This window comes from Variovorax sp. YR752 (assembly GCF_943372545.1).
This window is the reverse complement of sequence record NZ_CALRZC010000029.1, coordinates 1-54,442: the sequence shown is the minus strand read 5'-3', so window position 1 is coordinate 54,442 and position 54,442 is coordinate 1. Positions and strand designations below refer to the sequence as shown.

Below are 54,442 nucleotides of genomic sequence, written 5' to 3'. Positions count from 1 at the left end.
GGCGGCCGCCCAGCCCGATGAAGCTCCAGAGTACGGCGCGCACCGCGCGCATCAGATTGAACATGGGTCCACTGTCGCGCAAACGGGGCAAAAAAAACAGATGCAGATCCAGCTCGATTCACCATATCAGATTAGAGTCCCCGCGAATGACAACGGCCCCCCGATGAAACCCCGATGAAGCGTTACGAAGCCCTGGCCGCCGACATCGAGGCCTCGATCCGCAACGGCACCCTCAAGACCGGCGACCGCCTGCCCTCCGTGCGCCACACGGGCAGCAGCCGCGGCGTGAGCGCCTCCACCGTGTTCCAAGCCTACTACCTGCTGGAAGCGCGCGGCCTCGTGCGCGCGCGCGACCGCTCGGGCTACTACGTGGCCGGCGGCGGCCTGCGCGACGCGCCGCCCGAAACCACCCTCACCTCGCGCCCCGCCGAGGGTCCGCGCGCGCTCGACGTGAGCGACCAGGTGTTCGACATCCTCGAAGCCAGCATGTCGCGCCAGGTCGTGCCCTTCGGCTCGGCCTTTCCGAGCCCGCTGCTGTTTCCGCTGGCGCGGCTGGGCCAGTTCATGGCGGCCAGCGCCAAGTCGCTCGACCCGTGGCGCACCGTGGACGACCTCACGCCCGGCAGCGCGGCCCTGCGCCGGCAGATCGCACTGCGCTACCTGGCGGACGGCCTGCCGGTGCCGGCCGAGGAGATCGTCGTCACCAACGGTGCGCTCGAAGCGCTCAACCTCTGCCTCTCGGCCGTGACGCGGCCGGGCGATGCGGTGATCGTCGAATCGCCCACCTTCTATGCGGCGCTGCAGGCGCTCGAACGCATGGGCCTGCGCGCCATCGAGGTGCCGACGCACCCGGGCGAAGGCATCGACCTCGACGCGCTGGCGCAGGCCATCGCCGCGCACCAACCGACCGCCTGCTGGCTCATGACCACCTTCCAGAACCCGCTCGGCAGCCTGATGCCCGACGCGAAGAAGAAGGCGCTGGTCGAACTGCTCGCGCGGCACGAACTGCCGCTCATCGAAGACGACGTGTACGCCGAGCTCTACTTCGGCGAGCGCCGTCCGCCGCCGGCCAAGGCCTTCGACACGCAGGGGCTGGTGCTGCACTGCTCGTCGTTCTCGAAGAGCCTCGCGCCCGGCTACCGCATCGGCTGGGCCTCGGCCGGGCGCTTCGCGCGCAAGGTCGCGCGTCAAAAGCTCACGACCACGCTCAGCACCTCGGTGCCCGCGCAGCTGGCGCTGGCCGACTACCTCGAGAAGGGCGGCTTCGACAAGCACCTGCGCAAGCTGCGCCAGACGCTGGCGATGCAGCAGGCCACTTTCGCGCAGGCCGTGGGGCATTACTTTCCGGCGGGCACGCGCGCCACGCGGCCGCTGGGCGGGTACTTCCTGTGGGTTGAATTGCCGCCGCAGGTGAATGCGCTGGAGATCCATCGCCTGGCGCTGGAGCGTGGCATCAGTGTGGCGCCGGGGCCGATCTTCTCGGCGACGCGCGCGTTCGCGAACTGCCTGCGGCTGAACTACGGGCATGCGTGGGATGCGCACAGCGAGCAGGCCTTGCAGACGTTGGGCCGACTGGTCGCGGACGCGGCCTGAGGCCGGTGAAGGTGTCGCCGATACTCGGCCGGTTCGCCTTGAATTCAAACAGGAAGACGCGATGAAGACTTCACCCTGGCCCTTCGCCCGCGCGCTCATGGTGGGCGCCACCGCTGCCCTGCTGATGGCTTGCGCGGCACCGCCGTCGACACCCGGCGAGTGGTCGCCGCAACCGCCCAACGCGAACGCGCCCTACCCGGCCGAATCGCGGATGAACGGAGAGCAAGGCATGGTGCTGCTGCGCGTGCGCACCACGCCCGACGGCCTGCCGGCGAGCGTCGAAGTGAAGGAACCGAGCGGCCACGCACGGCTGGACCGCTCGGCCGTCGAGACCGTTCGCACATGGCGCTTCAAGCCGACGCCGGACGACGGCACGGTGGTGTGGCGGGAAGTGCCGATCCGGTTCTTCATCACGTCGCCGCCGCAGCAGCCGACGATGAATTAGGGGCGGTGGAGAAGGCTCTGGGCAGGTGCTTTTTTTTCAGCCTGCAATCGTCCAGCCGCACCGGGTGGTTCTGTATCTGACAGGCCCCTATTCAAAACGAGCAAGGGCTTCGGCCCGATCAAAAGAACGATGTTTAACTTCACTCGACAAGCGACAGCCAAGAATCCGAAGAGCTCATTGCTTCGCCTCACGATCGCGTCCTGGTTGGCAGCTTGTTTTCTCTTGAGCGGATGTGCGATATCGCCGATCTCGCCTGAAGAGCGAGCGAGGAATGCGCCGAGCTCGCTGCAGTTGACCTCCGCACAGGGCGTGGTCTCTCTGAAGATGACGTCCAATCGCGCGCGGGTCTCCACGTACTTTAGTCAATGGTCCCGACTCTGGGTCAAGAACCTGGAGACTTCGGACCTGACGTCGCTCTCGAATCGTTCCGACTCCATCGAAAACCACAGCTTTTTTGTGGGTGCGCTGCCTGCCGGAACATATGAGATCCACAGCGTTGAGAGTTCAGCCTCAGGCATGGCCACCCTTACCAACTTCGCCGATGCCTCCGATGCGCTTCCAGGGTTCGCAGTTGCGGCCGGCCAGCTGACCGATCTCGGCACGGTCGCGTTCATACGCAAGCACTATCCCGTCGAGTCGCGGGAGTTTCGGTGGGGCATCGCTCCGGAGGCGCTCTTTGACAGACGAGCCGTCCTTCAGCGCCTCAATCCAACGCTGCGTGATCAGTTAAGTGAGCGGCCGGTCTTGGGATGGAGCGACGGTGACCGGCTTCGCGCACGCCGCAAGATCCATGACGAGTCCCGGGGATTGACCATGCGGGCTTCATCACCGTCGCTGCGGTCCGATGGCAGCGTTCTGTTCGGTGAATCGTTCGGTCAAATCGCCGTGCGAAGTAGACAAGGGACTTGGTCATTTCTGCAGACGCCGACCTCCCTGCCGATTCGGTCCTTGTATGTAGGTCGTGGCGGCGAGTTGTATGCGGGCTCTGACGATGGCATCTTGATGGTGCGTCGCACAGCCACGGGCAGTTGGGAGTCGATCGCGTTGCCGGTCAAGGATTCGTCCGTCATTCACGTCGGGCCGCTACCAGGCAGCAACGATGCACTCGTTGTGGTTCAAACGAGCGATCGATTTCTCGGTCTTTCTCTCGACGCTGCGGCAGACCGTCCCTTGAAGGAACAGTTCTCGAAACCCCGTGCACTCTTTGCGAACCCAATGAACGACGTGCGCGGATATGTTCTCGAAGCAAGCAGTCAGGTGCTTGTTGCCGTGGGAGGGTTTCAGAGCAAGACAGAGGTTCTCAAATACAGCAGCGCAGATCCGGTCTGGAGGGATGTTTCCTCGGGCGACGAGAACGTTCCTTCCAACTGGGCCTCCCTGAACGATGGAAGCGTCGGCCGCTTTGCTGGCATTCCGATGACGGGCATCTACTTCACGACCTCCCAGGACAATGGCAAGAGCTGGGAAAGGCGTGGCGATCTCAACTGGGCCAATGGCAGCTTGCTGTTTGTCTCGGAGAAAGTCGGCTATGTCATTCGTCTCGACTCCAGGGCGGCTTTTGATCCGGAGCTGATTGAACAGTCCGTGTGGAGAACCAACGACGCCGGTCATACATGGTCCTTGGCTGGTTCGCCAAAGACCATCGGCGGCGCCCTCGTCGCACTGGGCGGCACGGAAAAAATCGGCTATGTCGGCTTGAACGGTAGGTTCATGGTCTCGCTGGATGGCGGCAAGACCTGGCGTGCAGAACGCGTCCTTCCATAGCCCAACCGCCTGAGTTGAAATCGAGCGATTGAATTCCGCCAAGAGGTCGACTCAAGCCAGGAGTTTTGAAATTGGAAGAAGCACAAACAGCGTACTTTCTGGATCGCTACTCCAGAATGACTGACGAGGAACTCTCGTATCTCCTCGTTACCCGTGGCGACAGCCTCTCGGAGGAGGCTGGCAATGCGCTTCGCATCGTTCTGAGCGGACGCAACCCGAGTGGAATTCGCGAAGAGATTCGAGCGACGGCGGCCGACGTGGGAGCGCAAGTGCAACGCGCCAACGAAGATGCGCGCAAAAAGGCAGAGAGCGAGCGGGCGACTCGGACAGGCGTTCGTTTTGCATGCATCTGCCTCTTCGTCATCGGCCTGTTCGTACTGCTGCTCGGACCCACTGAAGGTGGCACCGCACTCTGTGTCGCCGCATTCGCGATCTTCCTGTACTTCGAGATTCACCGATTGATTCGACGCTTCTTTGCTGCGCTCTTCAATCCGGATTCCCGGTGAAACTGTGCCCGTTCGAAGTGCATCACATCACCAACGAACCGCAATCCGTGGACAAACCACTGAAACCCTTCGCCGTCGTGCGCGTCTTGAAGCTGCTCGGACCCGCTGATGTCTATGACGGATGGGGCGTCAACCAACGGCCTCCTGCTCCTGGAGACATTGGAACCTTGCTCGATGTGCTGTCAGCGCCCGGTCTGCCTGACAGGTATGTGGTTGAGAGTTCCCACGGCGACGGTATCTCGGTCTGGCTGGGCGACTTCCTTGCTGATGAACTGGAAGTCGTCCAAGAGAGTGACACGCAGCAAGACGCGGCCACTCGCCACTGAGAGTCGGCCGTGGCCACGCATCCTCAAGCCGCCACCGCCACCCCACCCCGCCGCATCCGGCTCACCCTGAACAACAGGAACGCCGCGATGCTCACGTTCACCAGGTTCCATCCGATGCCATTCAAAAAGGCCGCGTGATAGCTGCCCGTCAGGTCGAACACCTTGCCCGACATCCAGCCGCCCAGTGCCATGCCGAACAGCGTGAACATCAGCACGGTGCCCACGCGCGCACCGGCTTCCTTGGGCGGAAAGTGCTCGCGCACGATGATCGCGTACGAGGGCACGATGCCGCCCTGGAACAGCCCAAACAGCGCCGAGATCACATACAGCGGCACCAGCCCGTCGAAGGGCAGAAACAGCAGCAGCGCCACGCACTGCAGCAGGCCGCCCAGCATCAGCGTGCGCAGCCCGCCGATGCGGTCGCAGATGGCGCCCGACACCAGCCGGCTCACGATGCCGAAGCCCAGCATCAGCGACAGCATCATCGCGCCCTGCGCCGGGCCATAACCCAGGTCGCCGCAGTACGCCACGATGTGCACCTGCGGCATCGCCATCGCCACGCAGCAGGCCACGCCCGCCACGCACAGCAGGCCCTGCGCCGTGCCCAGGCTCAGTCCGAAGGGCCGCGTCATGTCGCGCACCAGGGTGCTGCCCGCAACGTGCGACACCGGCGCCGCTTCGGCCAGTGCCGGCGGCCGTGCGCGGAAGAAGAGCGCGAGCAGCGCCATCGTCACGCCGCAGAAGATGCCCATGCCGACGTAGGTCTGGCGCCACCCCACCTGCTCGACGAAGTGCTGCGCAATGGGCGGCCACACGGCGCCCGCGAGGTAGTTGCCGCTGGCGCACACGGCCACCGCGATGCCGCGCCGCTTGACGAACCACAGCGAGGTGTCGGCCACCAGCGGCGCAAAGGCCACCGAGCTGCCGAGCAGGCCGACCAGCAGCGCCTGCGCGATGGTGAACGACACGATGTCTTGCGACAGGCCCGTGGCGATGTAGCCGGCCGCGAGAAAGACCGAGCCCATCAGCAGCGGCTTCATCACGCCGATGCGGTCGGCCAGCTTGCCCATGAGCACGCCGCCGAAACCGAAGCCCAGCATCAGCAGCGTGTAGGGCATGGAGGCATCGGCGCGCGCCACGCCGAACTCGGCCTGCACGGCGGGCAGCATGACCGACACCACGTACATGCCGCTGCTGCCGACCGTCATGACCAGCAGCGTGAGCGCCAGGCGCACCATGGCGTAGCGCGAGTCGGGCTGGTGGACGATGGCTGTGTCGTGTGTCGTCTTCATTCTTTTTGTCTCCACGCATGCATCGGGCGGCGCATGTCGTGTGGCATTCTCGCGGAAGGCTGCGTCGCTTGCTGCGCACGCCTTCGAGAACCCAACGCATGCAAATCACCTACAGACAGGCCGTGCCTGAAGACACGCCCGCGTGCATCGAACTGCGCGGCCGGACACGAGAGAACGCTTTCTCAGTCGAAGACCTGAAGGCGCTCGGCATCACGTTGGAAAGCTGGCAGGCCAGCATCGCTGATGGCTCGCGGCCCGGCCATGTCGCGCTGGTCGACGGCGAGCTGGCCGGCTATTGCTTCGGCGACCGCGACACCGGCGAGGTCGCCGTGCTGGCGCTGCTGCCTGCGCACGAAGGCCAGGGCATCGGCAAGGCGCTGCTCGCGTTGATGGTCGACGAGTTCAAGGGGCTCGGCTTCCAGCGGCTTTTTCTGGGCTGCTCGCCCGATCCGCAGGTGCGCTCGCACGGGTTCTACCGGCACCTGGGCTGGAAGCCCACGGGCGAATTCGATGCAGCGGGCGATGAAGTGCTGGCGTACGTCCCGTCCTGAGACGTACCCCGTGGCCGGTGCGCGTCAACGCCCGGCAGCCTCAGCCCACGAACGGCGCGGGCATGACGACGACGACGCTCGACGACAAGGCCTTCGGCACCGGCACACCGGGCTTGCGCTTGCCGTCACAGGCCGCTGTCAGCAGGCCGAGACACAACAGAAGAACAAAGGCTGTGCTTCTCATGCGGCGCATGCTAAGCCTGCAACATCGCGCGTCAAGTCGGACGTGGCGCCAATCGGCATGGCGCCGCCGCTGTCAGGCAGCTGCGCAGTTCGTCACCGCTGCCGCCAGGCCTGCGTGCGCTTCAGCGCCCCATGCCCGGCCAGCGCGAACAGGCCGCGGCCGACGGCAGCCGTGAGCATGATGAGCGAGGCCATCGCGGCGGCGGGCGCCACGTCGCCGGCGTCGTCCATGTTGAGCACGGCGATGGCGGCCAGCGTGGTCTGCGGCGAGTAGAGGAACACGACGGCCGACACGGTGGTCATCGCGTTGACGAAGAAGTAGCCGGCCACGTTGAGCACCGTGGGCAGCGCCACCGGCAGGTGCACGCGCCACAGCGTGCGCCAGAACGGCACGCCCATCGATTCGGACACCAGCTCGTACTCGCGGTCGAGCTGGCGCAGCGCGGTGAGCGAGGTGAGGTGCGCCACCGAGAAGAAGTGCGCCACGGTACAGACCACCAGGATGGTCATGCCGCCGTAGATGCCGTGCAACGGGTTCGACGCCGCGTTGAAGAAGAAGATGTAGCCCACGCCGAGCACGAGCCCCGGCACCGCAAGCGGCAGGTTGGCCAGCAGGTTCAGCAGCTCGCGCAGCAGGCCGAAGTGGCGCGGCTTCTCCACGAAGTAGGCCGACACGAAGGTGGCGAGCGCGCCCGCCACGGCCGCGTACAGCGCGAGCCGCAGCGAGTTGCTGTAGCTGCCCCAGCCGCCGCCGTCCATGTTGCTGAAGTCGTAGTTCTTCAGCGACGGCGTGAGCTTGTAGGGCCAGTAGCTGGCAAGCGAGGCGAACACGGCCATGCCGATCATCACGACGATGGCGATGGCGGTGAGCGTGCAGAACACGAGCAGCGCGCGGTCGCGCGACTTCACGGGCTCTGGCTGGTACGGCGTGGCGCGCGCCGACAGCGCCGCGGCCTGCTTGCGGCGCACGCGGCGCTCGACGAGGAACGACAGCACCGCCGGGATCAGCAGCACGAGGCCGACCACCGCACCCATCTGAAAATTCTGCTGACCGACCACCTGCTTGTAGATGTCGGTCGCGAGCACGCCGGTCTGGCCGCCCACGACCTTGGGCACGCCGAAGTCGGTGATGACGAGCACGAACACGACCATCGCGGCCACGATGAGGCCGTAGCGCGACGCCGGCAACGTGACGGTGCGGAAGATGCGCCAGCGCGAGGCGCCCAGCGTCTGCGCGGCTTCGTACAAACGCCCGTCGGACGTGGCCATGGCGGTGGTGAGGATCAGCAGCGCATGCGGCAGCGTCCAGAACACCGAACCGAGCACGATGCCCAGCGGGCCGTAGATCGACACATCACCCAGCAACCCCTTGAACAGGCCCTGGTTGCCGAACAGGTAGATCAGGCTGATGGCCGGCAGCAGCGAGGGCGCGAGCAGCGGCATGAGCGCCACGGCGCGCAGCAGGCCCTTGGCGGGCATGCACGACAGCGTGAGGCCGTAGGCGTACACGTAGGCGATAGAGGTGCACAGCACGGCGCTGATCACCGCGAGGGCGACGCTGTTGAAGGCCGACTGCACGAGCGCGGGGTTCTCGAAGTAGCGCGCGAAGTTGGTCAGGCCTGCGAACGCGCCCGCGCGGTCGTAGAAGCTCTGGCCGACCAACGCGCCGACGGGGAGTGCGACGATCACGACAAGCAGCAGCACGACCAGCCCCACGGCGGCGCGGGTGAGCCAGCGTTCGCGGTCGAAGTGGCCGGCACGCGGCATCGCCACCGGCCGGACGGCGATGGCGTCGGGAGAACTGCTCATGCGTGTCTTGTCATTGCGCCAGCACCGACAGCGCGTTCAACGGCAGCTGGATGTGCACCATGCTGCTCGGCACCAGCGGCTCTTCGCCACCGCTGCGCGCATCGGCGGGCAGCTCGGCTTCGATCTCGATGCCCAGCGGCTCGCAGGCCAGACGGGCCGAGGTGCGGTTGCCGAAGAACTCGGTGTCGAGCAGGCGTGCGGCAAAACTGTTGGTGCCGAGTTCGGAGCCGAAGCGCTTCACCACCACATGCTCGGGCCGGATGCCCACGGTGGCTTGCGAACCGACGCTGAGGTTGCCCGGTGCGCAGAACAGTTCGCTGTCGCGCACACGCACCTTGCCGCCGGCCAGCACGGTGGCGGGCAGCATGTTCATGCGGCCCACGAAGCCCGCCGCGAAGCGGGTGCGCGGCTGGCGGTACAGCTCGTCGGGGGTGCCGGCCTGTTCGATGCGGCCGTTGTGCATCAGCACCACGCGGTCGGCCATCGAGAGGGCTTCTTCCTGGTCGTGCGTGACCATGATGGTGACGATGCCCAGGCGCTTCTGCAGCGCGCGGATTTCGCTGCGCAAGGTGGCGCGCACCTGCGCGTCGAGCGCGGAGAGCGGCTCGTCGAGCAGCAGCAGGCGCGGGTTGGGCGCCAGGGCGCGCGCCAGGGCGATGCGCTGTTGCTGGCCGCCCGAGAGCTGCACGGGGTACTTGTCGGCATGCGCGGCGAGGCCGACGAGGTCGAGCATTTCGCGCGAGCGCTTGGCCATCTCGCGTGCCAGCGCGCCCGTGGGGTGCAGGCCGTAGGCGATGTTCTGTGCCGCCGTGAGATTGGGAAACAGCGCATACGACTGGAACACCACGCCGAAGCCGCGCGCCGCGGGCGGCAGGCCCGCGATGTCCTGGCCGCCGAGCAGAATCTGCCCGCTGTCGGCGCGCTCGATGCCGCACACAATGCGCAGCAGCGTGGTCTTGCCGCAGCCCGAGGGGCCGAGCAGGCAGACGAACTCGCCGGGCTCGATGTCCAGGTCGATGCCGTCGAGCACGCGCGTGGCGCCAAAGGACTTGCCGATGCCGCGAAGGGAGAGAAAGCTGGTCATGTGCGGCTACCCGGAGTCCCGATCACATCGGCTTTTTTTCGGCCTTGGCGTCGTAGCGCTTCGACCATTCCGTCAGGATGCGGTCGCGGTTGGCGGCAGCCCAGTTGAAGTCGTTCTTGGCCAGCAGCTTCTCGACGTCGCCCGGCACGAACTCGAGCTTTTCCTGGATGCCCGGCAGCGCGAGCACGGCGAAGTTCTTCGCGTACAGCTCGTTGGCCTGCTTGGTCACAGCCCAGTCGGCCAGGGCCTTGGCGGCGTCCTGCTTCTTGCTGGCCTTCATGATGCCGGTGGCTTCCATGTCCCAGCCCAGGCCTTCCTTGGGCAGCACGATGTCGATGGGCGCGCCGTCGCGCTTGGTCTTGTTGGCGCGGTATTCGAACGACATGCCGAGCGCGAACTCGCCGGCGCCGGCCTGGCGGCAGGGCTTGCTGCCCGACAGGCTGTACACGCCGATGTTCTGGTGCAACGCGTCCATGTACTTCCAGGCCTTGTCTTCGCCCATCATCTGGATCCAGCCCGACACCATGAGGTAGCCCGTGCCCGAGGCAGCGGGGTTAGGCATGGTGATCTGGCCCTTGTAGACCGGGTTGGTCAGGTCGGCCCAGCTGGTGGGCTTGGGAAGGCTCTTCTTCGTGGCTTCAACAGTGTTGAAGCAGATGGCCGACGACCACACGTCCATGCCGACCCACTTGGGCGGGTTGGCGGTGTCGCGCATGGTGGGCTTGATGGCCTCCAGGCCCTTGGGCGCGTAAGGCTGGAGCATGCCTTCCTTGTCCAGCAGCATCAGCGAGGTGGCGGCCAGGCCCCACACCACGTCGGCTTGCGGGTTGGCCTTTTCGGCCAGCAGCTTGGCGGTGACGATGCCGGTGGAGTCGCGCACGAACTTCAGTTCGATGGCCGGGTTTTCTTTTTCGAAGGCGGCCTTGTAGGCCTGTACTTGGTCGGCTTCGAGCGCGGTGTAGACCAGCAGCTCGGTGCGGCCCTGGGCCGAGGCGGCAAAAGCCAGCGAGAACAGGGCGGCGGGCACGGCGGCCCACATCAGACGACGATGCAGCATGGGAGATTCCCTCGAGGTAAGAACGGCGGTGTACGCAAAAAGAAAACACGGCCGGGGCCGTGAACGCAGCGATGCTCGCAGCGCTATGTGACAAAGGTTTGTCACATGACACAGAGATGCCACAGCGCGGCCGCGGGCGTCACACGGCTGTCATGTCGACGGGGTGACGCGGGCGGCTTCAGCCCCGTCTAAGGAAGCTTTGTCTACGATGGGCTCCCCACGAGGTCTGGCGCACGAGCGCCTGCGAGGAAATCTGCATGTCATCTTCTGCCCCATCGCCCACCATCGCCGCGCGTGCCGGCACCTTCGTCCAGGTCGTGCGCCGCGTGTTCCGGCTCGCGGCGCCCTACTTCAACTCCGACGAAGAGAAATGGCGGGCGCGCCTGATGTTCGCGGGCATCGTCGCGCTGAACCTGGCGTATGTGTACGCGCTGGTGCTCTTCAACCAGTGGTACGGCCGCTTCTACGACGCGCTGCAGAACAAGGATGCGACGGTCTTCTGGCGCGAGATCCGCGTGTTCGCCGTGCTGGCCTTCTTCAACATCGCGATCCAGGTGCTGAAGTTCTATGTGACGCAGATGCTCCAGCTGCGCTGGCGCGCCTGGATGACGCGCAACTACCTCGGCCGCTGGATGGCCGACCGGGCCTTCTATCACCTGGAGCTGGCGCGCTACGCGCAGGCCGACGGCGCCACGCCCGACAACCCCGACCAGCGCATCCAGGAAGACATGCAGATGTTCACCAATGCCACGATGACGCTGTCGATGGACTTGATGAACGCGGTGGTCACGCTGCTGAGCTTCATCGGCATCCTGTGGGGCCTGTCGGGCACCTTCGACCTGTCGCTGGGCGGCAGCACCTACCAAGTGGCCGGCTCGATGGTGTGGCTGGCGCTGGTCTACTGCGTGGTCGGCACGGTCATCACGCACTTCATCGGCCGGCCGCTGATCGGGCTGAACTTCCGCCAGCAGCGCTTCGAGGCCGACTTCCGCCACCACCTGGTGCGCGTGCGCGAGTACAGCGAAGCCATCGCACTCGACCGCGGCGAGACCGTGGAGCGCGGCCAGCTCGACGTGCGCTTTGGTGCGGTGCTGCGCAACTACCTGCAGCTGATCAAGCAGCAGAAGAACCTGGTCACGTTCACCGCGATGTTCGGGCAGGCGTCGCTGATCTTCCCGTTCATCGTGTCGGCGCCGCGCTTTTTCAGCGGCGCCATTCAGCTGGGCGGCCTCATGCAGATTTCATCGGCCTTCGACAAGGTGCAGGAATCGCTGAGCTGGTTCGTCGAAAACTACGACAAGGTGGCCGTCTGGCGCGCCACCACCGACCGGCTGATCAGCTTCGACGACGCGATGCGCGCCCACGCGGCACGCGACGTCGGCCTGGAGCGCGACGACAACGCCGCCGCACTGGACACCACCGGCCTCACGGTCGCGCTGCCCAACGGCACGCAGCTGCTGGCCGGCGCCGCGCTGGCGGTGCGTCCCGGCGACAGCGTGCTGCTGCAAGGCCCCTCGGGCAGCGGCAAGTCGACGTTGTTCCGCACCTTCGCGGGCATCTGGCCGTTCGCGAGTGGCAAGGTGCAGGCCCCGGCGGACGCGGTCTTCATGCCGCAGCGCCCCTACCTGCCCGACGGCAAGCTGCGCGAAGCGTTGACCTACCCGCACCCAGCCGCCGGCTTCAGCGATGAGCAGCTGCGACAGGCGCTGGTCGATGCATTGCTGCCCGACCTCGTGAACCGGCTCGACGACAGCGATGCCTGGAGCCAGAAGCTCTCGGGCGGCGAGCAGCAGCGGCTGGCCATCGCGCGGGTGTTGCTGAAGAAGCCGGCCTGGCTGTTCGCCGACGAAGTGACCAGCGCGCTCGATGCGCCGGCCGAAGCCGTGCTCTACCAGCGGCTCGCCGACACGGTACGGGCGGGCGGCGGCGCGATGGTGTCGATTGCGCACCGCCCGGCGGTGGGCGATTTCCATGGCCAGCGGTGGACGCTGGTGCCGCAGGAAGAAAGCGCGAGCGGCGGCGCGCGCTACCGGCTCGAGACCGCTACCGCTACCGCTGCTCAGCCCGCAGCGACGTAGCGCTCCCAGCCCTTCTTGCGCAGCTCGCAGGCCGGGCACTCGCCGCAGCCGTAGCCCCAGGCCTGGCGATGCTCGCGGTCGCCGAGGTAGCAGGTGTGGGTTTCTTCGACGATCAGGTCGACCAGCGGCTGGCCGCCCAGGCGGTGGGCCAGCGCCCAGGTCTCGGCCTTGTCGATCCACATGAGCGGCGTCTCGATGACGAGGCGGCGCTCCAGGCCGAGCGACAGCGCGAGCTGCATCGCCTTCATGGTGTCGTCGCGGCAGTCGGGGTAGCCCGAGAAGTCGGTTTCGCAGACGCCGGTGACGATCACCTGCAGCCCGCGCCGGTAGGCCAGCGCGCCCGCGAGCGTGAGAAACAGCAGGTTGCGCCCGGGCACGAAGGTGTTGGGCAGGCCGTCGGCCTGCATGGCAAAGGCGACTTCTTCGGTGAGCGACGAGCCGCCGAGCTGGGCCAGCGCGGCCAGCGTGAGCACGTGGTCTTCGCCCAGGCGTGGCGCCCATTCGGGAAAGCGCTCGCGGATCTTGGCGAGCACGGTGCCGCGCACGTCGAGCTCGACGCGGTGGCGCTGGCCGTAGTCGAAGCCCAGGGTTTCGACCCGCTGGTACTTGGACAGGGCCTCGGCCAGGCAGGTGGCCGAGTCCTGGCCGCCGGAAAACAGAACGAGGGCGGTGGTGTGCAGGGGCATGTCCGTCAACGGCGGGGCCGTTGTAGTGCAAATGCGTGATTTTCGCAGCCGTTCGATGCGGCTGCGAGCCGCCCTGTTCGGCGGCTTCTAGAGAAAGCGCTCCAGCAGCTTGCGCGAGGCACGGTCGAGCGCCTTGGTATCGGGAATGCGGAACTGCACGCCGTGCGCGCTCGCGATGAGCAGCGCGCCGCCGTCGAGACGGCGGATGTCTTCCTCGGCCTTGAGCACGAAGCTGGTGTCGCCGCGGTCGGTGCTCACGGTCCAGGTGCTGGGCACGCCGAAGCTCGACACGCCGTGCAGCTTCAGCAAGGTGGGCGCGAAATCGCGCACGGCGAGTTCTTCGGTCAGCAGCGCCTGCGCGGGTGCGGGCAGCTGGTCGACGCGGTCGACCCACACGAGTTCGCGGCCTTCGCTGCCGACGAGCGACACGCCCTCGTTGGGCGCGCTCAGCGGAAAGGCGCGCACGGGCGTCACGCCCACGTGGCGCTCGCCCTGTGCGTCGGTCAGCACGAGGCGGCCGAAGGTGTCGCGTGCGAGTTCAAAGCTGATGGTGTTGTTGGTGTTAGTGCTCATCACACGTCCCCTGCCGGATGGGCGGCGTGGCTCACGGCCAGCGGCGCCTGGGCGTTGGCGCGCTCGTCGGCGGCGCCCTCGCTCACATCGTCTTCGTCGCCCTGGCGCAGCTGCGCCTGGTACAGGCGCCAGTAGGCGCCCTGCTTGGCCATGAGCGCGTCGTGCGGCCCGACCTCGACCACCTCGCCGCGGTCCATGACCACAAGGCGGTCGGCCTTGCGCAGCGTGGACAAACGGTGCGCGATGGCGATGGTGGTGCGGCCCTGCACGAGGTTGTCGAGTGCCTTCTGGATTTCCTTCTCGGTCTCGGTGTCCACGGCCGAGGTGGCCTCGTCGAGGATCAGGATGCGCGGGTCGATGAGCAGTGCGCGCGCAATGCTGATGCGCTGGCGCTCGCCGCCCGACAGGCCCTGGCCGCGCTCGCCGACCAGCGAGTCGTAGCCGTGCGGCAGGCGCAGGATGAAGTCGTGCGCGTGGGCGGCGCGGGCTGCGGCCACGACTTCTTCGCGCGTGGCGTCGGGCTTGCCGTAGGCGATGTTCTGCGCGATGGTGCCAAAGAACAGGAACGGCTCCTGCAGCACCAGCCCGACGTGGCGGCGGTAGTCGGCCACGGCGAAGCGGCGGATGTCGGTGCCGTCCACCTTGATGGCGCCGTCGGTCACGTCGTAGAAGCGGCAGATCAGGTTGACCAGCGTGCTCTTGCCCGAGCCGCTGTGGCCCACGAGGCCGATCATCTCGCCGGGCTCGATGGTCAGGTCGAGGTCATGAATGACGGCGCGCGAGCCGTAGCGAAAGCCCAGCCCGCTCATCTCGATGCGGCCCTGCACGCGCTCCACCTTCACCGGGTTGGCCGGCTCGGGCACGTTGCTCACGTGGTCAAGGATGTCGAAGATGCGCTTGGCGCCGGCCGCGGCCTTCTGCGTGACCGAGACGATGCGGCTCATCGAATCGAGCCGCGTGTAGAAGCGGCCGATGTAGGCGATGAAGGCGGTGAGCACACCCACCGTGATGTGGCCGCGCGCCACCTGCCAGATGCCGAAGGCCCAGACCACGAGCAGGCCGATTTCGGTGAGCAGCGACACGGTCGGCGTGAACAGCGACCAGGTGCGGTTGAGCTTGTCGTTGACCTGCAGGTTGTAGGCGTTGGCGACGCGGAAGCGCTCGGCTTCGCGGCGCTCCTGCGCAAAGGCCTTGACCACGCGGATGCCGGGGATGGTGTCGGCCAGCACGTTGGTCACTTCGGACCAGACGCGGTCGATCTTCTCGAAGCCGGTGCGCAGGCGGTCGCGCACGACGTGGATCATCCAGGCGATGAAGGGCAGCGGCACCAGCGTGACCACGGCCAGCAGCGGGTTGATCGAGAACAGGATGACCGCCGTCATGACGATCATCAGCACGTCGTTGGCGAAATCGAGCGCGTGCAGCGACAGAAAGACGTTGATGCGGTCGGTTTCCGAGCCGATGCGCGCCATGAGGTCGCCGGTGCGCTTGCCGCCGAAGTAGTCGAGCGGCAGGGTCAGCAGGTGCTCGTAGGTGGTGGTGCGCAGGTCGGCGCCGATGCGTTCGGACACCAGCGCCAGCAGGTAGGTGCGCGCCCAGCCGAGCCCCCAGCCGACCAGCGCCGCGATCAGCAGGCCGCCCAGGTACAGGCCGACCCGGCCGGAATCGATCTTCTGCCCGTTCTGGAACGGAATCAGGATGTCGTCCATCAGCGGGATGGTCAGGTACGGCGGCACCAGCGTGGCGGCCGTGGAAATCAGGGTCAGAACAAACCCGAGGATCAGCTGCTTGCGGTACGGACCGGCAAAGCGGCCCAAACGCAGCAGCACCCAGGTCGAGGGCGGCGTTTGCAGTTCGGTGTCGGTGCCGTCGACCTCGAGACCTTCGGGCACCTCTTCTGTCGCCTTCGTGACAGCCGGTGCCGCGCGCTGGCCGAACAACTTGAGCATCTTGAGCGCCGCCGGCTGGCCGGCGAGCGTGTAGCGCCACCGGGCGAGCTGTCCGGCGGGCCCGATAAGGTCGAGGGTTCCGACGCCGGCATGGTCGGAAAGACGCATTTCCAAGGCCTGATCGGAGAGTGGCCACTCACGCCATTCGCCGCCGGGTTCCAGGGCGATGAGCCGCTGGTCGGTCAGGGCGACGAGGCCCGTGGCGAATCGAAGTTGGTCGTCGAGGTCAACCGCAAGTGTTACCGAAACGTTTTCAGCGCCTGCGAGTCGGCTTTTCAGCACGCCTGAAACCGCCTCCGTTTCGCCCGCCTGGGCGCCGACTGGATCGTGATGTTGCATTGTGTTTATTTGACTCTTGCCCGTCGCGGGCCGCAGGGACCGCGTCATGGCGTCCTTGGTCGGGCGCCGATTCTGACTGATCGCCATGGGTGCGCTTGAAGGCGCCGTGGTGCTCGGCCAAAGCACATCGAACGTTTGCATGACCCGTTTCGACGACATCCAATTGCTGCGCATTAACTATTTGCGCGGTCCCAACCTCTGGACCTACCGTCCGGTGCTCGAAGTCTGGCTCGACCTGGGTCAACTGGAAGACTTCCCCTCCAACAAGATCGACGGTTTCACCGACCGGCTGACCACCCTGCTGCCGGCGCTCATCGAGCACCACTGCGGCGTGGGCGAGCGCGGTGGCTTCATCCAGCGCCTCACCGAAGGCACCTGGTCGGGCCACGTGCTGGAGCACGTCGTGATCGAACTGCTGAACCTGGCCGGCATGCCGACCGGCTTCGGGCAAACCCGCAGCACCTCGGAGCACGGCGTGTACCGCATGGTGTTCCGGGCGCGTGACGAGCAGGTCGCCCGCGTGGCGCTGACCGAAGGCCACCGCCTGCTGATGGCAGCCATCAACAACGACCCGTTCACCGCAGCCGACGTGCAGACGGCGGTCGAGGCGGTCAAGGCCAAGGTCGAAGACTGCTACCTCGGCCCGAGCACCGCGGCCATCGTGTCCGCCGCCACCGACCGCGGCATTCCGCACATGCGCCTGAACAGCGGCAACCTGGTGCAACTGGGCTACGGCGCCAACCAGCAGCGCATCTGGACCGCGGAAACCGACTACACCAGCGCCATCGGCGAATCGATTGCCAGCGACAAGGAACTGACCAAGTCGCTGCTCGCCAGCTGCGGCGTGCCCGTGCCGCACGGCCAGGTGGTCGAGTCGCCCGAAGAAGCCTGGGAAGCCGCCGAAGACATCGGCCTGCCCGTGGTCGTGAAACCGTCGGACGCCAACCATGGCCGCGGCGTGTCGCTCGAACTGACCACGCGCGAGGAAGTCATGGCCGCCTTTGCGGTCGCCGAGCCCGAGGGCAGCGACGTGATGGTCGAGCGCTTCATTCGCGGCCACGAACACCGCCTGCTGGTGGTGGGCGGCGAGGTGGTGGCGGCCGCGCGCGGCGAGATCATCACCGTGACCGGCGACGGCACGAACACCGTGGCCGGGCTGATCGACAAGCAGCTCAACAGCGACCCGCGCCGCGGCGCCGAAGAAGAGTTTCCGCTCGACGTGATCGTGCTGGCCACCGACGCCAAGCTGCAGCTGGAGCTCAAGCGCCAGGAACTCGACGGCACTTCGGTGCCGGCCGCCGGCCGCGTGGTCACGATCCAGCGCAACGGCAACATGGCCTACGACTGCACCGACCTCGTGCACCCCGAGGTGGCGCACGCCGCCGTGCTCGCCGCCCGCGTGGTCGGCCTGGACATCGCGGGCATCGACATGGTCGCGCAGGACATCTCCAAGCCGCTGGGCCCGCAGGGCGGTGCGATCGTCGAAGTGAACGCCGGCCCCGGCCTGCTGATGCACCTGAAGCCGGCCATCGGCTCGCCGCGCCCCGTGGGCCGCGCCATCTGCGACCACCTGTTCCCGAACGACGCACCCGGCCGCATCCCCGTGGTGGGCGTGGCCGGTTCGCGCGACACCGCCGTGCTCGCACGCCTGGTGGCCTGGCTCATCAACCTCGGCGGGCGCCACACCGGCCTGGCCTGCCGCGACGGCCTGTTCCTCGAACGCCGCCGCGTCGACGCACGCAACAGCGCCAACTGGGACGCCGGCCACCGCCTGCTGGTGAACCGCGCCGTCGAAGCCGTGGTGATCGAGAACGGCGCCGAAACCATCCTGCGCGACGGCCTGGCCTACGACCGCTGCGAAGTCGGCATCGTGACCGACCTCGAAGGCTCCGAAGCCCTGGCCGACTACGACATCACCGAGAGCGACCAGATGGTCAAGGTGCTGCGCACGCAGGTCGACGTGGTGCTGGCCGAAGGCACGGCCGTGCTGAACGCCGACGAGCCGCGCATCGCCGCGCTGGCGCCGCTGTGCGACGGCGCCGTCATCCTTTACGGCACCGACCCGCAGGCCGCCGCGTTCACCGCGCACCAGGCCGCCGGCGGCAAGGCCGTGCTGGTGCGCCAGGACCGCGTGGTGCTGGCCAACGGCACGAGCGAATCGTTCCTGCCCGGCCTGGGCCGCCTGACCATCTGGCGCGCGACCCACGTCGGCGTGAGCCTCGAAAGCCTGCTGGCCGCCGTGGCCGCTGGCTGGGCCCTGGGCATTCCGCTCAACCTGATCGGCGCCGGCGTCGAGGCCTTCGAAGCCGACCTGCAGGCGGCCCTGGCCTCGCTGCAGCTGTCGCAGACCTCGCCGCTTTCACCTCAGCAACAACAACTGGCATGACCCGATGCGCCGCCCCGCCACCCGCGGGGCCGGCGCCCAGGTCACTCCGCAAGATCACTGCAACCGCGCGCCCCGTGCCGTAGCCCCATGAAAGTCACCCGCATCCGCGCCCTGCGCGGCCCCAATCTCTGGAGCCGCCACACCACCATCGAGGCCGTCGTGGCCTGCGAAGGCGACGAGAACGCCGTCGGCAAGCTCGACGGGTTCGAAGCCCGCCTGCGCGCCCGCTTCCCGACCATCGGCGAGCTGCACCCCATGGTGCTCGGCCAGCCGCTGGCGCTGGCCCACGTGCTCGAGAACGCCGCCGTGGCGCTGCAGGCCCAGGCCGGCTGCGCCGTCAACTTCGGCAACACCGCACCCACGACCGAAGAAGGCGTGTACCAGGTCACCGTGCAGTACTCCGAGGAAGACGTGGGCCGCCGCGCGCTGGCCCTGGCCGAGGAGCTGATCCAGGCCGCACTGGCCGACACGCCCTTCGATGCCGACGCCGCCATCACCGAGCTGCGCGACCTCGACGAGTCGGAGCGCCTGGGCCCGAGCACCGGCTCCATCGTCGACGCCGCCGTGGCGCGCGGCATTCCGTACCGCCGCCTCACCAGCGGCAGCCTGGTGCAGTTCGGCTGGGGCTCCAAGCAGCGCCGCATCCAGGCCGCCGAAATCGACAGCACCAGCGGCGTGGCCGAAGCCATCGCGCAGGACAAGGAACTCACCAAGCAACTGCTCAACGCCGCCGGCGTGCCGGTGCCGCTGGGCCGCCCCGTGGTCAGTGCCGACGACGGCTGGGTTGCCGCCGAAGAAATCGGCCTGCCGGTCGTGGTGAAGCCGCAGGACGGCAACCAGGGCAAGGGCGTGACGGTGAACATCACCACGCGCGAACAACTCACCTCGGCCTACGACTCGGCCGCCGTGTACGGCGAAGTGATGGTCGAGAAATTCTTGCCCGGCTTCGACTTCCGCCTGCTCGTGGTGGGCGACCGCCTCGTGGCCGCCGCGCGCCGCGACCCGCCGCAGGTCATCGGCGACGGCAGCTCGACCGTGCGCCAGCTGATCGACACCGTGAACCTCGACCCGCGCCGCGGCGAAGGCCACGCCACCTCGCTCACCAAAATCCGCCTCGATGACATCGCCATCGGCCGGCTCGAATCGCAGGGCCTCACGCCCGAGAGCGTGCCCGAGCTGGGCCAGCGCGTCGTGCTGCGCAACAACGCCAACCTCTCGACCGGCGGCACCGCCACCGACGTCACCGACACCGTGCACCCCGAAGTGGCCGCGCGCGCGGTCGATGCGGCGCAGATGGTCGGCCTGCACATCTGCGGCGTCGACATGGTCTGCGAGAACGTGCTGCGCCCGCTTGAAGAACAGCACGGCGGCGTGGTCGAAGTGAACGCCGCGCCCGGCCTGCGCATGCACATCTCGCCCTCGTTCGGCCGCGGCCGCGCGGTCGGCGAAGCGGTGATGGACACGCTGTTCGCGCCCGGCGACGACGGCCGCATTCCCGTGGTGGCCGTCACCGGCACCAACGGCAAGACCACCACCGCGCGCCTGATCAACCACATCATTGCCTCCAGCGGCCTGCGCACCGGCATGACGAACACCGACGGCGTGTACGTCAACGGCCGCCAGACCGACAGCGGCGACTGCAGCGGCCCCAAGAGCGCGCGCAACGTGCTGATGCACCCCGACGTCGATGCGGCCGTGTTCGAAGTGGCCCGCGGCGGCGTGCTGCGCGAGGGCCTGGGCTTCGACCGCTGCGAGGTGGCCGTGGTCACCAACATCGGCAGCGGCGACCACCTGGGCCTGAACTACATCACCACGGTGGAAGACCTGGCGGTGCTCAAGCGCGTGATCGTGCGCAACGTGGCCGCCGACGGCTATGCGGTGCTCAACGCGGCCGACGTGAACGTCGCCGCCATGGCGGCCGGCTGCCCCGGCCACGTGATCTTCTTCACCGCCGACCGCATGCACCCGGTGATGGCCACGCACCGCGCGCAAGGCAAGCGCACCGTGTATGTCGACCAGGACACGCTGGTGGCCGCCGAAGGCTCGTGGCGCGAACGCATCGCGCTGCGCGACGTGCCGATCACGCGCGGCGGCACCATCGGCTTCCAGGTCGACAACGTGATGGCCTCGGTGGCCGCCGCGTGGGCCGTGGGCCTGGACTGGGACACCATCCGCAGCGGCCTGTCGAGCTTCATGAACGACGCGGCCGGCGTGCCCGGGCGCTTCAACGTCATGGACTACCGCGGTGCCACCGTGATCGCCGACTACGGCCACAACACCGACGCCATGAAGGCGCTGGTGTCGGCCGTGGACACCATGCCCGCCAACAAGCGCTCGGTGGTCATCAGCGGCGCGGGCGACCGGCGCGATTCCGACATCCGCGACCAGACCGCGATCCTCGGCCAGGCCTTCGACGACGTGATCCTGTACCAGGACGCAGCGCAGCGCGGGCGCGCCGACGGCGAGGTGATGGCGCTGCTGCGCCAGGGCCTGCAAGGTGCGTCGCGCACACGCCAGATCGACGAGATTCGCGGCGAGTTCGTCGCCATCGACACCGCGCTGGCGCGGCTGCAGCCGGGCGACCTGTCGCTGATCCTCGTCGACCAGGTCGAAGAGGCGCTGGCCCACCTCGCGCAGCGCATCGCGCAGGGCTGAACCCCTCGCATCGCAGCGCAGGAGGCACGCCCTCCTCGCGCTGACGGACGTGTCCCACACGCAGGGGCGCGTCCGGCCCGCTCCACGGCGCGCGGCTTGTCCCACAGCCCCGCGCCACTGGCCGGCCCACACTGGGACACCGGTCGCGCCCTGCGTTCTTTTGGTTTCTGTTCTCTGTTCGCACGGCGCGCCGCCTCAGGAGCCCCGATGACGATCCACACCTTCCGTTCCACGCTCTCGACGGCTGCCCTTGTGGCAGTCGGCGGCTTCTTCATGGCCGGTGCGCCGCTGGCCTCGGCCCAGGCGCCCGGCAGCGACGCCCGCATGCAGAAGGAGCGCGCCACCTGTGACGGCGTGCAACAGGACCGCGCCGCCTGCCTGCGCGAAGCCGGCGCCGCGCGCCAGGAAGCCGGGCGCCACGGCCTGACCACGCCCGACGCGGTGCGCGAAGACGCCAACGCGCTCGCACGCTGCCGCGAACAACCCGTGGCCGACCGGGCCGATTGCGAAGCGCGCATCCGCGGCGGTGCGCGCACCTCCACCGAAGGCAGCGTGATGGGCGGCGGCGTGATCCGCGAAACCGTCACCCCGCTGCCGCCACAGCCCGTGCAGCCGGTGCGTTGATCGAAACAAGGCCGGCCTTCACCCCGATACGCCAGACAAGGAGCACCTCATGCCAAACAATGCGCGTTCGATGATCTTCGCCCTGCTCGCACTCAGCGGGCTGGCCACCACCACCATCGCCACGGCCGCCCGTGGCGACGGCGGCAGCACCTACCAGCAAGAGATTGCGGTCTGCGGCCACAACCAGCAGGACCGCGCCGCCTGCATCCGCGAAGCCGGCGCTGCACGCCAGGCCGCTGCACGCGGCGGCCTCACCTCAGCGCCCGACTACCGCGCCAACGCCGTGGCCCGCTGCGGCCTGCAGCCGCCGGCCGAGCGCGCCGACTGCGAAGCACGCGTGCTGGGCAGCGAGGGCAACATCCGCAGCAATGTCGATGGCAGCGTGATGGGCGGTGGCGTGATCCGCGAGTCGGTCTCGACCCGCGTGGTGAACATACCGGCCACCTCACTGCCGCCGCCGATGGTCGCGCCGATGCCGGCCCCCATGCCTGCGGAACCGATGCCGATGCCCATGCCGAGGCCCATGCCGCGCCCGGCACCGATGCCGCTGCAGTGACGCGATGCGCATCCCCCGGGAGCGTCTCGGTGATAACACCGACGGGCGCTCCCGTGGCGATGCCCTCGTTTGTCATGAAACGGTCACAAAACAAAGGCATGTGCTAGCTATAGTTCCCGGTCCCTGCCAACCGAGGAACACTTTCCCATGAATGCCATCAAGGTCGCTCGCCGATTCATCGAAACGGACCCGGCCAACGAATCGGCCAAGATCCTTGCCCAGCTGGTGCTGGCGCTCGAATCCGAACGCAGCTTCGAGCTGATCACGCTCTACAGCCTCGACTACAAGAGCTTCGAACTCGCGATGGACATCCTCAAGGAGTGGCGCCTGGACCGCTACTACGCCAGCAAGTCCAAGCTGTTCGATCTCTCGCTGCAAGTCACCGAGCTCGAAGCGGGCAACCCCGCTCCCTGAGCCCGTCCCATGGCGGCCTGGCACCCAGGCCCGCCTTTTTTCTTTCTCACTTCCCCCAGCGCAGCACCAACGGATCGAGCCGCTTCGCGGTCTCGATGAGGCCGGCGCGCGTCTCGGGATGCAGCGCGGGCAGCGGATGCCGCGGCGCCTCGCAAGCGATCACGCTGCCCTCCTTCATGAGCGACTTGCAGGCCAGCAGGCCCGCCTGCCGGTTCTCGTAGTTGATGAGCGGCAACCACTGCTGGTAGAGCGCGAAGGCCTTGTCGCGGTCGCCCGCGCGGTGCGCTTCGATGATCGGGCGGATGCCGTCGGGGTAGCCGCCGCCGGTCATCGAACCGGTCGCACCGGCATCGAGGTCGGACATCAGCGTGATGGCTTCTTCGCCGTCCCACGGCCCTTCGATGGCATCGCCGCCCAAGCGGATCAGCTCGCGCAGCTTCGACGCCGCACCGGCGGTTTCGATCTTGAAGTACGCGACCTGCTCGATCTCTTGCGCCATGCGCGCGAGGAACGGCGCCGACAGCACCGTGCCGCTCGCGGGTGCGTCCTGAATCATGATCGGAATCGTCACTGCATCCGAGAGCCGCGCGTAGAACTCATGGATCTGAGGCTCGGGCACGCGGAAGGTCGCGCCGTGGTACGGCGGCATCACCATCAGCATCGCGGCGCCCATGTCCTGCGCGCGGCGGCTGCGCTCGGCGCAGACCTGGGTGCTGTAGTGCGTGGTGGTCACGATCACCGGCACGCGGCCCTTCACGTGGTCGAGGATGGTGCGCGTGAGCACTTCGCGCTCTTCATCGGACAGCACGAACTGCTCGGAGAAATTCGCGAGGATGCACAGGCCGTCGGAGCCAGCGTCGATCATGAAATCGACGCAGCGCTTCTGGCTCTCCAGGTCGAGCGCGCCCTGTTCGGTGAAGGTGGTCGGCACCACCGGGAAGATGCCGCGGTATCGGGGGGTCATGGTGAGATCAATGGGAATGGCGGGGAACGGCCGAGCCTCTGCAGCCGACCAGGAAATCGAAGTCGCAGCCTTCATCGGCCTGCAGCACGTGGTTCACGTAGAGCTTCTGGTAGCCGCCGCCGCGCGTGCTCATCGGCTGCGCATCGGAGGCGGACAACGACGCGAGGCGCGATGCGAGTTCTTCGTCGCTGATGTCGAGGTGCAATCGCCCCGCATCGCAGTCGAGCTCGATCCAGTCGCCGTCGCGCACCGCTGCGAGCGGCCCGCCATCCGCCGCTTCAGGTGCGACGTGCAGCACCACCGTGCCATAGGCCGTGCCGCTCATGCGCGCATCCGAGATGCGCACCATGTCCTTCACGCCCTGGCGCAGCAGCTTCGGCGGCAGGCCCATGTTGCCGACCTCGGCCATGCCGGGGTAGCCCTTGGGCCCGCAGTTCTTCAGCACCATCACGCAGCTCGCATCGATGTCGAGGTCTTCGTCGACGATGCGTGCCTTGTAGTGCTCCAGGTTCTCGAACACCACGGCGCGGCCGCGGTGCTTCAGCAGCTCGGGCGTGGCGGCCGAGGGCTTGAGCACCGCGCCGCGCGGCGACAGGTTGCCGCGCAGGATGCGGATGCCGCCATCGGCGATCAGCGGCTTGTCGAGCGGGCGGATCACCTCGTCGTCGAGGCTCGGCGCGTCGCGCACGTTGTCCCAGATCGACCGGCCGTTGACGGTGAGCGCATCGGGGTGCGGCAGCAGGCCGTTCTCGCCGAGGCGGCGCAGCACGGCAGGCAGACCACCCGCGTAGTAAAACTCTTCCATGAGGAAGCGGCCCGAGGGCATGAGGTCGACGATCGTTGGCGTGTTGCTGCCGATGCGCGTCCAGTCTTCCAGCTCCAGCTCGACGCCGATGCGGCCCGCAATCGCCTTCAGGTGGATCACCGCATTGGTCGATCCACCGATCGCCGCGTTGACGCGAATGGCGTTCTCGAAGGCCTCGCGCGTGAGGATCTTCGACAGCGTGAGCCCTTCCTTGGCCATCTGCACCGCGCGCATGCCCGACATCTGCGCCAGCACATAGCGCCGCGCATCGACCGCGGGAATCGCCGCGTTGTGCGGCAGCGAGGTGCCCAGCGCCTCGGCCATGCAGGCCATGGTCGAGGCCGTGCCCATCGTGTTGCAGGTGCCCGCCGAGCGCGACATGCCGCCTTCGGCCGAGAGGAACTGGTGCAGGTCGATCTCGCCCGCCTTCAGCGATTCGTGCAGCTGCCACACCGCCGTGCCCGAACCGATGTTCTTGCCGTCGAGCTTGCCGTTGAGCATCGGCCCGCCCGTGACCACGATGGCCGGGATGTCGCAGCTGGCCGCGCCCATCAGCAGCGCGGGCGTGGTCTTGTCGCAGCCCGTGAGCAGCACCACCGCATCGACGGGGTTGCCGCGAATCGCTTCTTCGACGTCCATGCTCGCGAGGTTGCGCGTGAGCATCGCGGTGGGCCGCAGGTTCGACTCGCCGTTCGAGAACACCGGGAACTCGACCGGGAAGCCGCCCGCTTCCGAGATGCCGCGCTTCACGTGCTCGGCAATCTTTCGGAAGTGCGCGTTGCAGGGCGTGAGTTCCGACCAGGTGTTGCAGATGCCGACGATCGGCCGGCCGTCGAACTCGTGGTCGGGGATGCCCTGGTTCTTCATCCAGCTGCGGTACATGAAGCCGTTCTTGTCGGCGGAGCCGAACCATTCGGTCGAGCGCAATTTCTTTGTCATGGGGAAGTGGTCAGCGGCGCGGGGCGCGCAAGGTGAAGAAGCGTTGGAGCAGGCAGAACACGAAGAGCAGCGCGCCGACCACGATGCGCGTCCACCACGAGCTCAGCGTGCCGTCGAAGGAAATCAGCGTCTGGATGATTCCGAGCATCAGCACGCCGAAGAGCGTGCCCGCCACATAGCCCACGCCGCCCGTGAGCAGCGTGCCGCCGATCACCACCGCGGCGATGGCGTCGAGTTCCAGCCCGACCGCGTGCAGGCCGTAGCCCGAGAGCATGTAGAAAGTGAATATCACGCCGGCCAGCGCCGAGCAGAAACCCGAGAGCGTGTACACGCCCACGAGCGTGCGGCGCACCGGCAGGCCCATGAGCATCGCCGAATGCTCGCTGCCGCCGATCGCGTACACCGCGCGGCCGAAGGGCGTGCAGTGCGCGATGAACACCGCGGCCAGCAGCACCGCGATGGCGATCACCGCGCTGATCGACACCGAGGCCTCGCCCCAGATGGGAATGCGGACCTGCGAAACCTCGGAGTAGAACGCGTTCGTGATGCTGATCGAGTCGATGCTGATGAGGTAGCACAGCCCCCGCGCGAGGAACATGCCCGCGAGCGTGACGATGAAAGGCTGCAACCGGAAGCGCTCGATGAGCAGGCCCATGAACGCGCCGAAGGCCGTGCCCATCGCGAGCACCAGCGGAATCACGATGGCCGGGCTCCACCCGTGCTTCTCGACCAGCGAGGCCGACACCATCGTCGTGAGCGCGATCACCGAGCCCACCGACAGGTCGATGCCGCCCGAGAGGATCACGAAGGTCATGCCGACCGCCACGACGATCAGGAAGGCGTTGTCGATCAGCAGGTTGAGGAACACCTGCGCCGAGAAAAAGCCGTCGTAGAACACCGAGCCCAGCGTCGCCATCAGCATGAACAGCGAGATGGTCGCAGTCAGCGGCAGGTACTTCGGATTGAGCCCCGCCTTGCCCCCTCTCCCGCGCGCGGGAGAGGGTTGGGGTGAGGGTGCAGTGTTGGTCTCGATCACCGCGCTCATGCCCTGCTCCCGTCACGCACCGGCCGCTGCACCAGCGACCGCACTTCCGCCCTGAACTCCGGCGACTGCATCAGCATCACCACGAACACCACCACCGCCTTCACCACGAGGTTGATCTCGGGCGGCACGCCCAGCGAATAGATCGCGTAGGTCAGCGTCTGGATGATGAGCGCGCCGATCACGCTGCCCACGAGGCTGAAGCGCCCGCCCGTGAGCGCCGTGCCGCCGAGCGTGACCGCGAGGATCGCGTCGAGCTCCAGCAACTGCCCCGCGTTGTTGCCGTCCGCGCTCTTCACGTTCGAGCTGATCAACAGGCCCGCCACGCCCGCGCACGCACCGCAGAACGCATACGCGCCAACCACGAGCCGCCGCGACTGGATGCCCGCCACGCGCGCCGCGGTCGGATTGATGCCCACCGCCTGGATGAACAGGCCGAGCGCCGTGCGCGTGATCGCCAGGTACAGCAGCACGAACACGGCCGCCACGATGAACAGCGAGAACGGCAACCCCAGCAGGTAGCCGCTGCCGAGGAAGAAGAAGGGCTTGTAGTAGATCGTGATGATCTGCCCGTCGGCGATGAGCTGCGCGATGCCGCGCCCTGCGACCATGAGGATCAGCGTCGCGATGATCGGCTGCATGCCGACCTTGGCGACCAGCAGGCCGTTCCACAGGCCGCACAGCAAGGCGACCGCGATGGCCGCAAGGATCGCGAGTGGCATCGGGAAGCGGCTCACGTCGCTGGACACCGAGCCGCCGATCATCCAGGCCGCGACCGCCGCCGCGATGGCCACCACCGCGCCCACCGAGATGTCGATGCCGCGCGTGGCGATCACGAGCGTCATGCCGAGCGAGACCAGCACGAGCGGCGCCGCGCGATTCACGATGTCGATGAGGCTGCCGTAGAGATGGCCATCGCGCCATTCGAGGTGCAGGAAGCTCGCGTTGAACGCGGTGTTGATGGCGAGCAGGAGCAGCAGCGTGATGACCGGCCAGGCGAGGCGGTGGCTCATGAGGGACGAGAGGCGGTTCATGCGGCAGCAATCATTTCGTAGACCTCGTCCTCGGTCGAACCACCCGGCAGCTCGCCCACCTTCTTGCGATCCCGCAGCACCACGATGCGATGCGCGACGCGCACCACCTCGCTCATCTCCGACGAGATAAAAATCACCGCCATGCCCGCGCGCGCGAGCCGCAGGATTTCTTCCATGATTTCCTGCTTGGCAGCCACGTCGATGCCGCGCGTGGGCTCATCCAGGATCAACAGGCGCGGCTCGGTCGCGAGCCAGCGCGCGATCATGGCTTTCTGCTGGTTGCCGCCCGAGAGCAGGCCAATGGGCGTTTCGACGCTCGCCGTCTTGATGCCCAGCGACGCGACGAAGCGCTCGGCCATCGCGGTCTGCTCGGCGTGTGAAAGAAACTTCCGCGTGCCGAGCCGGGCCTGCAATGCGAGTGCGATGTTCTCGCGCACCGACAGCTCGGCCACGATGCCGTCGGTCTTGCGTTCTTCAGGACACAGCGCAAGCCCTTCGCGAATCGCATCGGCCGGATTCGAAAAACTGACGGAGCGGCCGTCGATCTTCAACACGCCGCGATCCGGCGATTCAAGCCCGAACAACAGCCGCGCAAGTTCCGTGCGCCCCGCACCCAGCAGCCCCGCGATGCCGACGACCTCGCCGGCCCGCACACGCAGATCGGTCGCCTGCAACTGCCCGGCCTGCCCCAACCCTTCGGACTGCAGCAGCGCAGGCGCCGCTTCGTCGAACGCAGGCAGTGCCGCAGGCCGCGCCGATTGCGCCGCCAGTTCGCGCCCGAGCATCGCCGCGATCAGTGCCTGCGGCCCGAGGTCTGCCACCTTCCACTCGCCGACCCAGTTCCCATTGCGCAGCACCGTGATGCGGTCCGACACCGCATACACCTGGTTGAGAAAGTGCGTGACGAACACGATCGCCAGCCCTTCGCCGCGCAACCGCCGCAGCACCTCGAAGAGCTTCTCGACTTCGTCGTCATCGAGACTCGAGGTCGGCTCATCGAGGATCAGCACCTTCGACGACACGCCGAGCGCTCGCGCGATCGCCACCATCTGCTGCACGCCCACCGAATAGCTCGACAGCAAGCGCGTCACGTCGATGTCGAGCCCGATGCGCGCCAGCAGCGCTTCGGCGCGACGGTTCACAGCCGCCCAGTCGATGCGAAAGCCCTGCAGCGCGCTGCAGCGCGGATAGCGCCCCGCAAACACGTTCTCGGCCACCGAGAGGTTCGGGCACAGGTTCACTTCCTGGTAGACGGTGCTGATGCCCAGCTTCTGCGCCTCCAGCGGCGACGCCGGCCGGATGGCCTCGCCCTCCAGGAACATCTCGCCGCCGCTCGACGGCAGCACGCCCGTGAGCACCTTGATGAGCGTGGACTTGCCCGCGCCGTTCTGCCCCATGAGCGCGTGGATCTCGCCCGGGTAGAGCTTGAGCTGCACATCGTTCAGCACGGCGATGCCGCTGAACTGCTTGTGGATGCCCCGCAGTTCCAGCACGGGGGTGACGGTGCCGTCGGTCATGCGTTCACTTGTTCTTGTTGTAGACGTCGATGAACACCGCCGCCAACAGCACCAGCCCCTTGATGACCTGCTGGTAGTCGATGCCGATCCCGAGGATCGACATGCCGTTGTTCATCACGCCCATGATGAAGGCGCCGATCACCGCGCCCATCACCCGGCCCACGCCGCCCGAAGCCGAGGCGCCGCCGATGAAGCAGGCGGCAATCACGTCGAGTTCGAAACCCAGGCCCGCCTTGGGCGTGGCCGTGTTCAGGCGCGCCGCGAACACGAGGCCCGCGAGTGCGGCCAGCGCACCCATGTTCACGAAAGTGAGGAACGCGAGCCGTTGCGTCTTCACGCCCGAGAGCCGCGCCGCTTTCTCGTTGCCGCCGAGCGCGTAGATGCGCCGGCCGATGGTGGTGCGGTTGGTGACGAAGTCGTACACCACGATCAGCACCGCCATCACCACCAGCACATTGGGCAGGCCCTTGTAGGTGGAGAGCAGGTAGCTGAAGAAAAGAATGATCGCCGCGAAGAACAGGTTCTTCACGAGGAAGAAGGCATAAGGCTCCTGCTCCATGCCGTGCGCCTTGAGCTTGGCGCGCCCGCGCAGCTTGAAGAACACCAGCGCCGCAGCCGCGAGCGCGCCCACGACCAGCGAGGTGGTGCGCACCGTGTCGCCGCCCAGCGGATCGGGAATGAAGCCCGAACTCAGGCGCTGGAACTCCACCGGAAACGGCCCCACCGATTGCCCGGCGAGCAGCGCCAGCGTGAGCCCCTTGAACACCAGCATGCCCGCGAGCGTGACGATGAACGACGGGATCTTTCGGAACGCGACGAACCAGCCCTGCGCCGCACCGATGACGGCACCGGCCGCGATGCTGATGAGCGCCGTCGGCACGAAGTGCCATTCGTACTCCACCATCAACACCGCCGCGAGCGCGCCGATGAAGCCGCAGACCGAACCCACCGACAGGTCGATGTGCCCCGCCACGATCACCAGCAGCATGCCCAGCGCCATGATGACGACGTAGCTGTTCTGCAGCAGCAGGTTGGTGAGGTTGAGCGGCCGCAGCAGCGTGCCGTCGGTCAGCACCTGGAACAGCACCATGATCGCGACCAGCGAGATCAGCATGCCGTATTCGCGCAGGTTGTTCTTCAGGAAGCCCACGTGGAGCTTCGGTGCCACGGGGGCGGCGCCCTGCACCGCGTTGGCTTCAGGCGGCGACATGGACACTGCTCCCTGCGCTGACGATCGCATGCATGATGCGCTCCTGCGACGCCTCGACCGCCGTGAACTCGGCCACGAAGCGCCCCTCGTTCATCACGTAGATGCGGTCGCACATGCCGAGCAACTCCGGCAGTTCGGAAGAGATCATGAGAATGCCTTTGCCCTCGCTCGCGAGCTGGTCGATGATGGTGTAGATCTCGTACTTGGCGCCCACGTCGATGCCGCGCGTGGGTTCATCCAATATCAGCAGCTCGGGTTTCGTGAAGAGCCACTTGCTCAGCACCACCTTCTGCTGGTTGCCGCCCGACAGGTTGACCACCAGCTGCTCGACGCCCGAGCAACGGATGTTCAGCGCCTTCTTGTAGTCGTTGGCGACCTTGAACTCGCGGCCGTCGTCGATCACCGTGCGTTCGGAAATCGCATCGAGGTTCGCGAGGCTGATGTTCTTGCGGATGCCTTCTTCCAGCACCAGCCCGAGGCCCTTGCGGTCTTCGGTGACGTAGGCGATGCCGTGGTCGATGGCCTTGCGCACGGTGCTCACGTCCACGGGCTTGCCGTGCATGAGCACCGAACCGCTGATGCGCTGCCCGTACGACTTGCCGAACACGCTCATCGCCAGTTCGGTGCGGCCCGCGCCCATGAGGCCCGCGATGCCGACGATCTCGCCCTGGCGCACCTGCAGGTTCACGCCCTTGATCTGCTCGCGGTCGGCGTGCAGCGCGTGGTGCACGCGCCAGTCGCGCACCTCCAGCACCGTCTCGCCGATCTTCGGCGAGCGCTGCGGATAGCGGTGTTCCATGTCGCGGCCCACCATGCCGCGGATGATGCGGTCTTCGCTGATCGCCTGCTTTGCGCAGTCCATCGTCTCCACCGTCGCGCCGTCGCGCAGCACGGTGATCGCGTCGGCCACCTTGGCGATCTCGTTGAGCTTGTGCGAGATGAGGATCGAGGCGATGCCCTGCCGCTTCAGTTCGAGCAGCAGCATCAGCAACGCATCACTGTCGTTCTCATTGAGGCTCGCGGTGGGCTCGTCGAGGATCAGCAGCTTCACCTCTTTCGCAAGCGCCTTGGCGATTTCCACCAGCTGCTGCTTGCCCACGCCCAGGTCGGTCACGAGCGTGGTGGGCAGCTCCTTCAGGCCCACCTTGGCGAGCAGCTCGCGCGTCTTCGCATAGGCGGCGAACCAGTCGATCACGCCGCCCGTGGCGATCTCGTTGCCCAGAAACAGGTTCTCGGCAATCGAGAGCAGCGGCACCAGCGCCAGCTCCTGGTGAATGATGATGATGCCGAGCTTCTCGCTGTCGGCAATCGTCTTGAAGCGGCGCAGCTCGCCCTCGAAATGGATCTCGCCGGTGTACGAGTCGCACGGGTAGACGCCGCTCAGCACCTTCATGAGCGTCGACTTGCCCGCGCCGTTCTCGCCGACCACCGCGTGGATCTCCCCCGCGCGCACGGCGAGGTTGACGTTGCTCAGGGCCTTCACCCCGGGAAACGTCTTGGTGATCCCGCGCATCTCGAGGATCGTGCGCTCGCCAGCGTGGCTCACTTGACCTGGCTTTCCTTGTAGTAGCCGCTGTCCACCAGCACCTGCTTCCAGTTGGAGCCGTCCACGCTCACCGGCTTGAGCAGGTACGAGGGCACGACCTTGATGCCGTTGTTGTAGGTCTTGGTGTCGTTCACCTCGGGCGTCTTGCCCGAGAGCATGGCGTCGGCCATCGCCACCGTCACCTTGGCGAGTTCGCGCGTGTCCTTGAACACGGTGGAGCTTTGCTCCTTGCGCAGGATCGACTTGACCGACGGAATCTCGGCGTCCTGCCCCGACACCACCGGCATCGGCTGCGAGCCCGAGCCGTAGCCCACGCCCTTGAGCGACGAGAGGATGCCGATCGACAGGCCGTCGTACGGCGACAGCACCGCATCGACGCGGTTCTTCGTGTAGTAGGCCGACAGCAGGTTGTCCATGCGCGCCTGCGCCACCGCGCCGTCCCAGCGCAGCGTGCCGACCTTGTCCATGCCCATCTGCTTGCTGCGCACCACCAGCTTGCCGCTGTCGATGTAGGGCTTGAGCACCGACATCGCGCCGTTGTAGAAGAAGAAGGCGTTGTTGTCGTCGGGCGAGCCGCCGAAGAGTTCGATGTTGAACGGGCCCTTGCCGCTCTTCAAACCCAGCGCCGCTTCGATCGATTGCGCCTGCAGCACGCCGACCTGGAAGTTGTCGAAGGTGGCGTAGTAGTCGACGTTCTTCGAGCCCTTGATGAGCCGGTCGTACGCGATGACCTTCACGCCCTTGTCAGCGGCCTTCTGCAGCACGTCGGAGAGCGTGGTGCCGTCGATGGCGGCAATGACCAGCACCTTCGAGCCCTTCGTCACCATGTTCTCGATCTGCGCGAGCTGGTTCGGAATGTCGTCGTCGGCGTACTGCAGGTCGGTCTTGTAGCCCTTGTCCTTGAAGTACTTGACCATGTTCGCGCCGTCGGCGATCCAGCGGGCCGACGACTTGGTGGGCATCGAGATGGCGATGAGGCCCTTGTCCTGCGCATGGGCCAGCGGCGTGAAGCCGACGACGGCAAAGGCGAGGCCCGCGAGCGAGGCTTTGAGGAAGTTGCGTTTCATGTCGGTCGGCTCTCAGTACTTGCGGTTTGGGAATTCTTTGGCTGCGACTTCCATCGGGAAGATTCCCTCTTCGGTCACGATGCGCTTGGGCAGCGGCTTGCCGGCCTTGATGTCTTTCACCGCCTGCATGAGCTGCGGCCCGAGCAGCGGGCTGCATTCCACCGACACGTTGAGCTTGCCGGCGATCATGGCTTCGAACGCGCCCTTCACCCCGTCGATCGAGATGATGGTGATGTCCTTCGCGGGCTTCATGCCCGCCTCTTCGATCGCCTGGATGGCGCCGATGGCCATGTCGTCGTTGTGCGCGTAGAGCACGTTGATCTTCTTGCCCTCGGCCTTGAGGAAGGCTTCCATCACCTCCTTGCCCTTGGCGCGCGTGAAGTCGCCGGTCTGCGAGCGGGTGATCTTGAACTTCGGGTCGGCCTTGATGATCTCCTCGAAGCCCTTCTTGCGGTCGATGGCCGGTGCCGAGCCCACGGTGCCCTGCAGCTCGACGATGTTGACCTCACCCTTCTGGTCCTTCATCTTCTCGACGAGCCAGCGACCGGCCTTGCGGCCTTCTTCGGTGAAGTCGGAGCCCATGAAGGTCACGTAGAGCGAGTCGTCCTTGGTGCTCACGGAGCGGTCGGTCAGCACGACCGGAATCTTCGCGGCCTTGGCTTCGCGCAGCACGGTTTCCCAGCCCGACTCGACCACGGGCGAGAACGCGATCACGTCGACCTTCTGCGCAATGTACGAGCGGATGGCCTTGATCTGGTTTTCCTGCTTCTGCTGCGCGTCGGAGAACTTCAGCTCGATGCCCGCCTCCTTGGCCGACGACTTGATCGACTCGGTGTTGGCCGTGCGCCATTCGCTCTCGGCGCCCACCTGCGCGAAGCCGAGCACGAGTTTCTTCTGCGCGAAGGCGGAAGCGGGCAGCAGCCCGCCGAGCGCGGCAGCGGCCAGGGCGGTGTTGAGGGTGCGGCGATTCATGGTCATGGTTGTCTCCTTCTTGATGAGTCTGTGATGAGTTCGGTCAGGCCAGCATGTAGCCGGTCTTGACCGTCGTGTAGAACTCCGCGGCGTGGCGCCCTTGTTCGCGCGGCCCGTAGCCCGACCCTTTGCGGCCGCCGAAGGGCGCATGAAAGTCCACCCCCGCGGTCGGCAGATTGACCATCGTCATGCCGACCACGGCATGGCGTCTGAAATGCATCGCGTGCTTCAGCGAGTTGGTGCAGATGCCCGCGCACAGGCCGAAGGGCGTGTCGTTGCACAGCGCGAGCGCTTCGTCGTAATCGCCGGCGCGCAGCACGCAGGCCAGCGGCCCGAAGATCTCTTCGCGCGCGATGCGGTGCTCGGGCCTGGCCAGGAAGAGCGCAGGGCTCATGTAGTGGCCGGCGGTGGCGCGCTGCAGTGCGTCGCCGCCCCACACGTGCTCTGCCCCCTCTTCGCGCGCGATGTCGATCCACGCGAGGTTCTGCGCCAGCCGCTCTGCATCGGCCACGGGGCCGATGTCGATGTCGCGCTCCAGCGCGTGGCCGATCTTCAGCGTCTTCAATCGCTGGCGCAGCTTCGCCACGAAGGCGTCGTGCACGGCGGCCTCGACGATGAGCCGGCTCGATGCCGTGCAGCGCTGGCCGTTGGAAAAGTAGGCGCCCTGCACCGCGCAGTCGACGGCGCGGTCGAGGTCGGCATCGGCCAGCACGACGAGCGCGTTCTTGCCGCCCATCTCCAGCTGCACCTTGGCGCGCCGTGCGGCGGCCGCCTGCAGCACGCGTTCGCCATTGGCGGCCGAGCCGGTGAAGCTCAGCGCATCGACGAGCGCGCTGTCGACCAGCGCCTGGCCCGCTTCGCGCCCGCTGCCCATCACGAGGTTGAACACACCCGCCGGCAGCGTGGCGCGGCTGATGATGTCGGTGAGCGCCCAGCCGCAGGCCGGCACCAGCTCGGCCGGCTTGAAGACCACGCTGTTGCCATGCGCCAGCGCCGCGGCAATCTTCGAGGCCGGCACCGCGAAGGGCGTGTTCCACGGCGTGATGAGGCCCACCACGCCGACCGGTTCGCGCGTCACGTCGACCTGCACGCCGGCGCGCACCGAGGCCACGTTCTCGCCGCCACCGCCGCGCAAGGCTTCGCCCGCGAAGAACTTGAAGATCTGGCCCGCGCGCGCCACCTCGGCCACGGCCTCGGGCAGCGTCTTGCCGACCTCGCGCGCCAGCAGCAGGCCCAGGTCGTCCTTGCGTGCGAGCAGCTCGGCGCCGATGCGGTCGAGCACGTCGGCGCGCCGCTGCGGCGTGCTGTGGCTCCAGTGCATGAAAGCCTCGTTGGCCGCGCGGATCGCCAGCTCGACCTGGCGCCGGTCGGCACGTGCGTACTCGGCCACCACCTCGCTGGTGTCGGAAGGATTGACGCTGACACCCGTGGTCGCGCTGGTTTCCCAGCGGCCGTTGATGTACTGGCGCACGCTCTGCCGAAGCTCGCCGTGGATCACCGTGGCGTTGCCTTGTCTCTGTTGTTGTGGGTCTGGGGCGGAAGTCTAGAAACGATTTCGATATCGATCCAATCGTTTTTTAGACAAAATGCATATCAATCGGTGGATTCTGGAAAACCCCGTCAGACCTTCGTTCGCACCTTCTTCATGAACACCTACAACCACTGGTTCATTCGCGCCCGCCTCAAGACCCGGCAGCTGCTGTTGCTGGTGGCGCTGGCCGAGGAAGGCAACATCCACCGCGCGGCGCAGGTGCTCAACATGACGCAGCCCGCGGCCTCCAAGTTGCTGAAGGACCTGGAAGACGTGCTCGAGGTGCCGCTGTTCGACCGGTTGCCGCGCGGCATGCGCCCGACCTGGTACGGCGAAACCATGATCCGCCACGCCCGCGTGGCGCTGGCCAGCCTGAACCAGGCGCACGACGAACTCACCGCTCTCAAGGCGGGGCGCTTCGGTCAGGTGAACGTGGGCGCCATCACCGCGCCGGGCCTCACGCTGATGCCGCCGGCCGTGGCGATGGTCAAGCGCGAGCAGCCCGACCTGCGCGTGTCGCTCGAGATCGAGACCAGCGCGGTGCTGATGGAGCGCCTCGCGCAGGGCAAGCTCGACATCCTGGTGGCGCGGCTGTTCGCCGAGCACGACAAATCACAGCTGCGCTATGAGGCCCTGGCCGAAGAACCGGTGTGCGCGCTGGTGCGCCCCGGCCATCCGCTGCTCGGCGTGAGCGGCCTCACGCTGCGCGACGTGGTGGGCGCCGGCTGGATCGTGCCGCCCGCGGGCAGCGTGCTGCGCCACCGCTTCGAGCTGATGTTCCAGGAGGAAGGCCTGGCGCCGCCCGCCAACATCATCGAGAGCCCCGCGCTGCTGTTCATCACGCGCATGCTGCAGCAGAGCGACATGGTCGCGGTGCTGGCGAGCGACGTGGCGCGCTACTACGCGGCGCACGGCATCGTGTCGCTGCTGCCGCTGGACATGCCCTGTCACATGGACCAGTTCGGCATCATCACGCGCACCGACCGGCTGCTGTCGCCGGCCGCGAAGGTGATGATGAAGGCGCTGAAGACGGCGAGCATGAGCGTCTACGGACGCAAACTCGAGATGGACTGAACGGGCGGTGCCGCTTTTTCACGCTTATCGATAGTTTGCTGCGCACCTCGGTGCGGGATGACCATTGTTTGCAGTGTTGGCGCGGCATTGCGTCAAGACTGCGGCGACTTTTTGTTGTCACACAGGTCGCCCTATGTCGAATGCTTCGCGCACGCTGTCGGTTCAATCTCCCGCGATTCCTCTTTTTCTTGGACTGCTTGCGCTGAAGCCCGTGCGGCTGTCAGGCCGCGAAAAACTCTGTAGTCCGGCTTACAAGGATGGTTGGACCGATGCGGATATGCACGCCTCCATGGCCAAGGTACGCGGAGACAACCAATGACCGCCGCGGAAGCCAAGCAAGCGGTACTGGAGGTCGGCGATCTCGTTTGGCAACACGCTAAATCGTCCCTCAAAGCGACTGCCAATCTCCACTGGCAAGCCATGAAGTGGAATGCCGGAATGCTGGGGGGAGAGTTCACTCAGAAGCGAACAATCGGACAGATCATTACCGACGCCGTCATCAGCATGTTCCCCATCGCAGGCGAAATCACCGCTGCACGCGATTCCATTGCGATCACCTTGCGGCTGTGCGATGACTCCAAGGCACGCGACAACAAGTGGGAATGGATTTCGCTGCTCCTATGTCTTCTGGCGGTGGTACCAGTTCTGGGCGGCCTTCTCAAAGGCGTGGGGAAACTGCTCATTCGAGCTGCCGAGAAGTCAGAGGACCTGGTCAAGCTCGCACAGGAAATCATGGCCTTCGTACGCAAGATGGGCCACGGCGACCCAGTTGCTTGGCTCAAGGCACTGGACTTTTCCAAATACCAGGATCTGGTGATCAAAGGTTTTCACGAATTGCTCACGCGCATCGGCAGTGCCGTTCAGTTCATCGCCAAAAACATGAGCGCGATGCTGCCTGCAGCCGTTTTGATGCATCTGCGGACGTTTCCGTCAAAGCTCGAAGTTCTAAGGCCACTGGGTGCGCACAAACTGGTGCAAGCCATCAAGGACCTGAACGAACTTCTCAATCAGTTGCGCCAGCACCTGATCGACGGGACGTGGACCCATATCACCGTTGGCACCAGCGGCACTCGCGTGATGACGGAGGAGGCTCGATTGACAGAGCTAGCTCGGGATATGGGAGCGAGCTTGGGACATACGGCAGCGAGCGAAGCGCACTACGTACATAAGGACCATTGGACAGATTTGCGAGATCCAAAATTCGATCGCGGCCCCCCGATTCCTAGTTTCAGCGTCAAAGCCTCGATCGAAGCCATCACACAAAGCCCCGGCACCGTCATGATCCGCGTTGTCGACACCGCTGAGTTGGGAAAGCCTTGGACTATTCCGGGCCGCTTCTGGACCACGCACCTTCCCTCCAATGGCACAACGTGGCGCACTGAATGTGCAGTCAAGCACAAGTGGAACAAAAACGGCAGTTATGTCGAGATAAAAGTCCCCACAGCAAAAGAAATGCTTGAAGCTGGAATTTCCGCCCCTGCCGACTGGGAAGGCATGCGAGTTTGGCGTGGAAAAATTGCAGAGCGATTGGATGACGAAGGAACCTCTGCAGAGGCCACCATGCGCCTTTTGCCTGGTGGAGATATTCAGCTTTTCGTGGATTTCGATCACGCATACAACGCGCCGGTTCGCGAATGGATCGAAAAAAAAGTTCGCGTTACACGTACGCACTGGATGGACGTGCAGTTGCCCAATCAAAAGCAGGCGCAGGCTTTGATGCTGGCCGAGCGCGAGCGCTCAGCCAAGATTCGGCTTGAGGGTTATGCATTGCGCGGGACAGCTATCACAGGAAAGCAAGCAAACGAGGAGGCCCAATGAGAATGCTCTCACCGAAGACCATGACGCTTGAACAGGAGGCGGAGTCACGTGCCAAGGCGTTTCATCTACTTAAGAAATGGACCAGCCTGACTTTCATCAATCAGGCAGTCGGGATGTATCGCTTGTTCTTGGATGCGTATGAAAAGCAGTTGGATACGCCGTGGCCCAACCAGAAGTGGCTGGAAGAAACATACATCCATACCTTCTTGCCTCGCCTTGTCGAACTGGAACAGGGCGTCGATGCGCTAAAGACGGGAACTGGCAAAGAAGCCGCGTGCAGAGCTATCGTTGCAGGAAGCGAGGAGTTTCCTCTTTTCGGCAGAGGTGCCGAGGAGTGGGGATTGGACTTCGATCCATTTTTCATCGCCCTGGGCATCCTCAGACCTACGAGTCAAGATCCAAAGCCGGAGACCGGATTTGTCAGATCGTGCTGGGAAGCCAACCTGCGTATCAAGACGCTCAAATGCACCGCAAACCTTGGCTTCATGTACAGACTGAATTACGGGGTGCGTGCGGACGGAGGCGGTCGAGTCTTCACGCACTGGACCTACGAGTCCCTGTTTCAAGAGTCACCTTCACCTGGCTGGTCCAATTGGCCTCCGGGCCGCGTCTTTCCAGCGGTATTGCCCCCTTGCCCGCCCAAGAACGAATCCAATGAAGGCCAGATCGTCAGTGGCCAGGAAATTCTGCGGGATGGCATCTACGAACCCTGGTTCTTCACTGGCGGGGTCGGCTGCCCCAACTACTTCCTCAAAGGCCAAACAGCCCATCAATACCAGCCTGAAGGCATCAACGAACTCGTACCCGTGCGTTGGCGCCTGCTATGGGAAGACCGCCGCTATCTCGACGGAACCGTGCCGGCAGAAGAAGCGCACTACGACATTGAAGCCTCTGCAGAGCAACACCCTCCTGCAGCACTGGCAGCCTTCGCCGGCGACCCCTGTCCCCAGACGGGCAACTGGCAAGCCCCTCGCCTGAACAACCGCATCGAGCACGTCGAACGCGGTCAGCCCATGCCCGGTCCGGCGAGCACGCAGAGCGGCTCCGTGGTTTGGTATTTGCAGAAGGAATGATGAGGCGGCCTGCCGCAGGCAGGCACACACCTCATTCCCAAGCAGGTGACTCAAAGAAATGAAATTGGCATTCTTGGCCCGCGAACAGCCCCATTCGAGGAGTCAGGTACGCGGACAGTCCCACACGCGAATCAAGTCCAGCCCGCGTCGACCGTGAACTCCTGCGCCGTGCACATCTTCGCGTCGTCCGATGCGAGAAACAGCACCATGCGCGCAATGTCTTCCGGCATCAGCTTGTCGGGCAGGCACTGGTTGCGGTGCAGCGCCTTCTCGCCCTCGTCGTCGAGCCACAGCTTCACCTGCCGCTCGGTCATCACCCAGCCGGGCGACACGGTGTTGATGCGGATGCGGTCGCGGCCCAGCTCCACGGCGAGCCCGCGCGTGAGGCCGTTCACCGACGACTTGGCGATCGCGTAGCAGGGGTAGCCCGAGCCCTTGGTCTGCCAGCCCGTGGAGCCGAGGTTGACCACCGAGCCGAAGCCCAGGCGCTTCATGCCCGGCACCACCGACTGGATCGCGAACAGCGCGGGCCGCTCGTTGATGGCCATGCGGTTGTCGTAGTAGTCGGGCGTGACCGATTCGAGCGTGTGGCGATCGTCGCTGGCCACGTTGTTGACCAGCACCGCGAAGTCGCCGAGTTCGGCGGCCGCGTCGGCCATGGCTCGCTGCAGCGCGCCGATGTCGCGCACGTCGCAGGCGCGCCACCACGGCGCGGCGTGGCCGGCCTCGGTGATCTGCGCGGCGAGCGCCGCGCTGGCACCTTCTGCAATGTCGACGAAGGCCACGCGCGCGCCCTGCGCCGCAAAAGCAGCGACGATGGCCGCGCCGATGCCGCTGCCGCCGCCGGTGACGAACACGGTGCGGTTCTTGAGGCTGGGATGGATGGAAAGCTGAGGGGAATTCAAGGAAAAGGTCTCCAGGGTGCATCTCATGACATTGCAAAACAAATATCAATCGATGCCGATATTTTCGATTTCAGTTATCAATATGCCTTGATACGATCCGCCGCGTCAAGGCGACATGACATTCAGAAAGAACAAATGACCATGCAAGAGACAAGCGCCCCTTCTTCGCCGCTCGCGGCCCCTCGCGTGCTCGGCACGCCCGAATGCCTCTGGCCCGCCGCCGCCGATCTCGGCGAAGGCACGCTGTGGTCGGTGCGCGAGCAGGCGCTGTACTGGATCGACATCCTTCAGCCGCGCCTCTTCCGCTACGACCCGGCCACGGGCGCGCAGCGCACCTGGCACTTCGACGAAGAGATCACCGCGATTGCCGAGCGCGCGTCCGCGCCGGGCCTGTTCCTCACGCTGCGCCGCGGCTTCGCGCTGTTCGACACCACCGCCCCCGGCGACACCACGAAGCCGCGCTACCTGCACCAGCCCGAACCCGAGCGCACCGGCAACCGCTTCAACGACGGCAAGTGCGACAGCCGCGGCCGCTTCTGGGCCGGCAGCATGGACTTCGATTGCAAGGCGCCCACCGGCGCGCTCTACCGCTTCGACGCCGACGGCCACTGCACGCGCCACGACGACGGCTTCGAGGTGACCAACGGGCCGACGTGGTCGGGCGACGGCCGCACCATGTACTTCAACAACACGGCGATCAACCTGCTGTACGCGTACGACTTCGACATGGAGGCCGGCAGCGTGTCGAACAAGCGCGTGTGGCACCGCTTCCCGAAGGGCGACGGCCTGCCCGACGGCATGACCACCGACGCGGCCGGCCGGCTGTGGATCGCGCACTGGGACGGGTCGTGCGTCACCTGCCACGACCCGGTGAGCGCCGCCGAGCTGTGCCGCATTGCGCTGCCCGCAAGCAACGTGACCGATTGCGCCTTCGGCGGCGCGGACATGCAGACGCTCTACATCACGACGGCGCGCAACAGCCGCACCGAAGAACAACTGAAGAGCGAGCCGCTGGCCGGTGGGCTCTTTGCTGTGCGCATCGACAGCCCGGGCGTGCCGGCAGCGTTGTTTGCAGGCTGAGACGGCGCGCGCTTCAGCAAACGCTGAAGCGGTGCTCGGTCGTGCTGGCGAACACCTCGCCGGGGCGCAGCACGGTCGACGCAAATTCCGGCCGGTTCGGCGCATCGGGAAAGTGCTGCGTCTCCAGGCACAGGCCGTCGCCCTGGCGCAGGCTCGCGCCCGCGCCGCCGAGCAGGCTGCCGTCGAGGAAGTTGCCCGAATAGAACTGCACGCCGGGCTCGCTGGTGTGCACGTCCATCACGCGGCCCGAGTCCTCGTGCGCGAGACGCGCAGCAAGCGAAAGCCCCGTGCCGCTGCGATCAAGCACCCAGTTGTGGTCGTAGCCATGCGCGCGCAGCAACTGCTCGTGCCCTTCGCGGATGCGCTCGCCGATGCGCGTCGGCGTGCGGAAATCGAAGGGCGTTCCAGCCACCTCGCCCAGCCCGAGCGGAATGAGCGTGGCATCCACCGGGCAGTAGCGGCTCGCGGGAAGCGTGAGCACATGGTCCATCACCGAGCCGCTGCCGGCGAGATTGAAGTAGTCGTGGTGGCTCAGGTTGAGCACCGTCGGCCGGTCGGTGGTGGCGCGGTAGTCGATGCGCCAGGTGTTGGCCGTGGCGCTCAGCGTGTAGCGCACCGTCAGCTGTACTTCGCCTGGATAGCCCTCTTCGCCGTCGGCGCTGGTGTAGCGCAGTTCGAGGGCGAGTTCATGAGGCACCGGCACGATCTCCCAGTAGCGCTTGCCGAACCCCGTGGCGCCGCCGTGCAGCGTGTTCACGCCGTCGTTCAGGCCCAGCTGGTGAGCAGTGCCATCGAGCGTGAAGCGGCCCGCGGCGATGCGGTTCGCATAGCGGCCGACGATGGTGCCGAAGTGCGGATGCGGCTTGAGGTAGTCATCGAGCGACGGCAAACCCAGCACGACGTTGGCGCTGCGCCCCTGCCGGTCGGGCACGTGCAGCGCGGTGACGATGCCGCCGAGATTGATGGCGCTCAGCCGCAGGCCATGGCCGTTGTCGAGCGTGTATTCAGTGACGGGACGGCCGTCGGGCATGAGGCCGAAGGGGCGCGAAGTGAGTGGCTGGGTCATCGGGCTTGAGATTGCAACGCCTCGCGCGCGCACTGCGATGCGGTGCGCAGGCCGATGCGGTCTTTCAGGTCGTGAAAGGTCGGCGGCTCGGCCGCATGCGTCATCACTTCGACGCGGTGGCCCGCCTTGCCCACCGCATCGGCAAAGCGCTGCTGCAGCACGAACGGCGTGTTGCGGTCGTCGGGGTTGCCGATCAGCACGATGCGCCGCTGCGGGTCGCGCGGGATGCCGGCCACATGGTCCAGCGGGTCGTAGACCTGCGTGCTGCCCGTGGTGTCGGTGCGGCCGTCCTTCGAGCGGCCGAGCCGCCGCGCGCGCTCCAGCAGGTCGAACGCGCCCGAGGTGAGCACCGCGCAGGCCACGCGCGTGCGCCCGAGCGTGAGCAGCGCGGCGCCGGCCGTGGCGCCGCCGCTGTGCCCGACGATCACCACGCGCTGCAGCCGGTGGCGCTGCATCAGCGCCTCGAGCGCCGCATCGAGCGCATGGAACTCCACCGCCTCGCGCCGCCGACGATGGTCGCCCGACGAGCCGTAGGTGCCGGGCCGCGCCATGAAGATCCACGGCATGCCGGCGCGGTCGCTCGCGGCCTGCGCGTCGAGCGTGCGCAGCGGTTCGGTGTTGCCGGGAATGCGCGTGGGCGACTGGTTCATCAGGCTGTCGCGGTCGCCCGAGAACTGCACGATGGCGATGCGCGCATCGTCGATGTCGCGGCTCGCAAAGTAGCGGATGCACGACGGCCCTTCGACCGCCTGCACCCAGAGGAAGCCGGGACGGTCGGGGCAGTTGGCGCGCACGGCGGGCTGGTTCCAGTGCAGCAGCGCGCCCTCGGCCGACGCGGAGGCCGAGGGCTCGCGCGGCGCTGACACCCTCGGCGCATCGGCGCGCTGCGCGCACGCCGTCTGCATGAGCACCAGCAACAGGCAGGCCAGGCGTGCGCGTGGTTTCATAGCTTTTGCAGCAGCTCGGGAATGAGGCCGAAGTCGGACGCCAGGCGGTCGCCCTTCACCAGCACCAGGTCGCCGTCGCGCAGGAAGTCGCCGAGGTAGCCGGTGAGCTGCGCGGCGTCTTCGAAGTGCGGGCCGAGCAGTTCGGCTGGCACTTCCTCGCGCAGCCAGCGCATCTCGGCACCGTGCGTCACGAGGTGCGCGATGCCCGACGCGAGCAGCGGCGCGGCGAGGCTGCGGTGCATCGCCTCGGCGTCCTTGTCGAGGTTGACGATGCGCCCGAGCACGCCGATCTTGCGCGTCACCGGCCCGTGCGCGGCGCGCTCGCAGGTGCGCACGAACTCCATCGCGTTGCGCATCGACATGACCTCGGCGCTCCAGCTGTCGTCGATGAGCGTGGCCTGCACGCCGCCCTGCGTGCGCAGCGGGCGCAGCTGCATCACCGAGGCCGGCAGGCGCACGAAAGGCATGCGCGCGCATGCGGCCTCGGCGTCGAAGCCCAGCGCCAGCAGCGCAGCAAAGGCCAGCGCCGAATTGCGCACCAGTCCCTCGCTCGCGATCGGGAACAGGTACTCGACCGTGCGACCCGGCAGCGCAATGCGCACGCGGCAACCGCCGTCGGGCTCGGGCCGGGTGTCGACGATGCGGATGTTGGCGTCGGGCCCGCTGCCCACGACCCAGATGGCGCCCGCCGTGCGCGCGGCCGCCTGCACCACCTGCATCAGGCAGGGAATGTGGTCGGGCACGATGGCCACGCCGCCAGGCTCCAGCCCGAGGAAGAGGCGCGACTTGTAGTCGGCCGTCTGTTCCACCGTGGTCGCGCGGTAGGTCTGCGACAGGCCGAGTTCGGTGAGGATGGCCACGTGCGGCCGTGCCATCAGCGAGATCGGCCCGCGGTCCATCCACAACCCGCTCTGCGCCATCTCGAGCACGCACACGTCGGCATCGACCGGCAGGCTGGCCAGCGCGGCCGGCACGCCGACGCGCGAGTTGTAGTTGTCGACGGTGGTGTGCACGCGCGCCGCCTCGGGCAGCAGGTCGCGCAGCATGGCGATGGTGGACGACTTGCCGACCGTGCCGGTCACGCCCACCACGCGCCCCTTGAAGCGCGCACGCGCGGCCACGCCCAGGTCGATCATGGCGCGGATCGGGTCGTCCACCTGCAGCAGCGGAAAGGCCGGATCGAGCCCGTCCACCGGGTGCGCGACCACGGCGCCCGCGAGCGCGCGCTGCAGCACGGGCAGGTCGTCGTGGCGATCGGGGTTGTCGGCGCGCGGCTTGCTGTAGTTCTCGTGTCTGGCCAGCGTGCGGTAGTCCGACGCGATGAACAGCCCCGGCTTCGGCAGCAGTGCCATGTGCGTCGGCCCGCGCACCACGGCGTTCGCGACCCAACCCGGCGGCGGCGGCACGAGCCACTGCCCGCCGGTGACGCGCTGCAGGTCGTCGGCCGTCCACACGGGCGATGCCTGCGGTGCGGCGCCCGGACGCAGCGCCGCGAGCACGGGCGCGCGGCGCTCGGGCAGCGGCGTCGGCGCCTTCAGGCGCAGGCCGCACCACACGGGCAGGCGGCGCGCGGACGGCAGATCGGGCAGCGCGCCGCGCACGCGCACTTCGATCTGCAGCACGTCGTCCTCGAGCAGGCCCAGGCGCGGCGCGCGCAGGCCGTAGCGGTCGCGGTAGATGCGCCCCGGCGTCCAGCGGCTGGTGGGCCACATCCAGTCGCAGGGGTCGTGGTCCATGGCCTCGCCCCAGGCCGGCATGGTGGTGCTGCGCATCGCCAGCGCGCGGAACTGCACGCGCAGGTCGGCGCTCACGGGCGCATCGACGGTCCAGTACGACTCGACCCACAGCAGGCGTCGCCCGACGATCTGCGTCGGTGCGCAACGGATGCCCACGAGGCGCAGCGGGCCGATCTGGATCGGGCGCATCTGCGCATCGGCCGGTACCGCATCGACCGACCACTCGGGCCGCGGCGCGAGCACAGGGCCGACCAGCGCGGGCGGGCGCGACGCCGACAGCGGCACCAGCGGCGGGCGACCGGCAGGCGCGGTGCGCTCGGGCGGCGACAGCTGCAGCGCACAGCGCCCGTCGGGCCGCGGCGTCATCTCGGTGCCGAGCGCACGGCAGAGTCCGGCGAAACGCGCGCTTGCAGCCTGCGCCGCCTCGCCCTCGCGCTGCCGCGAGAAACCGAAGCCCACGCCGACCGGCGTGAACACCACCTCTTCCACGCCATGCGGCCCGAGGCGCAGCGAGAACACGCCGGAATCCCCGAGGTCGTTGCGGATGGCGTCGAACAGCAGGTCGCCTGCGTCGTGCAGGATCGGCCGGCCTTGGTAGACCTCGATGCCTTGCAGCAGGTGGGCCGAGGTGCCGAGCACCGCGTCGGCGCCGGCCTCGACGATGGCATGGCCGACGGCGATCTCGGCCCGCGAAGGCGCGGTCTCCTGGTTATTGCCCCAGTGCACGGCCACCAGCACCACGTCGGCCTCACGGCGCGCGGCGGCGATGCGCGGCGCGAGCGTGGCGCGCCAGGCGGCCGGGTCGCTGAGCGGCAGCCAGGCCGCGCCGGGAAGCTTCGCGGTCGCGGCAAAGCTCGGCTGCGTGGCGTCGAGCGAGAACAGCGCCACGCGCAACCCACCGGCCTGGCGGAAGGCGGGGCTCAACGCCGAATCGAGGTCGGGCCCGGTGCCGGCGAAGGCGATGGCGGCGGCGTTGAGCAGCCCGTGCTGCTCCAGCAGCGCTTCGGGGCCGTAGTCGCCGCTGTGGTTGTTGGCGGTGGCGACCATGTCGATGCCGGCCTCGGTCAGCACCGACAGCATCTCGGGCCGTGCGCGGTAGTAGTACGGGCAGCCCTCGTTCTTCTCGACGCCCTGCGCGCCCGTGGTGGCGACCACGCATTCGAGATTCACGATGCGCAGGTCGGCCTCGCGCAGCGCGGGGATGTCGCCGAGCATGCGCGCAGGGCCACCCAGCTCGTGCATGCGGTAGTGCAGCCGGCGGCCCAGATTGACATCGCCGCCCCACAGCACGATGCCTTCAAGGCCGCGTGGTGCCGTCGGCTCGGCCACAGCTTGCGAGAGCTGCGCGCTCTGTTGCTGCGCCTCGCGCGCTTCGAGCAGCCGGTGGTAGGCCACGTAGCCCGACAGGTAGTGCTCCACGTCGTCGATGCGCACGCGGAAGCTGTGGTGCTTGATGAAGAACGAGCCCGCGATGCGGTCGGGGTGGCGAAAGAACATCGCCAACTCGGGCCAGAAGTGGCCGTTGGCGAGGTAGCGCGCGCGGTGCTCCAGCGCGCGATCGAACTTGTGGCGATCGAGCCCCGCGAGCAGCGGGCGCAGCGCCGGGTCGGCTTCGAGCCGCAGCACCATCTCGCGCGCGGCCATCATCAGCTCGAGCAGCGTGGGGAAGGTGGTGATGCGCTCCAGCACGAAGTCCAGGTGGCCCGCCATGTTCTGCAGGCCGAACTGGTAGTAGCGCGTCTCGGGCTTGAAGCGCGTGAGCTCGTTGACGCAGTAGCTCAGCCAGTGATCGTGCGCACGCCAGTGGCCCGCCGCAATGAAATGCTCGAAGGCTTTCTCGACCACCGCGAGCCAGCGCGCATCGCGCGTGAGGCCGTACAACCGCATCAAACCGAAGGCCGCTTCGCCGTCGTAGTAGATGATGCGAAAGGGCTCCTTCACGTCGAGCCCCGGGTGGTTGAGCACGTGCACGAAGCGGCCGGTCTGCGCGTCCTGCATGGAGCGGATGCCCAGCGCAAGCTGCTCCATCAGCGGCTGGTACTGCGCATCGCCGGTGAGCTCGGTGTACTTCACGAAGGCCAGCAGGCACACGGCATTGCCGCCGAGCTTGATTTCGTTACCGACGTCGACCAGGAAGGCTGCCTGCGTGCCGTCGGGCAGCGTGGCGCGGCGGATCAGCCGCTGGCTCAGGAAGGCCAGCGCGCGATCGATGGCAGCCTTCTGCGCGTCGCTGCGCGTGAGCTCCCAGCCTTCGAGCATCGCGTAGGTGGAGCTGGCGTGGCGCAGCGTGTTGTAGGTGGGAATCGCGCGGTCGAAGCACGGGAACCAGCCGTAGTGGAACTCGCCCGTCGGCTTGACCTGCTCGGCCAGGTAGTCGCTCGCCGAATCGACCAGCGCGCGCACCTGCTGTGCGTTCCAGTCGGTGAGCGTGCGAAAGCCCGCGGCCTGCCCCTCGGCCGTGAGCGGCCAGGCGCCGTCGGCATCGACATACACGGCGCGCGTGGTGAAGCACCACACGGGCGCGGCGTCGTCGGTGGGAAAGTCGCGCTCGTCGCCGAAGCGGCGCTGGGTGTGCGTGCGCAGGTTGCCGTTGTTGGGCTCCGCGTGATCGACCGTGCCGTTGTAGAGCACGGCGCTGCCGTGCATCTCCTGCGCGAGCAGGGCGGTGTCGAAGCGCGCGTCGAGCGCGATGCCTTCGTTGAAGTAGTTGCGCTTGGTCTGCCCCAGCCGCGCCTTCAGTTCGCCCCAGGTCATCGGCGTGCTGCGATCGACGATCTCCGCGCGCAGCCGCTGCGCGGGCCGTTCGGCGCGCTTCGCCTTCACGGCCAGCGCCTCGGCGGCGGCCTGCCACGCGGCCTCGGTGTCGGGGCCGCGGCCCATGACGACGCGGGCGCGGCTCTCGCCTTCGCCGATGGCGAGGAACACCACGCAACCGGCTTCGTCGGTGGCGGGTGCGGCCGGGGGCAACGTCCCGTCCGGGGTGGCCAGGGCCTGCCTGGCGCGGTTCAACAGATCGGTGAGGGGAACAACAGGGTCGTAAGTCATGCGCCGCGAATGATGACAGGCCGCGGCGCGGCCTGCCACTGCGGAAATCCGGGGCGCGTCAGGTCCGGGTCAGGCCCAGGCGTCGAACACCGCGCCGCGCACGGCCTCGACCGCCGCCGAGCGCTCGCCGCCGGCCGGCGCGAGCCAGCACAGCCACGTGTGTGAGCGCCAACCGTTCCAGATCTTCAGTTCGCCCTGGCGCTCGCCCTGCTCGGCCTGGTCGAGCCGCATCAGGCCCGCGCCCATGCCGCTGGCGACCATGCTGCGGATGGCGCTCTCGCCGTCGGCGGTGACGCCCTGGCGGTAGTCGCGCCCGGCCGAGGCGAAGAGCTTTTCGAGGTGCGCGCGCAGGATGCACGAAGGCGGCGTGCCGACCCAGGTCAGCTCGGTGAGCTGGTCGAGCGTGAGGTCGGGGTGCGCCTGCGCCACGGACAGCGGCAGGCCCACGGCCAGGTCGACCACGCCCAGGCGCCGCAGCTCGAAGCCTTCGAGCCGCTCGACATCGCTGAGCACATAGGCGCAGTCGAGTTCGCCGCGCTGCACGGCCGCCAAGGTTTCGTACGACAGCCCCTGCTTCAGTTGCAGCGTGACCTGCGGGTGCTGCTGCGCCAGCGTGACCAGCACGCTGCCCAGCCGCAGCGCCACCGGATCGACCACCGTGCCGAAGCGCACCACGCCCTGCGCCGCACCGCGCAGCTGGTCGGCGGCCGACTGCATGCGCATCGCGGACGCCAGCGTGCGCTCGGCCTCTTCGAGCAGGCGCTGGCCGGCCGCGGTGGGCGACATGCCGCGCGGCGTGCGCTCGAACAGGCGCACGCCGAGTTCGTCTTCCAGCGCCTTGAGCTGCGCGCTGGCGGCCGGGGCGCTGGTGAACACGCGCTCGGCCGCGCGGGTCAGGTTGCCCTCCTTCGCGATGGCGACGAAGGTCTTCAGTTGGTACAGCTCCATGACCGCGGATTGTGAGCGCGTGCGGCGCGGTCGTCCGTTCGCTTTTTCGGAAGCCCCTGTCCAAAGAAACGAATGGCCTTCGCGGGGCGGCGTCCCCATCCTTCAGACCACGCACTCCGTGTTTTTCTGAAAGGTCTTCCCGTGTCCTCCCCTTCCTCACGCCTGCCGGGCATTGCGGCCCTGCTCTTCGCCACCGCCAGCTGGGGCAGCCTGTTCCTCGTCGGCAAGGGCGTGCTGCACCACGTGGCGCCCGTGTGGCTCACGCTCATCCGCTACACCCTGTCGGCGCTCGTGTTCGCCGCGCTGCTGGGCCTGCGCGGCGCCGGCGGCTGGCACAAGCTGCGGCGGCATGCGGTGCCGCTGGCGCTGCACGGCTTTGCGGGCTTCGGCGTGTTCAGCATCCTGCTGTTCATCGGGCTCTCGCACTCGGAGCCTTCGCACGGCGCGGTGCTGATCGCGACCACGCCGATCACCACGCAGCTGCTGCGCTGGTGGCTCGACGGCGTGCGCCCGACGCGCACCACCTTGTTGACCGCTGCGCTGGCGCTGGCCGGCGTGGCGACGGTGGCCGGGCTGCTGTCGCCCGGCGGCGCGGCCCTGTCGCACGACACGCTGTTCGGCGACGCCATCGCCTTCGTCGGCACGCTGGGCTGGGTCTTCTACACGCGCGGCGCGGCGCGCTTTCCCACGCTCGACACGGTGGAATACACCGCGCTCACGGTGCTGGCCTCGTGGCCGCTGCTGCTGGCCGTGGCGGTGGGCATGACCGCGCTGGGCGCATCACCCGCGCCCAGCGCGCAGGGGCTGCGCCTGTCGTGGCAGGTGCTGCTGTACGCGGGACTGGTGCCGTCGGCGGTCGCGGTGCTGGCCTTCAACCACGGCGTGCGCGCCCTCGGCGCGGTCACGGGCACGGCCTTCCTGAACTTCGTGCCGGTGTCGACGCTGCTGATGGGCGTGGCGCTGGGCAAGCCGCCCGCCACGCACGAGATCGTCGGCGTGGCGATGGTGGTGGCAGCGCTGCTGCTGCATGTGATGGCGGCGAAGCGGGCAGTAGCGCCAGTCGCTCCGGTCCGTGCGCCGGTGCCGGGGCAGCGCACCTGCGGCGTCACGCCCTGAGCGGCGCGCGAGCGCTCAGCCCTCGGCGCGGCTGCGCCGGAAGATCGCGTAGTTGCCGTTCGCATGCCCCACGAGCACGTCGCCCACGTACAGCCGCGACTCCCGGTTGGCGACGGTGCGCCCGCGGTTGAGCAGCGTGGTCTTGCAAACGACCTTGCCTTCGAACACGGGCTTGAAGTAGTTCATCTTGATCTCGATGGTGGCGCAGATCTCGCCGGCCTCGAGCGTGGGGTACAGCGCGGTGCCCATGCCCGTGTCGGCCAGCGCCTAGAGCACCGCGCCGTGCACCACCTCGTGCGGGTTCAGGTGCTGCGGCGCGACGACCAGCGTCATGGTGCTGGCGCCTGCGGTGGCTTGCTCGCAGTGCAGGTCGATCAGTTCGGCGAAGGGGTGTTTCATGGCGATGCGGAATGAAAGGGCTGGTCGACTGTAGACCGCACGGCCGTCAGTCGCCGAGCGCGCGATAGAAGTAGGTGGTGCCGCACGGCGTGCCGTCGGGCAGCAGCGCGTAGCCGGGGATCGTGCCCACGCGCTGCCAGCCGCAGCGGGTGTACAGCCGCTCGGCCTCGGGGCTGGAGGTGTCGAGCACCAGCAGGGTCTTGCCGTGGTCGCGCGCGCGCTGTTCGGCGCTCTGCATCAGCAGTGCGCCCAGGCCGAGCCGGCGTGCGCGGCGGTGCACCAGCATCTTCGCGACCTCGCCGCGGTGTGGCTGGTTCTCGGGCTGCGCCAGCACCAGCTGCACGGTGCCGACGATGCCTTCGTCGTCCTCGGCCACCAGCAGCTCGCGTTCGCCGCGCGCCACGCCGTCGGCCACGTGGCGCCAGAAGGCCCGTGCGCGCTCGGGCGTGAGCGGCTGCATGAAGCTCACCGAGGCGCCGCCTTCAACGCAGTCGATGAGCACGTCGGCCAGCGCGTTCAGCTCGGCCTCGCTGACGGTGGACAGGGCGCGCAGGCGCGGGGTGGTGGTGGCAGCAGTCATGGTCATTTCCTGTTCGATGCGTGCGCGGGCGCGCTGGTGATGACGACCGCGTAGCGCGCCGTCTTGCGGGTGGGGTTGTGATAACTCGTCGGCTGGTCGAGCACGAGCGCCAGGCAGTCGCCGGTTTCGAGCCGGTACTGCTCGTCGCCGACCGCGAGTTCGATGCAGCCTTCGAGCACCCACACCTGCTGGTGGATGCGCGGCTCGCGCGCGCCGGTTTCGTAGGCCACGCGCGCGCCGGGCGGAAACAGCACCTCGACGATCTGGATCGGCGAGGCGTCGCCGCCGGCCGAGACGTTGCGGCGCAGGTAGCCCGAATGCGGATCGCGCCATTCGAGCTGGTCGGCACGGCGCGACACCGGGCTGGCCGTGGGCGCGTCGGGCTCGAACAGCGAGGCCAGCGGCACACCGAGGCCGGTCGCGAGTTTTTCGAGCAGCACCGCGGTCGGACTGCTCTCGCCGCGCTCGATCAGAGAGATCATCGAGCGGCTGACGCCGCAGTGCGTGGCCAGGGCGTCGAGCGAGAGATCGCGTGCCGTGCGCAGGGCGCGCACACGCTGGGCGATGCGGTCGTTGAGGCTGGGGGCTGAACCTGATTCTTCTTTCATATTGGATGAAATATCCAATTAAATAGAAACTCAGTCAACCCCTGGATGAAAGCGTGTCGTTGCGGCCATCGGAGACTTGTTCGACGAAGTGACTGTTCTTTGGAGAAATATTCATGCCCATCGCTGAAATCATCCAACACATCACCACCACCGACGCACCATGAGCGCCAACGACTCCGCCCCCCTGCCCTCGCGTTTCGCCACCTTCGCCGATGGCCCCGCCGCGCCGTCCGCGCTGCGCACCCGCATCACCGCCGCCTGCCGGCCGCCCGAGTCCGAGGCACTGCAACCGCTGCTCGACCAGGCCCGGCTGCCCGCCGGCCAGGCCGCCGAAGCCCACACCCTCGCCCATCGCATCGCGCACCAGCTGCGCCAGCGCAAGAACGGCGGCGGTCGCTCCGGCCTCGTGCAGGGCCTGCTGCAGGAGTACGCGCTGTCGTCGCAGGAAGGCGTGGCGCTGATGTGCCTGGCCGAGGCGCTGCTGCGCATTCCCGATGCCGACACGCGCGACGCGCTCATCCGCGACAAGATCGCGCAGGGCCAGTGGCAGGCGCACGCGGGCCACAGCCCGTCGGTGTTCGTCAACGCCGCCACCTGGGGCCTGCTGCTCACGGGCAAGCTGGTGGCCACGCACAGCGAGACGGGCCTGTCGGCCACGCTCACGCGGCTGATCGGCAAGGGCGGCGAGCCGCTGATCCGCAAGGGCGTCGACATGGCGATGCGCATGATGGGCGAGCAGTTCGTCACCGGCGAAACCATCGGCCAGGCGCTGGCGCATGCGCGCGCGCTCGAGGCGCAGGGCTTTCGCTATTCGTACGACATGCTCGGTGAGGCCGCGCTCACGGCCGATGACGCGCGCCGCTACCGCGCCGCCTACGAAGACGCCATCCACGCCATCGGCCGTGCCTCGAACGGGCGCGGCGTGTACGGCGGGCCGGGCATCTCGATCAAGCTGTCGGCGCTGCACCCGCGCTACAGCCGTGCGCAGTACACGCGCGTGATGGCCGAGCTGTACCCGGTGCTGCGCGACCTGGCGCTGCTGGCGCTGCACTACGACATCGGCCTGAACATCGATGCCGAAGAGGCCGACCGGCTCGAGCTGTCGCTCGACCTGCTGGAGCGCCTGTGCTTCGAGCCCGCGCTGGCGGGCTGGCAGGGCATCGGCTTCGTGGTGCAGGGCTACCAGAAGCGCTGCCCCTTCGTGATCGACTGGGTGATCGACCTCGCGCGCCGCAGCGGCCACCGGCTCATGGTGCGCCTCGTGAAAGGCGCCTACTGGGACAGCGAGATCAAGCGCGCGCAGCTCGACGGCCTCGCGGGCTACCCGGTCTACACGCGCAAGGCCTACACCGACGTGTCGTACCTGGCCTGCGCGCGCCGCCTGCTCGACGCGCCCGATGCGGTGTACCCGCAGTTCGCCACGCACAACGCCCACACGCTGGCCGCGATCTACACCATGGCCGACCCGTCGCGCTACACGCCGGGCCAGTACGAATTTCAATGCCTGCACGGCATGGGCGAGCCGCTGTACGAGCAGGTGGTGAGCCCGCTCGGCCGGCCCTGCCGCATCTACGCGCCGGTGGGCACGCACGAGACGCTGCTGGCCTACCTGGTGCGGCGACTGCTGGAGAACGGCGCCAACACCTCGTTCGTGAACCGCATCGCCGATGCATCGATTCCGCTCGACACGCTGGTGGAAGACCCGGTCGCGACGGTCGAACGCATGGCCGTGCAGGAAGGCGCGATGGGCTTGCCGCACGCGGCCATTCCGCTGCCGGCTGCGCTCTACGGCGCGCAGCGCGCCAACTCGCAAGGCCTCGACCTCGCGAGCGAAGTCACGCTGCACGCGCTCGCCGCCACGCTGCAGGCCAGCGCGACCGAACCCTGGCGCGCCACGCCGATGCTCGCTGCGCCACGCGCCGAAGACGAGGCCGCCCGCACCTGGGCCGACGTGCGCAACCCCGCCGACCGCCGCGACCTCGTCGGGCAGGTGCAGGACGCACTGCCGGGCGACGTGGCCTCGGCCATCGCACAGGCCGAAGGCATCGCTGCCGCATGGGCCGCGACCTCGCCCACCGAGCGCGCCGCCGCCCTCGACCGCGCCGCCGCATCGCTGGAAGCACAGCAGCCGCGCCTGCTCGGCCTGTTGATGCGCGAGGCCGGCAAGAGCGGCGCCAACGCCATCGCCGAGGTGCGCGAAGCGGTCGACTTCCTGCGCTACTACGCGGCGCAGGCGCGCACCGACTTCGCCAATGCCACGCACCGCCCGCTCGGGCCGGTGGTGTGCATCAGCCCATGGAACTTTCCTCTCGCGATCTTCACCGGCCAGGTGGCCGCTGCGCTCGCGGCCGGCAACCCGGTGCTGGCCAAGCCGGCCGAGCAGACGCCGCTGGTCGCCGCCGAAGCGGTGCGCGTGCTGTGGGAGGCCGGCGTGCCGCGCGCGGCGGTGCAGCTGCTGCCGGGCCGCGGCGAAACCGTCGGTGCTGCGCTGGTCGGCGACGCGCGCGTGCAGGGCGTGATGTTCACGGGCTCGACCGAGGTCGCGCGCCT

Annotated in this window: 46 protein-coding genes; 19 read left to right on the top strand and 27 right to left on the bottom strand. The window is 67.4% G+C overall.

The window, feature by feature from the left end:
• Positions 1-174: 174 nt before the first annotated feature.
• The 5 genes from AAG801_RS09780 (at position 175) to AAG801_RS09760 (ending at position 4,634) form a co-directional block, all read left to right on the top strand.
• Positions 175-1,593, top strand: coding sequence for a PLP-dependent aminotransferase family protein (locus AAG801_RS09780; RefSeq protein ID WP_341888217.1), 1,419 nt, complete (start codon positions 175-177; stop codon positions 1,591-1,593).
• A gap of 61 nt (positions 1,594-1,654) precedes the next feature.
• The gene (locus AAG801_RS09775; RefSeq protein WP_341888216.1) at positions 1,655-2,038 is read left to right on the top strand and encodes an energy transducer TonB; all 384 of its coding nucleotides are present in this window, start codon (positions 1,655-1,657) and stop codon (positions 2,036-2,038) included.
• A 129-nt stretch (positions 2,039-2,167) separates the two neighbouring features.
• Positions 2,168-3,802 (top strand): hypothetical protein, encoded by a 1,635-nt coding sequence (locus tag AAG801_RS09770; RefSeq protein WP_341888215.1) that lies wholly within the window; start codon positions 2,168-2,170, stop codon positions 3,800-3,802.
• Between the two features lie 71 nt (positions 3,803-3,873).
• Complete coding sequence (locus AAG801_RS09765; RefSeq protein ID WP_341888214.1) at positions 3,874-4,308, top strand: hypothetical protein; 435 nt, start codon at positions 3,874-3,876, stop codon at positions 4,306-4,308.
• Positions 4,305-4,634, top strand: a complete 330-nt coding sequence (locus AAG801_RS09760; RefSeq protein WP_341888213.1) for a hypothetical protein — start codon at positions 4,305-4,307, stop codon at positions 4,632-4,634. The genes AAG801_RS09765 and AAG801_RS09760 overlap by 4 nt, the downstream gene beginning before the upstream one ends.
• 23 nt (positions 4,635-4,657) lie before the next feature.
• Here the strand turns inward: AAG801_RS09760 and AAG801_RS09755 are convergent, their stop codons facing one another.
• Positions 4,658-5,926: an MFS transporter gene (locus AAG801_RS09755; RefSeq protein ID WP_341888212.1), complete on the bottom strand. Its 1,269-nt coding sequence runs from the start codon at positions 5,924-5,926 to the stop codon at positions 4,658-4,660.
• 98 nt (positions 5,927-6,024) lie between these two features.
• Here AAG801_RS09755 and AAG801_RS09750 point away from each other — a divergent pair, with 98 nt between their 5' ends.
• A complete protein-coding gene (locus AAG801_RS09750) occupies positions 6,025-6,477 on the top strand; it encodes a GNAT family N-acetyltransferase (RefSeq protein WP_341888211.1) in 453 nt (150 codons plus the stop codon).
• Positions 6,478-6,517: 40 nt separating this feature from the next.
• Here AAG801_RS09750 and AAG801_RS09745 read toward each other — a convergent pair whose 3' ends face one another.
• From AAG801_RS09745 to AAG801_RS09730, 4 genes are all read right to left on the bottom strand, one after another.
• Positions 6,518-6,661, bottom strand: a complete 144-nt coding sequence (locus AAG801_RS09745) for a hypothetical protein (protein ID WP_341888210.1) — start codon at positions 6,659-6,661, stop codon at positions 6,518-6,520.
• 92 nt (positions 6,662-6,753) lie between these two features.
• Positions 6,754-8,469 (bottom strand): putative 2-aminoethylphosphonate ABC transporter permease subunit, encoded by a 1,716-nt coding sequence (locus AAG801_RS09740; RefSeq protein ID WP_341888209.1) that lies wholly within the window; start codon positions 8,467-8,469, stop codon positions 6,754-6,756.
• 10 nt (positions 8,470-8,479) lie between these two features.
• Positions 8,480-9,553 carry an ATP-binding cassette domain-containing protein gene (locus AAG801_RS09735; RefSeq protein WP_192195069.1) on the bottom strand — a complete coding sequence of 358 codons (1,074 nt, stop codon included), beginning with the start codon at positions 9,551-9,553 and terminating at the stop codon, positions 8,480-8,482.
• A 22-nt stretch (positions 9,554-9,575) separates the two neighbouring features.
• Positions 9,576-10,592 carry a putative 2-aminoethylphosphonate ABC transporter substrate-binding protein gene (locus AAG801_RS09730; RefSeq protein WP_341888220.1) on the bottom strand — a complete coding sequence of 339 codons (1,017 nt, stop codon included), beginning with the start codon at positions 10,590-10,592 and terminating at the stop codon, positions 9,576-9,578.
• Between the two features lie 275 nt (positions 10,593-10,867).
• Here AAG801_RS09730 and AAG801_RS09725 point away from each other — a divergent pair, with 275 nt between their 5' ends.
• The gene (locus tag AAG801_RS09725) at positions 10,868-12,688 is read left to right on the top strand and encodes an ABC transporter ATP-binding protein/permease (RefSeq protein ID WP_341888208.1); all 1,821 of its coding nucleotides are present in this window, start codon (positions 10,868-10,870) and stop codon (positions 12,686-12,688) included.
• Here AAG801_RS09725 and queC read toward each other — a convergent pair.
• The 3 genes from queC to AAG801_RS09710 form a co-directional block, all read right to left on the bottom strand.
• Positions 12,670-13,374: a 7-cyano-7-deazaguanine synthase QueC gene (gene queC / locus AAG801_RS09720; RefSeq protein WP_341888207.1), complete on the bottom strand. Its 705-nt coding sequence runs from the start codon at positions 13,372-13,374 to the stop codon at positions 12,670-12,672. The two genes, AAG801_RS09725 and queC, sit on opposite strands and share 19 nt — an antisense overlap.
• A gap of 87 nt (positions 13,375-13,461) precedes the next feature.
• On the bottom strand, positions 13,462-13,947 hold the full coding sequence (locus tag AAG801_RS09715) for a DUF1854 domain-containing protein (protein WP_341888206.1): 486 nt from the start codon (positions 13,945-13,947) through the stop codon (positions 13,462-13,464).
• Positions 13,947-16,235 (bottom strand): ABC transporter ATP-binding protein, encoded by a 2,289-nt coding sequence (locus tag AAG801_RS09710; RefSeq protein ID WP_101491094.1) that lies wholly within the window; start codon positions 16,233-16,235, stop codon positions 13,947-13,949. Before AAG801_RS09710 ends, AAG801_RS09715 begins: the two co-directional genes overlap by 1 nt.
• A gap of 139 nt (positions 16,236-16,374) precedes the next feature.
• On the opposite strand from AAG801_RS09710, the gene cphA (AAG801_RS09705) reads away from it, so the two are divergent.
• From cphA (AAG801_RS09705) to AAG801_RS09685, 5 genes are all read left to right on the top strand, one after another.
• Positions 16,375-18,621: a cyanophycin synthetase gene (cphA, locus tag AAG801_RS09705; protein WP_341888205.1), complete on the top strand. Its 2,247-nt coding sequence runs from the start codon at positions 16,375-16,377 to the stop codon at positions 18,619-18,621.
• A gap of 87 nt (positions 18,622-18,708) precedes the next feature.
• Positions 18,709-21,276 carry a cyanophycin synthetase gene (cphA, locus tag AAG801_RS09700; protein WP_341888204.1) on the top strand — a complete coding sequence of 856 codons (2,568 nt, stop codon included), beginning with the start codon at positions 18,709-18,711 and terminating at the stop codon, positions 21,274-21,276.
• A gap of 207 nt (positions 21,277-21,483) precedes the next feature.
• A complete protein-coding gene (locus tag AAG801_RS09695; RefSeq protein WP_101491097.1) occupies positions 21,484-21,900 on the top strand; it encodes a hypothetical protein in 417 nt (138 codons plus the stop codon).
• A gap of 49 nt (positions 21,901-21,949) precedes the next feature.
• Positions 21,950-22,456 carry a hypothetical protein gene (locus AAG801_RS09690; protein ID WP_101491098.1) on the top strand — a complete coding sequence of 169 codons (507 nt, stop codon included), beginning with the start codon at positions 21,950-21,952 and terminating at the stop codon, positions 22,454-22,456.
• Between the two features lie 147 nt (positions 22,457-22,603).
• A complete protein-coding gene (locus tag AAG801_RS09685) occupies positions 22,604-22,870 on the top strand; it encodes a hypothetical protein (RefSeq protein ID WP_192195060.1) in 267 nt (88 codons plus the stop codon).
• Between the two features lie 46 nt (positions 22,871-22,916).
• Here the strand turns inward: AAG801_RS09685 and AAG801_RS09680 are convergent, their stop codons facing one another.
• From AAG801_RS09680 to AAG801_RS09635, 10 genes are read right to left on the bottom strand one after another with little or no spacing between them, the layout of a single operon-like run.
• Positions 22,917-23,834, bottom strand: coding sequence for a dihydrodipicolinate synthase family protein (locus AAG801_RS09680; RefSeq protein ID WP_341888203.1), 918 nt, complete (start codon positions 23,832-23,834; stop codon positions 22,917-22,919).
• A gap of 7 nt (positions 23,835-23,841) precedes the next feature.
• Entirely contained in the window at positions 23,842-25,578 is a 1,737-nt protein-coding gene (locus AAG801_RS09675; protein ID WP_192195058.1) for an IlvD/Edd family dehydratase, read from the bottom strand.
• A 10-nt stretch (positions 25,579-25,588) separates the two neighbouring features.
• Entirely contained in the window at positions 25,589-26,623 is a 1,035-nt protein-coding gene (gene yjfF / locus AAG801_RS09670) for a galactofuranose ABC transporter, permease protein YjfF (protein WP_341888202.1), read from the bottom strand.
• On the bottom strand, positions 26,620-27,654 hold the full coding sequence (locus AAG801_RS09665; RefSeq protein ID WP_341888201.1) for an ABC transporter permease: 1,035 nt from the start codon (positions 27,652-27,654) through the stop codon (positions 26,620-26,622). Before AAG801_RS09665 ends, yjfF begins: the two co-directional genes overlap by 4 nt.
• Complete coding sequence (locus tag AAG801_RS09660) at positions 27,651-29,171, bottom strand: sugar ABC transporter ATP-binding protein (protein WP_341888200.1); 1,521 nt, start codon at positions 29,169-29,171, stop codon at positions 27,651-27,653. Before AAG801_RS09660 ends, AAG801_RS09665 begins: the two co-directional genes overlap by 4 nt.
• Before the next feature lie 4 nt (positions 29,172-29,175).
• Positions 29,176-30,381: a multiple monosaccharide ABC transporter permease gene (gene mmsB, locus AAG801_RS09655; RefSeq protein ID WP_341888199.1), complete on the bottom strand. Its 1,206-nt coding sequence runs from the start codon at positions 30,379-30,381 to the stop codon at positions 29,176-29,178.
• A complete protein-coding gene (gene mmsA / locus AAG801_RS09650; protein WP_341888219.1) occupies positions 30,368-31,894 on the bottom strand; it encodes a multiple monosaccharide ABC transporter ATP-binding protein in 1,527 nt (508 codons plus the stop codon). Before mmsA ends, mmsB begins: the two co-directional genes overlap by 14 nt.
• A 29-nt stretch (positions 31,895-31,923) precedes the next feature.
• The gene (gene chvE / locus AAG801_RS09645; RefSeq protein ID WP_319359231.1) at positions 31,924-32,994 is read right to left on the bottom strand and encodes a multiple monosaccharide ABC transporter substrate-binding protein; all 1,071 of its coding nucleotides are present in this window, start codon (positions 32,992-32,994) and stop codon (positions 31,924-31,926) included.
• 12 nt (positions 32,995-33,006) lie between these two features.
• Positions 33,007-33,972, bottom strand: coding sequence for an ABC transporter substrate-binding protein (locus AAG801_RS09640; protein ID WP_341888198.1), 966 nt, complete (start codon positions 33,970-33,972; stop codon positions 33,007-33,009).
• A gap of 37 nt (positions 33,973-34,009) precedes the next feature.
• Complete coding sequence (locus AAG801_RS09635) at positions 34,010-35,464, bottom strand: aldehyde dehydrogenase family protein (protein ID WP_341888197.1); 1,455 nt, start codon at positions 35,462-35,464, stop codon at positions 34,010-34,012.
• A gap of 147 nt (positions 35,465-35,611) precedes the next feature.
• Here AAG801_RS09635 and AAG801_RS09630 point away from each other — a divergent pair, with 147 nt between their 5' ends.
• The 4 genes from AAG801_RS09630 to AAG801_RS09615 all read left to right on the top strand — a co-directional run bounded on the left by AAG801_RS09630 (position 35,612) and on the right by AAG801_RS09615 (position 39,462).
• The gene (locus AAG801_RS09630; RefSeq protein ID WP_192195051.1) at positions 35,612-36,571 is read left to right on the top strand and encodes a LysR family transcriptional regulator; all 960 of its coding nucleotides are present in this window, start codon (positions 35,612-35,614) and stop codon (positions 36,569-36,571) included.
• 133 nt (positions 36,572-36,704) lie between these two features.
• The gene (locus tag AAG801_RS09625) at positions 36,705-36,890 is read left to right on the top strand and encodes a hypothetical protein (protein WP_341888196.1); all 186 of its coding nucleotides are present in this window, start codon (positions 36,705-36,707) and stop codon (positions 36,888-36,890) included.
• Positions 36,887-38,389 (top strand): hypothetical protein, encoded by a 1,503-nt coding sequence (locus tag AAG801_RS09620; RefSeq protein ID WP_341888195.1) that lies wholly within the window; start codon positions 36,887-36,889, stop codon positions 38,387-38,389. The genes AAG801_RS09625 and AAG801_RS09620 overlap by 4 nt, the downstream gene beginning before the upstream one ends.
• A gap of 2 nt (positions 38,390-38,391) precedes the next feature.
• A complete protein-coding gene (locus AAG801_RS09615) occupies positions 38,392-39,462 on the top strand; it encodes an Imm72 family immunity protein (RefSeq protein ID WP_341888194.1) in 1,071 nt (356 codons plus the stop codon).
• A 131-nt stretch (positions 39,463-39,593) separates the two neighbouring features.
• Here the strand turns inward: AAG801_RS09615 and AAG801_RS09610 are convergent, their stop codons facing one another.
• Positions 39,594-40,394, bottom strand: a complete 801-nt coding sequence (locus AAG801_RS09610) for an SDR family oxidoreductase (protein WP_341888193.1) — start codon at positions 40,392-40,394, stop codon at positions 39,594-39,596.
• 108 nt (positions 40,395-40,502) lie between these two features.
• Between AAG801_RS09610 and AAG801_RS09605 the strand changes: the two genes are divergently transcribed.
• Positions 40,503-41,447, top strand: a complete 945-nt coding sequence (locus AAG801_RS09605; protein ID WP_341888192.1) for an SMP-30/gluconolactonase/LRE family protein — start codon at positions 40,503-40,505, stop codon at positions 41,445-41,447.
• Between the two features lie 13 nt (positions 41,448-41,460).
• Here AAG801_RS09605 and AAG801_RS09600 read toward each other — a convergent pair whose 3' ends face one another.
• The 4 genes from AAG801_RS09600 to AAG801_RS09585 all read right to left on the bottom strand — a co-directional run bounded on the left by AAG801_RS09600 (position 41,461) and on the right by AAG801_RS09585 (position 49,189).
• Entirely contained in the window at positions 41,461-42,513 is a 1,053-nt protein-coding gene (locus AAG801_RS09600; protein WP_341888191.1) for an aldose epimerase family protein, read from the bottom strand.
• A complete protein-coding gene (locus AAG801_RS09595; RefSeq protein ID WP_341888190.1) occupies positions 42,510-43,460 on the bottom strand; it encodes an alpha/beta fold hydrolase in 951 nt (316 codons plus the stop codon). The genes AAG801_RS09600 and AAG801_RS09595 overlap by 4 nt, the downstream gene beginning before the upstream one ends.
• Complete coding sequence (locus tag AAG801_RS09590; RefSeq protein ID WP_341888189.1) at positions 43,457-48,241, bottom strand: CapA family protein; 4,785 nt, start codon at positions 48,239-48,241, stop codon at positions 43,457-43,459. Before AAG801_RS09590 ends, AAG801_RS09595 begins: the two co-directional genes overlap by 4 nt.
• Positions 48,242-48,310: 69 nt before the next feature.
• A complete protein-coding gene (locus AAG801_RS09585; RefSeq protein WP_341888188.1) occupies positions 48,311-49,189 on the bottom strand; it encodes a LysR family transcriptional regulator in 879 nt (292 codons plus the stop codon).
• 141 nt (positions 49,190-49,330) lie between these two features.
• On the opposite strand from AAG801_RS09585, the gene AAG801_RS09580 reads away from it, so the two are divergent.
• Complete coding sequence (locus tag AAG801_RS09580) at positions 49,331-50,305, top strand: DMT family transporter (protein ID WP_341888187.1); 975 nt, start codon at positions 49,331-49,333, stop codon at positions 50,303-50,305.
• 15 nt (positions 50,306-50,320) lie between these two features.
• Here the strand turns inward: AAG801_RS09580 and AAG801_RS09575 are convergent, their stop codons facing one another.
• Genes AAG801_RS09575 through AAG801_RS09560 form a run of 4 tightly spaced genes read right to left on the bottom strand, consistent with a single transcriptional unit; the run spans position 50,321 to position 51,892 of the window.
• Entirely contained in the window at positions 50,321-50,569 is a 249-nt protein-coding gene (locus tag AAG801_RS09575) for a PaaI family thioesterase (protein WP_341888218.1), read from the bottom strand.
• 3 nt (positions 50,570-50,572) lie between these two features.
• Positions 50,573-50,704: a hypothetical protein gene (locus AAG801_RS09570; protein ID WP_341888186.1), complete on the bottom strand. Its 132-nt coding sequence runs from the start codon at positions 50,702-50,704 to the stop codon at positions 50,573-50,575.
• 46 nt (positions 50,705-50,750) lie between these two features.
• Positions 50,751-51,284, bottom strand: a complete 534-nt coding sequence (locus tag AAG801_RS09565; RefSeq protein WP_341888185.1) for a GNAT family N-acetyltransferase — start codon at positions 51,282-51,284, stop codon at positions 50,751-50,753.
• A 2-nt stretch (positions 51,285-51,286) separates the two neighbouring features.
• Positions 51,287-51,892 carry an XRE family transcriptional regulator gene (locus AAG801_RS09560; RefSeq protein WP_341888184.1) on the bottom strand — a complete coding sequence of 202 codons (606 nt, stop codon included), beginning with the start codon at positions 51,890-51,892 and terminating at the stop codon, positions 51,287-51,289.
• A gap of 160 nt (positions 51,893-52,052) precedes the next feature.
• Here AAG801_RS09560 and putA point away from each other — a divergent pair.
• A partial coding sequence (gene putA, locus AAG801_RS09555; RefSeq protein ID WP_341888183.1) for a bifunctional proline dehydrogenase/L-glutamate gamma-semialdehyde dehydrogenase PutA occupies positions 52,053-54,442 on the top strand: 2,390 nt, incomplete at its 3' end.

Bases quoted from the DNA above. Each gene is read 5' to 3' on its own strand.
- AAG801_RS09630 (WP_192195051.1), top strand. From the start codon at position 35,612: ATGAACACCTACAACCACTGGTTCATTCGCGCCCGCCTCAAGACCCGG.
- AAG801_RS09625 (WP_341888196.1), top strand. From the start codon at position 36,705: ATGTCGAATGCTTCGCGCACGCTGTCGGTTCAATCTCCCGCGATTCCT.
- AAG801_RS09565 (WP_341888185.1), bottom strand. From the start codon at position 51,284: ATGACTGCTGCCACCACCACCCCGCGCCTGCGCGCCCTGTCCACCGTC.
- AAG801_RS09620 (WP_341888195.1), top strand. From the start codon at position 36,887: ATGACCGCCGCGGAAGCCAAGCAAGCGGTACTGGAGGTCGGCGATCTC.
- AAG801_RS09615 (WP_341888194.1), top strand. From the start codon at position 38,392: ATGCTCTCACCGAAGACCATGACGCTTGAACAGGAGGCGGAGTCACGT.
- AAG801_RS09610 (WP_341888193.1), bottom strand. From the start codon at position 40,394: ATGAGATGCACCCTGGAGACCTTTTCCTTGAATTCCCCTCAGCTTTCC.
- AAG801_RS09585 (WP_341888188.1), bottom strand. From the start codon at position 49,189: ATGGAGCTGTACCAACTGAAGACCTTCGTCGCCATCGCGAAGGAGGGC.
- yjfF (WP_341888202.1), bottom strand. From the start codon at position 26,623: ATGAGCGCGGTGATCGAGACCAACACTGCACCCTCACCCCAACCCTCT.
- AAG801_RS09690 (WP_101491098.1), top strand. From the start codon at position 21,950: ATGCCAAACAATGCGCGTTCGATGATCTTCGCCCTGCTCGCACTCAGC.
- AAG801_RS09695 (WP_101491097.1), top strand. From the start codon at position 21,484: ATGACGATCCACACCTTCCGTTCCACGCTCTCGACGGCTGCCCTTGTG.
- AAG801_RS09710 (WP_101491094.1), bottom strand. From the start codon at position 16,235: ATGCAACATCACGATCCAGTCGGCGCCCAGGCGGGCGAAACGGAGGCG.
- AAG801_RS09750 (WP_341888211.1), top strand. From the start codon at position 6,025: ATGCAAATCACCTACAGACAGGCCGTGCCTGAAGACACGCCCGCGTGC.
- AAG801_RS09715 (WP_341888206.1), bottom strand. From the start codon at position 13,947: ATGAGCACTAACACCAACAACACCATCAGCTTTGAACTCGCACGCGAC.
- AAG801_RS09680 (WP_341888203.1), bottom strand. From the start codon at position 23,834: ATGACCCCCCGATACCGCGGCATCTTCCCGGTGGTGCCGACCACCTTC.
- AAG801_RS09735 (WP_192195069.1), bottom strand. From the start codon at position 9,553: ATGACCAGCTTTCTCTCCCTTCGCGGCATCGGCAAGTCCTTTGGCGCC.
- AAG801_RS09725 (WP_341888208.1), top strand. From the start codon at position 10,868: ATGTCATCTTCTGCCCCATCGCCCACCATCGCCGCGCGTGCCGGCACC.
- AAG801_RS09600 (WP_341888191.1), bottom strand. From the start codon at position 42,513: ATGACCCAGCCACTCACTTCGCGCCCCTTCGGCCTCATGCCCGACGGC.
- AAG801_RS09590 (WP_341888189.1), bottom strand. From the start codon at position 48,241: ATGACTTACGACCCTGTTGTTCCCCTCACCGATCTGTTGAACCGCGCC.
- AAG801_RS09560 (WP_341888184.1), bottom strand. From the start codon at position 51,892: ATGAAAGAAGAATCAGGTTCAGCCCCCAGCCTCAACGACCGCATCGCC.
- AAG801_RS09675 (WP_192195058.1), bottom strand. From the start codon at position 25,578: ATGACAAAGAAATTGCGCTCGACCGAATGGTTCGGCTCCGCCGACAAG.
- AAG801_RS09665 (WP_341888201.1), bottom strand. From the start codon at position 27,654: ATGAACCGCCTCTCGTCCCTCATGAGCCACCGCCTCGCCTGGCCGGTC.
- AAG801_RS09570 (WP_341888186.1), bottom strand. From the start codon at position 50,704: ATGAAACACCCCTTCGCCGAACTGATCGACCTGCACTGCGAGCAAGCC.
- AAG801_RS09780 (WP_341888217.1), top strand. From the start codon at position 175: ATGAAGCGTTACGAAGCCCTGGCCGCCGACATCGAGGCCTCGATCCGC.
- AAG801_RS09595 (WP_341888190.1), bottom strand. From the start codon at position 43,460: ATGAAACCACGCGCACGCCTGGCCTGCCTGTTGCTGGTGCTCATGCAG.
- AAG801_RS09640 (WP_341888198.1), bottom strand. From the start codon at position 33,972: ATGACCATGAATCGCCGCACCCTCAACACCGCCCTGGCCGCTGCCGCG.
- cphA (WP_341888205.1), top strand. From the start codon at position 16,375: ATGACCCGTTTCGACGACATCCAATTGCTGCGCATTAACTATTTGCGC.
- cphA (WP_341888204.1), top strand. From the start codon at position 18,709: ATGAAAGTCACCCGCATCCGCGCCCTGCGCGGCCCCAATCTCTGGAGC.
- mmsB (WP_341888199.1), bottom strand. From the start codon at position 30,381: ATGTCGCCGCCTGAAGCCAACGCGGTGCAGGGCGCCGCCCCCGTGGCA.
- mmsA (WP_341888219.1), bottom strand. From the start codon at position 31,894: ATGCGCGGGATCACCAAGACGTTTCCCGGGGTGAAGGCCCTGAGCAAC.
- AAG801_RS09660 (WP_341888200.1), bottom strand. From the start codon at position 29,171: ATGACCGACGGCACCGTCACCCCCGTGCTGGAACTGCGGGGCATCCAC.
- queC (WP_341888207.1), bottom strand. From the start codon at position 13,374: ATGCCCCTGCACACCACCGCCCTCGTTCTGTTTTCCGGCGGCCAGGAC.
- AAG801_RS09770 (WP_341888215.1), top strand. From the start codon at position 2,168: ATGTTTAACTTCACTCGACAAGCGACAGCCAAGAATCCGAAGAGCTCA.
- AAG801_RS09740 (WP_341888209.1), bottom strand. From the start codon at position 8,469: ATGAGCAGTTCTCCCGACGCCATCGCCGTCCGGCCGGTGGCGATGCCG.
- AAG801_RS09605 (WP_341888192.1), top strand. From the start codon at position 40,503: ATGACCATGCAAGAGACAAGCGCCCCTTCTTCGCCGCTCGCGGCCCCT.
- AAG801_RS09775 (WP_341888216.1), top strand. From the start codon at position 1,655: ATGAAGACTTCACCCTGGCCCTTCGCCCGCGCGCTCATGGTGGGCGCC.
- AAG801_RS09745 (WP_341888210.1), bottom strand. From the start codon at position 6,661: ATGAGAAGCACAGCCTTTGTTCTTCTGTTGTGTCTCGGCCTGCTGACA.
- AAG801_RS09730 (WP_341888220.1), bottom strand. From the start codon at position 10,592: ATGTGGGCCGCCGTGCCCGCCGCCCTGTTCTCGCTGGCTTTTGCCGCC.
- AAG801_RS09755 (WP_341888212.1), bottom strand. From the start codon at position 5,926: ATGAAGACGACACACGACACAGCCATCGTCCACCAGCCCGACTCGCGC.
- chvE (WP_319359231.1), bottom strand. From the start codon at position 32,994: ATGAAACGCAACTTCCTCAAAGCCTCGCTCGCGGGCCTCGCCTTTGCC.
- AAG801_RS09685 (WP_192195060.1), top strand. From the start codon at position 22,604: ATGAATGCCATCAAGGTCGCTCGCCGATTCATCGAAACGGACCCGGCC.